This is a genomic window from Haladaptatus sp. W1 (assembly GCF_001723155.1).
In the GTDB taxonomy this organism is placed as follows: Archaea; Halobacteriota; Halobacteria; order Halobacteriales; family Haladaptataceae; genus Haladaptatus; species Haladaptatus paucihalophilus.
Map to the genome: position 1 here is coordinate 1 of NZ_MEIH01000385.1, position 45,894 is coordinate 45,894.

Genomic DNA, 45,894 nt, shown 5'->3' on the forward strand with positions numbered 1-45,894 from the left:
TGCCCGCGTACTCCACTCCGACGATGGTCGTGTCGTCGCTGGTGTTCTCGACGACGGTCCGGAGAATTTCCCGCTGCGTCTCCGGGAGTCGAAGGGTGTCACGGTCGCCGAATCCTTCGTTGTGTGGACCTTCGCCGAGGACGACGACGGCGATGTCGGCGTCAGGAGCGGCACTCTCGACGGCACTGCGCTGCTCGTCGGTGAAGCCGTACTCACCGTTTTCGTTGGTCGAGTCCTCGGGAATCGACCACCATTGCGAGCGGTCGAAGTTCGTCGGGACGTGCGTGAGTTGGCCCCTGCCGAGTGCGTTCTCCAGTTCCGCTACCATCGTCGTACCGGTCGGACGAGGGCCGCCGTCCGTGAGCGAGCCGCCTTCGATTCCCTGCCAACCGAGGGTCCAGCCGCCGTACTGCATCAGGATACGGTTCTCGATACCCGTCTCGGGGTCGATTCCCGGTCCCGTGACGAGGACGTTTTCGGTGCCCGAAAGCGGCAGCGCCGAGGGGCCACCCTCCGTCACCGGGTCGTTTTTCAGCAGAACCATCGACTCGCGGGCGAGGTCGGTCGCCACCTCCATCGACTCGTCGTTGCCGACGAGGGAGGTGAGATTCGACGAATCGGCGTACGGGTTCTCGAACAGCCCGAGACTTCGCTTGAGCTGAAGAATTCGCCTGACGGACTGGTCGATGCGCTTCTCGGAGAGGTCGCCGTTGGAGACGAGGGTCTGAACGTGAGCGATGAACTCGGGTGGGGTGAGACCGCCGCCGCCGAGCATTACCATGTCCAACCCCGCCTCGATAGCGGCCTCGACCGCACTCCGTCGGCCGTCCTCGGTGTTCGGGAAGTACTGATGGCGGTCGATCATGCGGAAGAGGTCGTTCCAGTCGGAGATGACGACGCCATCGAAGTCGTACTCCTCCCTGAGGACGTCGGTCAACAGCCACCGCGAGGCGTGCGCCGGGATGCCGTTCACGGAACCGCTGTTGACCATGACCATTCCGGGGCCTTCCGCGATGGCGACCTCGAACGGCGGGAGCAGCGTTTCCCGAAGGTCGCGCATCGAGACGTTGGCTGCCGCCCGGTCGTTGCCGTTGTGGGGGACTTCGTACCCCGCGAAGTGTTTGACCGTAGACGTCACGCGGTCGTTGCTTTCGAGGGCCCGAGTCCGGGCCGCCGAGATGTCCGAAAGCACCTTCGGGTCCTCGCTGATTCCCTCGAAAAACCGCCCCCAGCGCGGGTCGCGCTGAAGTTCGATAGTCGGAGCGAACGTCTCGTGACAACTGGTGGCTTCGAGCACCGCCGCCGTGTGTCGCTCGGCCCGTTCGATGGTTTCGGGGTCACGCGTCGCACCCATGTTGAGCCGGTTCGGGAACACGGTCGCACCGTCGAGGTAACAGGCCCCGTGGACGGCATCGACGCCGTAGAAGAACGGAATCCCGTGCGGGGAGTTGTCGATCATGTACTCCTGAAGCGCGTCGACCTTTTCGACGAGTTCCTGTGGGTCCGTCGTCGGCGGGAGCGACCCGCCGGAGAGCAACGACCCGGCGGCGACCTCCGAGATGAGGTCTCCGATTTCCGAGACGTCCTGGAAGGTCGAATCCGCCTCCGGGTCGAGACTGTTGACCACGGGCTGGATCATCTGCCCGGCCTTCTCGGCGATGGACATATCGTTCAGCATCGCGCCGACCGTGTGTTCATCCGCCGCCACGCCCTGTGCGGTCAGACCGACCGTAGTCGCGGCAGTTGCAGCACCGGTCGCTTTCATAAACGTCCGGCGAGAGTGACCTTCACTACTATTATTGTTAGTTTCTCGCATCCGTTTCCACCATGTGGATGAATATTAATTAATATTTCCCAAATCATAATAATTAATCTATATTCTGAGCATATTATGAATTCTGATAGTACTCTCCGATACCGGTACAGTCTCCGTTCGTAATCAGCGAATCGTATCCATCGCGGAAATCGCAATTGGACCCGCGATTGGAGCGATAGCAATGTTCCCGAAGGAAGTGAAACGATTCACGTCCGGTAGGAAGATGGCCTGTCTACAACAGAAAGCGATGAACTACCCGGATTTCTTTTTGCATCGGAGCTCGAATCTGCGGACATGAAGCGGCGACGGTTTCTCAAAGCGGTGCTCGCCGGTTCGACGACCGGACTGGCCGGCTGTGGACGACCGCCCGGGCGCGACGGTCAATCGAACACGACCGACGCATCCGAGACAGCGACGACAAAGGGAAGCCTTCCGAATGCGGTCGGTCTTCAGACGCTGGCCAGCGGCATGCAAACGCCGCTGGACGTCGCCTTCGCACCCGACGCCGACCGTCGCTACGTCGCCGAGCAGACCGGTCTCATCCATCTCCACGGGTCGAACGGCCTCCGAAAGAAACCGTTTCTAGACCTACGGGATACCGTCGAAGCCGGGGGAGAGAAGGGACTGCTGGGAATCGCGCTCCACCCGAACTTCGCCGAGAACCGCCGCTTGTTCGTTCGATACAGCGCTCCGCTACGGTCCGGAGCGCCAGCCAACTACAGCCACACGTTTGTCCTCTCGGAGTTTGTGGCGACCGAAGACGGCGGCCAGGCGAAGCGCGACTCGGAACGCGTCGTCTTGGAAATTCCGGAGCCACAGAGCAACCACAACGCCGGGGACATCACGTTCGGAGCGGACGGGTATCTCTACGTGGCGGTGGGCGACGGCGGTGGTGGAGGCGACCAAGGAACGGGGCACGTCTCCGACTGGTACGGCGCCGTCGATGGCGGCAACGGACAGGACGTGACTGAGAACCTCCTCGGGAGCATCCTTCGTATCGACGTCGAAACTCGGGCGAACGGGAAGGGCTACGGTATCCCCGACGATAACCCGCTGGTCGGTACCGACGGTCTCGACGAACACTACGCGTGGGGGTTCCGGAACCCGTGGCGGTTTTCCTTCGACCGCGGCGAGTTCTTCGTCAGCGACGTCGGACAGAGCAGCTACGAGGAAGTGAATCTGGTTCAACGGGGAGGCAACTACGGGTGGAACGTCAAGGAGGGAACTCACTGCTACGAGGCGGATAACTGCCCCGACGGGACGCCCGGCAGCGTCCGAGGCGGCGAACCGCTCGTCTCGCCCATCATCGAATATCCCCACTCGGGCGGTTCCGTCAGCGGAATCTCGGTTATCGGCGGCTACGTCTACCGCGGGTCGGCGCTTCGGGCGATGGAAGAAGCGTACATCTTCGGCGATCTGCAGGCTGGCGGGCGACTGTTCGCCGCGACGCGACCCGACGGGGACGGTCAGTGGCCGACGCGGGTCGTCACGGTGGCCGGGGACAGCGGACGGAAGATAGAGCAACTATTCTCGTTCGGCCGTGACGACGCGGGGGAACTGTACGTCCTCGGCAGCGGGGCCGATGGCGACGGCGGGCTTCATCGTATCGTCCCCGCCGGATGAGGAGTTTGCGGTGGGAGCATCGATCGATGGATGGCGAAGTCACGGTAGCGCGATTAGTTCGTGAGTGAGAGATCGAGGAAGTCGATCCGAACGTAATCGTCATGCAGAAGCGGCCGCTCTTCGGAAGCTAAGGCTCCGGATGAGAACGTGGGACTGCTACTGGGGAGAAGTCCGAACCGCAGAACTCCCACAACCAGCCAAGCGCGGCAGCGTCGTATAGCTGACTTCGGGGAAACACTGTGACTGGTTGTGAGAGTGCATCTGAATCATCAGACGGGAGGTTAAAACTCGTTTCGGTAGCACAAAAACTAATTGTAGTAACCCACATGCGAAAGATGGTACCACATATCAAATGTCTTGTGAGATAGTGATTCGACCGCGGTCCTGCCGTCCGTTTCACCCGCACTCTCGTCCACCCGCACTCTCGTGACGCAAGCTAGCTGTTGGGTCACACCGGTCCGCGCTCGGTCTGAATCGGTACCGAGTCGTCATCGAATGCGGAACTCGCTTCCTCCACGTTCATCCCCACGTCCAACGGGCATCGAGAACGTACCGATAGATGCCGCTGATAGCGATGGCAACGGCGTTGGCGATGAGATACAGGATATCCCCCGTGTTCACGAGGACGTAGAGGATGCCGAGTTGAATCGGGATGGCCGACCCACGGACGACGTTCGTTTTGAACAATCCAGTGAGGTAGTCGCTCGTCGTGGAGTTTCGGGACGCGTGGAACGTCCACGCATTGTTGAGCGTATACTGAAATAGAATCGTGATCTCGATGGCTATCAACGCGCCAAACAGGTAATTGAGACCGGCTCTATCGACGAACATCCAGAGGAGGACCATCTGCACGCCCGCGGCGACGCTTCCGACGATTACGAAGCGTCGTAACTGTGGGAGCAGTGTGCCGCGACGGAGGTCACGAAGGAACTCCCGAAGCATCTCTACATACACCAGTGGTTCAGACGGTGTATCCCTGTCGCTTCCCACCCGAGCGTTTCGGTCCGTGAAATCGACGGCGAATCGGGTATCACAGTGGACCAGTCCGATTCGACCATCACTCGATTATATTACCCGGGGATTCGAACGTCGAACTATGACCGTCACGGCAATGCTCACCGTCGCGCCGCTCGACGACGCGACCGCGGATTTCGACGCGGAAATCGCGAAGGCCATCGACGCGCTGGACGACTTCGACGTTCGGTACGAGACGCACCCGATGGAAACGACGATTCAGGCCGACGAACTGTCGGAGGTGTTCGCCGCGGCCCAGGCGGCGACGGAGGCCGTCGATGCGTCACGGACGCTGACGACGTTGAAGATAGACCACTTCCGAGAGGAGACGCTCGATGTAGACGAAAAGGTAGAACGCGTCGAGCAGCACCTCCAGCGGCCCGCACGAAGCGACCGCTGAGCGGCGGGAATCCGAGATTCCGTTTCGACCACCGAACCGGCCCGGTGTTGCGAGTGTATCGTAATTCAAATCAGAAAATATTCATAACACTACTTATCAGAGAATGCATGAGACGCAGCCAGTTCCTCGCAAACGGAACCGCCCTTCTCTCCGTCTTCATCGCTGGATGTGGCCATCCACCCGTCGTTTTGGATATGGACGACGCGACGGCGAACGATATCGCAGACGAAGTTTCGATGGCCCCCGAGCCCGATTCCGAAGAATATACGCTCGTCACGTCGGCTCGCGGGAACGGATCGGCGACGCGGATCGGGGCGTACGAGCTGTTCGACACCACCAACATCGTTCGGATGGGAGACGTCTTCTACGAGGTTTCGGAGACGCGGCTCGAAAGCGACGAGACGACCGTTTACGATGTTCGCATCGATTTCGACCCGGACGATTCGACGCCGGAGCTCGGTGCGATAGAATACGACGACCTGCCAGCCGCGGACCGTAACCGCCTCGATTCCATCCCGTCCGAGGAAAACACGTCCGACCGAGGGCGACGCGATATCGGTATCCACTACGGGACCGCCGAGGAGGTGGGAAACGAATCGGTGTTCGTTCCGAGGCAACGGTACGACATCATCATCCGCGGTGAGAATCGATATCGGGTTGCAGTCGCCACTCGAACGGTAACCGAAGCGGAGTACCGATACGAGGTGACGGAGGTCGCACCTGACGTCGATACGTTCGCCGACCGGATTCGGGAGCGGCACTCGTTCGAACTTACGGACCTCTCCGATGCCGAACGTGCGGTCGTCGAGGAAGCGACCGACGGAGGGTACTTCGAAGACGACGACGCCTTCCGGTCGGTGATCGACCGCATCCGGGGACACGAGGGGATAGACGTGACAGATATCTTTGGAACGTGGCTCGTCGAGTACGAACGCGCCGAGTATATCACCTACGCCGAATGGTGACGACCATCCTCGGCGATTTCGAGGCGAACGTGCCGACACCGGATGTCAGTGCGGAAGGTTCGAACGAACGTATGCCGTTCGGCGAAGAATCGCGCAATCCGCTACTGTGTGGTCCGTCCCTGTTGTCCCTCTCGGTTCGTAGGAAGGACGATACCCATCGAGTATCACCGAATCGGGACGAGAGCAGCACCCGTTATCGATTCGGGGATTCGAACTTCGCTCGAAGTTGGTCGGAGAGGTCCGTCAAATGGGCGGTGCCAAAGACCGCGACGAGGAGTCCACCGATGGTATTGTAGAACAAGTCGAGAATCGTATCGTCCAACCCGTACTGGGTGAGCACCTTTCCGATGCCGACGAGGTTCGAGACGACGGCGACGTAGAACTCGATGAGTTCCCAGATGACGCCGAACGCCATCACGAACAGCAACAGATAGACGAACATGAACGTCGGTGGCATCGATATGTACTCCGTGTGCTCTTCGAGCGCTCGCGTCACCGCGTATGCCACGCCAGCGACGAGCGACGACGACAGCGCGTGCGTCATGTGGTCCCACCACCACGTCGACTTGTAGGGACTGATGAAACCCAACGCGGGCAACGATAGCGTCCCGAGCGCGTGCAGGAACATCGCGAGCGTAATCCAGAGGACGATGCCGCCGTCCATCGTGATGCTATAGTTCCGGTCGAAAAACGCCGGGAGAAACGTGACGAGGAGTCCGACGCTCGCATTCACGGCGATACCGGCGTTCCTTGCCAGAGGCCGACCACCAAGATGCCGATTATCGCCGCTTGGAGGAGTCGAACCAACTGACTCTCCCGGCGCGCCGAGAGGCTGACGGGAGTGTGGAAACTCATGCGCCACGCTCCCGTGGTCGTTCGACGTTCGCGGCGAGCCGACGCCGGAAATACAACCAGAAGAGCACACCAGCGGCGATGCCCGCAACGAACGTCGCGGTGAATATCGTCATGAGTTCGGTGTTCGTCTCGATGAACCTCGTCCCGAGATACGTCGCCGAGGCCGCCGACCCGACGGCCCAGAACCCGGCAGTCGCGAGCGTCACGATGACGGTGAAGACGACCGCGAACTGCGGCGTCATTCGGACCGCCGTCGTCAGTTCGAGTGCGACGACGACGAGCATCGCGAGGGTCGCAACGCTAATCCCAGTCACGATATCGTCGAGGAACACCGGCCGAGCCGTTGCAACAAAGAGCGGGAGCGATGCGACGAGGAGCAGTGGCCACGGAACCGTTCGGGTCCACGACCGGTAGACGACCGCGGGTGAAATAGCGACGAACGCCGCAATCGCGGCCATCGTCGCCTCGACGAACAGGATATTCAATAAGCTCACGACGGCAATCGCAACGAAGACGACCGCGAGAACCCAGGCAATCGTCGCGTTCACGCGCGTATCCCTGATAAACCATTCTTCCGGAAGTGATTGACTCATCTCTCGTCCCCCCAAGAGACCACACGGCGATGAGTTCAGTGCCGTGGTGGTTCCGCCGTCATTGACGACCCGCATCGACTTATCTGTTGTACCGGTCGAAGGGGAAAACAGACAGGGCGGTCTGTTTAATCGGCAGGTTTAGTTCCATATCGAACCCATCGTAATCCGTCCCGAAAGGGACGAGAACGTTTGTCAATCGCCGTGATGCGTCTGAAGACAGTGTGAAGCCGGACGAAATAACTCTCCACACTGTCTCTATCGCACAATACGTCCCTCGTGGTCACAGACGGTGAGACACATCGATCATCGGTCCGGGCGTCGTCTCGACTTCGGTTGTCGTCGTGGCGGTCGGTTCGGTCATCGGCGCGGTACTACTGCCGGTATCGGTCCGCGAGGGTTGCTATCCGCTCGGTGCGAGCGAACTGTCTGTAACGCTCTGGCGACGCTGTATCGAGCAATAGCGACGGGAAAGCGGATAATCGATGTTCCGGTCATCGTTTCTGATTCGTCACATCTGACAGCGGTGTCGCGTTCTCGTTCTCAAACGATGGTAATCTGGCTTCGAATATAATTCGATAGACATCGTAGGAATAGATGTGAAGGTGAGCTACACATGACTCATACACGTCGAATCGAAATTGGAACCGTGAGACTGACTGCCATCGCGACGACGCTCGTCACCACCGCGACCGGAACCGTTGCCGCTCGCGCCACTGGCGCGATTGGCAGTGCACATATGTGGGTCGGTGGCCATATGTGGGGCGATGGCTGGATGGCCGGTGCCGGTTCGATGGGTCTTTGGGGACTCTTCTGGATGGTACTCTTCGTCGCGGTTCCGCTTGCACTCGTATACTACCTGGTGGCTCGTCGCGCTCCCGAGGAATTAGCCGACCCTGCAATGGAGACGGTCCGTGAGCGATATGCCCGCGGCGAAATCGACGAGGAGGAGTTTGAGACGCTGCGCGCGAAACTCACGTGAATGTCCCCTCGTTTCGGTGGGTCGCCCTCGAACGGGACCCATCAGCGACTTGTTCTCGAAACGGGGGATGCAAATCACGCGGAGTAGATACGCCGAGCAGGATACTTCCATTGGTCTCGAAAGCGACGTATGAGACCGTGAACGAGTACGGAGACGGCAATCTCGCGATGGCCAGAACGTTGAAGAACAGAAACGCGACCAGCGCGAACAGACCGTGGATATCGCCTGTATCCAGGGGGAAGCGCCCGGTACCGATTGCACCGATACCGGCCACGGCGAAAATTGCGAGTAGCCAGCGCTTGGAATCGGTGGGGTCGCATTTCCCACGCCCACCATCTGTGACGCGAACGCACGGCAGAGCACATAGTATTTGTGCAAAGCAACCTTCATCACTCGTGATTGAGAGCCGTGGCCGAGAGCAACCACCACCGGGTGGCGCGGGAGACGGAACGAGGAGTTAGGTACGCGATTCTCGCCGCGTTCGTCGTCGGCCTTCGCCGACGGAACCCCGGCGCAATCGTCAACGCGCTAGTCGCGTTCGCAGCGACGTATCTCCCCGATGCCATCGAACGCGAGTACGACATCACCTTCGGACCGTGGCAGCGCGTCTATTTGGACGCCGCGATGCTGACCCACACCGTCGGAATGCTCGGACCGTACGACGACGTGTGGTGGTGGGACCATCTCACTCACACGCATTCCGCGACACTCCTCGGTGGCCTCGTCTTCGTTACCGCTCGCCACAACGGACGTGACCCCCGTCCGCGCGTCCTGGCAGTCGTCGTCGGTCTCGGGGCCTTGTGGGAACTCATGGAGTATACGATTCACGCCGTCGCCGACCGCTTCGGTCTCGAACCCATTCTCGTTTCCTACGGCAGATCCGATATCTTCCTTGACCTCCTGTTCGATCTCGTGGGTGCGGTGCTCGTCATCGTATTTGGAGACCGTTTTCTTCGAAACCTCTATCGACATGCAGAGTAAAACGAGTTACTTCGTCGAGTCCACCGATTCACGCACGTAAGTACGATTCTCGGAGGGTGTTCTACGAATCTCATGCGCGCCGATTCGATTACTATGAGTCATCCTCACGACGCAGGCCGTCGCTTACTCCCCGAGGTACGCCGTTCGAATGTACTCGTCTCCCTGGAGCGCTTCGGGGTCACCCTCGCGCTCTATCGTGCCGTTTTCCAGCAAGTAAACGCGGTCAGCGTGATTCATCGTGAACGTCACGTTCTGTTCAGCGAGCAGTATGGTCACACCCGAGTTCCGAATTGCCTCGAGTCCCGCGCTGATGTCTTGGAGAATGACCGGCGCGAGGCCGAGCGTCGGTTCGTCGAGGATGAGCACGTCGGGGTCGCCCATGAGGGCTCGACCGATAGCGAGCATCTGTTGTTCGCCGCCGCTCATCGTCCGTGCGTTTTGGTCGGAGCGGTCGGCGAGCGTCGGGAAGAGGTCGTAGACGAATTCGAGACGGCCCGCAACGTCGTCCCGACGACGATACGCGCCGAGTTCGAGGTTGTCCTCGACCGAGAGATACCCGAAGAGGTCACGACTCTCGGTGCAGTGGACGAGACCGGCCGCGACGAGATCGGACGGTGACGTCCCGGCGACCTCCTGTCCGCGATACCCGACGTTCCCAGTGTAGTCGTGGAAGCCGGAAATCGTCTCGACGAGGGTGGTCTTCCCAGCACCGTTCGGTCCGATGACGCCGACGATTTCACCCTCGGCAACGGTCGCGGAGATACCGCGAAGAGCGGCGACTTCGCCGTAGGAGACGTGAACGTCGTCGACTGAAACGAGGGCACTCACACCTCTGCCCTCCCGAGATAGGCTTCCTGAACGGTTTCGTTCTCGCGGATCTCGTCGGGCGTTCCCTCGGCGATCTTCGAACCGAACTGGATGACCACCGCTCGGTCGATGAGCGAGAGCAGGCCGCGCATGTTGTGATCGACGACCACGAGCGTCGTACCCTCGTCCCGAAGGGACCGCAGAAGGGTGGACAGGTCGGCGACTTCCCCGCTCGAGAGACCCGCGAAGGGTTCATCCACGAGGAGGAGGTCCGGTTCGGTCGCGAGCGCTCGCGCGAGTTCGAGTCGGAGGAGACCGGCGTGCGGAAGTTCGTCGGGAAACTGTTCGGCTCGGTCGCCGAGCCCGACACGAGCGCAGATCTCGGACGCACGGGTGAGCGTCTGGCCGCGGAGTCCCGACAGCGAGAAGATTCGGTCGGGGGCGAGCGCAAGGGCGACGTTCTCCCGAACCGTCCGGTCTTCGAGCGGCCGGAACGATTGGAACGTACGCGCCATACCTCGCTTTACCATCTCAAAGGCCGGTTCACCGGTCACGTCTTCGCCGCGAAACCAGACGGTCCCGCTGGTCGGCGAGTACGTCCCGGTGACACAGTTGAACGTGGTGGATTTCCCGGCACCGTTCGGTCCGATGAATCCCAGTATCTCACCTTCTTCGACGGCGATGGAGAGGTCGTCGACGGCGGTGAGGCCGCCGAACTCCTTGCGAAGGTTTTCGAGGACGAGGATGCCGTCCGAGGGTGCGTACTCAGCGGTCATCGTCCGCACCTCCGATGGCATCGAACGCGTCCTGATACGCGTCGAGCGTTCGTTCGAGCGGCGTTCTTCCGCCGTCGGCAACGGGTTTCGGCTCGTCGCCCACGATGTTTCGTCCCTGTTCGAGTCCCCATCGAAGGAAGCCGCCGGGGAGGAAGAACAGGAGGGCGAGTGTGACGAGGGAAAACAGGAGAAGGTCCAGGGACGCGACCTGAACGTTCGCCACTGGAACGACCGCTGTGACACCGGAGAGCCACTCGCGAAAGAGACTGAAGAACAGGCCGCCGATGGCAGCGCCCGTGATGGTACCCATCCCGCCGATGATGCTCGCGATGATGACTTCGACGCTGACGCTCATCACGAGCAGTTGACTCGGTTGGGGTTTCCCGACGGTGTGGACGAAGACGCCGCCCGCGAGGCCGCCGACCGCCGCGGAGAGCACGAACGCGAATATTTTGAACTTCGACGGATTGATTCCGGCGGCCGCCACCGCGTCCTCGTCCTCGCGAATGGCGGTGAACACCGCACCGGCATCCGAACGCGTGACAGCGAGCAAGACACCGAGGATGAGAACGAACATGCCGAATGCAACGTAAAAGTCCGCGATGGTTTGCCCGGTAAAACCCGATACCGGTAGCAGCGGGTCCGGACTCGGAAGTCCGAGTTCGCCGCCGAACGTTCCGCTGAACACGATGAATACCTGGAGAAGGATGAGGGGTGCAACGAGCGTGACGAGCGAGAGATACGGCCCTTCGAGACGGAGCGCGGGGACGCCGACGAGTATCCCGGCGAGCGCCGCGAGGACGGTCCCCAACAGTACCGCCGCAATCGGTGGCACTCCCAGTTCGAGGTTCAACAGGGCAGAGCCGTAGCCGCCAACCCCGAAGAAGAGAGCGTGGCCGAAGCTGATTTGCCCCGTGTAGCCCGAAACGACGTCCCAACTCATCGCAAACATGGCGAAAAAGAGCGCCGTCGTCACGCTGACGACCGCGAGGAGACCCCGCCCCTCGCCGAGGAGACCCCGGAGCCAGAACGGTGCGAGTGCCAACACGACTAGTGCGCCGACCCCGAGTTTGTATCGAGGGGCGAATGAAACCATATCGAATCGGTTCGAGCGTTGAACGTCTTCACTCATGGTATCACTCCACCAACTCCCGGCCGAAGAGGCCCTCGGGTTTCACGAGCAGGATGACGACGAGGACGACGAGCGACGCCAGACCGCTGAGACTCGAATCCACGTACGAAACCGTGAACACCTCCAAGAAACCGATGATGTACGCGCCGATGAGACTGCCCCGGATGGAGCCGATACCACCCAGAACGACGATGGAGAACGAGAGGACGAGCGGCCCCCTGCCCATCGCCCACCCGGCGGTCTGTATCGACCCGAGGAATACACCCGCGAGTCCGGCGAGCGCACCGGCGATTACCCACGTATAGAGGTACATCCGGTTCGTTTCGATACCGACGAGCGACGCCCCGCGCGTGGACATGCTGGTCGCGATTATCGCCTTGCCCGTTCGGGAGTAGTTCACGGTCACGAAGAGGGCACCGATGACAACCCACGAGAGCGCGAAGGCGAACACCCGATTCAGTTGAATCCCCCCCATCACCGCGAGATGGCCGCCGAGGAGCGACGGGATAGCCCGTGGTTGCGTTCCGACGAGAACCTTGACGGCCTCCTCGACGACGATGGCCGTCACGAGGGTGAGAATCATCACCGTGATGGGGTCGTGTTGCACGCGTCGTATCAGCACGAAGTAGAGCACGGCGGCGAACGCCCCCGAGACGACCAGCGCGGCGAGGGTAGCGACCCAAATGTTGGCACCGAGTACTCCCGTGACGAAGTACGCCATGAACGCGCCGATGGTGATTATCGCACCGTGACTGAGGTTGAGAACGCCGCCGACGCCGAAGATAAGCGTGAAGCCGATGGCGACGAGGGCGTAGAGCGCGCTGATGAGAGTCGCGTTGACGACGGTGTTGAGTAGTCCGGACATGGCGACGAATCACATCCATGGCGGTTTCTTGTACGACCCCGTGGCGACGTCGGACGGCCAGATCGCTTGTTGGACACCGTTTCCGCTCTTTTCTTGCCACTGGAGCCAGACCGGCCACACGGTGTCTTTTCCGTACACCACGTCGTGGGGATACGTCTCGTTCTTTCCATAGTATTTCAGCGTGCCCGTCGTCCCCGTGAACGTCGACGATTCGATTTCGGGGATGACGTCGCTGGCCGTCCGCGAACCGGCGGATTCAACCGCAGCCGCGTATTGCTTGATCGCGTCAAACGTGATGTATCCCGTGTACACGGGGTACTTCCCGTTCGCTTCCTTGTAGCTCTCGGAGAACGGGACCGTCTTCTTCGTAATCTTCGATTTCGGAGTTGCCGAGTTCTGTGTGAGTGCATATCGGCAAGCACCGTTTACCGAGCCGTAGTAGGACGGGAACTGCATCGGGACGTGGATACCGCCGAACTCGAACGGGCGCTGTTGTTTTGCCCACTGGACGACAGCGGCCGTCCCGGTGTGTGCCATGACGACGAACGCGGCGTCGGCACCGGAACTCTCGATGTCGTCGTAGATGGGCGAGAAGTCCTTGGTTCCGCTGGCGTACCGTTTGCTGACCGGAACGTCGACTCCGGTTCCCGAGAGCTGTTCCGTGAGAACCTTGGTGACGGGTTTGGTCCACGCGTAGTCCTCCGCGAGCACGGCCACGGACTCCCACCCCATCGAATCGAACTTCGATTTTGCGAAATCGACCATGTTCACGCCGAGATAGTGTGAATTCACCGGGCCGGTTCGGAAGAAATATTTGTACGTTTCATAATCGTCTTTGACCATCGTGGTCGCCTCCGGCGTGGCAGCGCCGGACCCCATATGAACGGTCTCTTGCTCCGCAATGGAGTCCATGATGTTTAAGAGAACCTCGCTGGTGAACACGCCGGTCGTGAAATCGACGCTTTCGCCGACGGTGAGCTCCTGATATTTCGATTTTCCGGTCGACGGATCCTCCTTCGTGTCCTTGATTACGACCTTTACGTCCTCGCCGTTCACACCACCGTTCTCGTTCAGTTGCGTTTCGGCCAGTTTGGCCCCACCTGCGATGGACGCACCGATGGGATTCTTCGTCGGTTCGGGTGCGAGCACTCCGATCTTCACCGTCCCCGACGGGCCACCACCGCTGCTTCCCAAACATCCTGCGAGACCGGCGACCCCAGCGACACCCGTCGCCTTCAACATCGTCCGTCGTGTCGACGAGTTGAATCCATCGGTTGTTTTGCCTATCCGCTTCTTGCCTTTATTCTGGATTTGTTTTTGGAGCTTTTGATTACCATCGTTAACCATAGTGTGTCCGAACTATCGAAAAGGCCCATATTAAATGTGAGGGTCGGTACCATGCGACAAAACAGCGAGGAACGCACTCCGAACGATTTCACCGAAGTGGGTGGTGGGAGCGGCTACAGGTCGGGAGAGCAACAACGAGACGAAAGACTGTGATCACACCGCACCGAGCACCGCCGTTATTCCGGGTCGGTTCCCGATTTCGTGGGGCGTTCACGGGAGCGACTCGGCCGCTTCGAGCAGTTCCTCGTCCGTCCGCCACCGATACAACCGTCCCTCTTTTTCGAAGAGGTCGAAGACGCCATCTTGCATCCATCCGAACGGATGCGTTTCGTCGTCGTACTCCCGTTTGAGAACGTGACTCTTCGAGAAGAACTCCGTGGTGCCGACGAGCAGGCCCTGTTCGACGAGGAAATCGCTCGGGTCCTTCTCTGCGACTCCGACGAGGTACGTAACGAGGTCGGCGATGAGGCAGAATTTCTGGATGCTGTTGTCCCATTCGCCGCGAATATCGACCATCCGGAACGCGTAGGCGTCCTCCCGACGATTCAGACGGTCGGTGACGAGGTTCAACCGTCGAATCGGTTCTCGGTCGTAGTTTCCGAGGACGAAGTACGAACGGTCGTTTTCGTAAACGGGTGTGAGTTCGGCCAGCGTCCGGACGATCTCTTCGTTGTCGGCCAGCGAAATCTCCTCCCGGTCGAGTCGAGCAGTTGCGCTCGTGAGAATACCCTCCGGAACCGGCGACTCTTCATCGGACATAGTACACGCACGTCGCGTGTTCAGCATAATATTTACGAAGTGATTTACCGAGTAAGGTATTCGAATTTACTCTGGAGTAATTTACTCCAGGGTAAACTACTTGTCGTGCCGGTACGTAGCTTGCAGTATGAGTACCGATTTGGGGACGGGTGAGAGCACGGAGGCCCGTGAGTTGGTCCACTTCGTGACCCAACAGACCCGGTTCGCACTGGTCACGAATATCCTACAGCACCCACGGCAACTCCCGTCGATGTACGAGCTAGAACAGCTCAACCCGAGCATCAGCGAGGCAACCGTCTACAAGCACGTTCAAAAGTTGATCGACGTGGGAATCGTAACGGAGGTCGCACTGCCGGACGCACAGCGCCGCCAAGGCTATCCCTGGAAATTCTACGGTCTGACCGACGAGGGCCGTGCATTTCTCGAAGACCACAACCTCCTCAAAGCCGAGGAGACGCTCCAACGCATCTACGAGACGATTACCGACAAACCCGAGAAGATGGTCAAGTACGAAAACGCCCCGCGACCCGACGACGGGTAATCGAACGCGGAATACCGCGCTTTTTCATCCGGGATATTTCGAACGCATTCCATCGGTGTAACGGTTTACTATCTTCGTCCATCAGGTATCGACCGCGATGGCACCGACGGGCGGCCCCTAGCGCCGACCCGTCCCGGCGGTAGCTTTATGCCAGCTACGAACACAGTATTTGTAGACGTCATCAACGAAAAAGGACTATGAACGTAATCAATCCCGCAACCGGCAACCAGATCGAAACGTACGAAGATGAGGACATCACCGAAGCCAAGGCGGCGCTCGACACCGCGACGGACGCGTTCGATTCGTGGCGAACCCGTCCGCTTCGGGAGCGCGAGGAACTCCTCTCGGACGTTGCTGATATCCTCGGCGAGCGAAAACAGAAGTACGCTGAGCTAATGACGCGGGAGATGGGAAAACCCATCTCGCAAGCGAAAGCGGAGGTCGAGAAGTGCGAATGGCTCTGTAACCACTACGCGGAACACGCGGACGCGTACCTCGCGGACGAGTACCACCCGAGTCCGGCCGGTTCCGCCGTGAAAACGTCGTACGAGCCGTTGGGGACCGTTCTCGCGGTGATGCCGTGGAACTTCCCGTTCTGGCAGGTGTTCCGCTTCGCGGCCCCGTACCTCACCGCGGGGAACGTCGGGATTCTGAAGCACGCCTCGAACGTGCCGGGGTGTGCGCTGGCCATCGAGGAGATATTCCGCGACGCGGGGTATCCCAAAGGCGTCTTCCAGTCCCTGCTCCTCCCCTCGTCGTCCGTCGAGGACCTGCTCGCCGACGACCGGGTGAAGGCGGCGACCCTCACCGGGAGCGGCCCCGCGGGTCGAGCCATCGCATCGACGGCCGGGGAGCACCTCAAAAAGACCGTTCTCGAACTCGGCGGCAGCGACCCGTTCGTCGTGCTCGACGACGCGGACTTGGACGCGGCGGCGGAGACCGGCGCGTGGGCGCGCAATCAGAACGGCGGCCAGTCGTGTATCGCGGGGAAACGCTTCATCGTCCACGACGCGATATACGACGAGTTCATCGACCGACTCATCGACGAGTTCGACGCGCTGACGGTCGGCGACCCGATGGACGAAGACACCGACATCGGCCCGCAGGCCCGCGCGGACCTGATGGAGGAACTCCACGAGCAGGTGACCGAGAGCGTGGACGCGGGCGCGACCGTCGAACTCGGCGGCGAACCGCTCGACCGCGAGGGTGCGTTCTATCCGCCGACGATTCTCACCGACGTTCCGGAGGGCTGTCCCGCGGACGCGGAGGAACTGTTCGGCCCCGTGGCATCCGTCTACCGCGTCGCCGACGAGGAGGACGCGATTACGAAGGCGAACGACACGGAGTTCGGCCTCGGCGCGAGCATCTGGACGGAAGACCGGGAGCGCGGCGAACGACTCACCCACGAAATCGACGCGGGCTGCGTGTACGTCAACCAACTCGTGAAATCCGACCCGCGGGTTCCGTTCGGCGGTGTCAAGGAATCCGGCTACGGGCGCGAACTCTCCGAAATCGGTATTCAGGAATTCGTCAACCGAAAGACCATCTGGGTCGAATAGCGAATCCCATCTTTCCCGTCGAATCGTCACTCGAACGGTCGTTTCTGCTCTCGAGGTAGGTGGACGAACGGAGCCGTTTCTCCGGCCCGCGCATCTTCTACAGTGGATAATTCCTGCGAGTAAATGTCAATTGAATGCCTTTATTGCCTCTCAGTACGAAAACCGTGTACGGGTTCCGAATTCAAATTTCGTTTATGCCGCATATAGAAATCGTGGACAACTTATTTATAATTCTTTCACATGGTATCCCATATGACGGCGAGTCCACCGATAGACGAACTCCATTTCGAGGACGCACCGGACGTCGGAACCGTTCCGGGACCGAACACGCGGGAATTGCTGGACAAACAGCGCGACATCGACAGCAGCGCGGTTTCGTACCCGGAGGACATTCCGATAGCCTTCGAATCGGGCAAGGGTGCGACGGTTCGTGACGCGGACGGGAACACGTACATCGACATGTTCGCTGGCATCGGCGTGCTGAACGTGGGACACGCCAACCCGTACGTTCTCGATGCGGTGCACGAACAGGCGGACAAACTCGTCCACACCGTGGACTTTCCGAGCGAAGCGCGCCTCGATCTCATCGAGAAGCTCGACGAAATCGCGCCCGGGGCGCTTCAGGGCAACAACAAGTTCGTCTTCGGCGGGCCCACTGGGAGCGATGCCATCGAGGCCGCGATAAAGCTCGCCAAGTACAACACGGGCGGCGACGGCCTCATCGCATTTCGGGGGGCGTACCACGGCGCGACCAGCGGCGCGATGAGCCTCACCGGAAACAAGGGTTTCAAGGGCGATTACACGCCCCTCCTCTCGGACGTCGTTCACGCGCCCTATCCCCATCCGTTCGGGCAGGACAAGACGCCGGAGGAAGCGGTCGACCACGCGCTCGAAGAGGTTCGAGCCATCCTCGAAGACCCCTACGGCGGACTGGCGAACCCGGCGGGTATCTTCGTCGAACCGATTCAGGGCGAAGGCGGCATCATCACGCCGCCGGAAGGGTTCCTCACCGGGCTTCGGGAAATCGCCGACGACAACGACGTCGTGCTCGTTTTCGACGAGATTCAGAGCGGCCTCGGGCGCACCGGTCAGTGGTGGGCGAGCGAGTGGTACGACGTCACGCCGGACGTGATGACGACGGCGAAGGCGCTCGGCGGCGTCGGCTTCCCGCTCTCCGGGGCGATGTACCACGAGGACCTCGACACGTGGGGGTCGGGCGACCACGCGGGCACCTACCGCGGGCACGTCGTGGCGATGCGGGCCGGAACGCGCGCCATCGAGTACATTCAAGACCACGACCTGCTGGCGCACGGCCGCGACCTCGGCGAGTACGTCCGCGGCCGGCTGAACGAGGCCGCGACCGAAACCGGCAGTATCGGCGAGGTTCGTGGAAAAGGGCTGTTCGTCGGCGCGGAGTTCGTGGACGTGGACGGAAACCCGGACGGTGAAACCGTCGACGCGATTCAACAGTACTGCTACGAACAGGGCGTTCTCGTGTGGAAGGCCGGACGCCACGGCAACGTCCTCCGCCTCCTCCCGCCGCTGGTCCTCACGGAGGAACTGGCCGAGATCGCGATGGACGTCATCGTCGAGGCCGTCCGGGAAGTGACCGCGGAACGGCAGGCGACCGCGTAGAACGAACCTTCGACCGACTCTTCGAACCTCCGAACGATTTCGAACCACCATGAGTGATACCGACCGAATCATCACGGACGAGGCACCGCGCAACGAGAACCCGTATTCGCAAGGCGTCCACGCGGGCGACACGCTGTACGTCTCCGGGTACGGTCCCGTTGACCCCGAAACCGGTGACGATATCGAGGGTGACATCCGAACGCAGACCGAGCGCGTGTTGGATAACATCGCCGCCGTCGTCGATGAGGCGGGCGGCGACGGCCTCGACGACGTTGTAAAAACGACCGTCTATCTGACCGACCTCGACGACTACGATGCGGTCAACGACGCGTACGGCGCACGGGTTCCCGGCACGCCACCGGCGCGGGTCTGCGTCGAAGTCGCACGGCTTCCGGGGGACGTGCGGGTCGAAATGGACGCTATCGCGTACCTCGGCTGACTCGATACCGTCAGTCGTTCAGCTCTTCGACGCGCTGGTCGCGCTGTTCCGCCGCGGCGTTGACCTTCTCGATGAACGAGTGCATCTGTTCTTTCATCTCCGAGCGCATGGACGTGGCGGAGAACTCGTCGGATTCGGTGAGGAGGCGGATGAACGCGCGGAGTTCCTCGTCGGTTATCTCCTCGAAGTCGCCGAATTCGAGTTTGTCGATGACCTCGTCCACGTCTATTTGACCGACCGGTTCGACGTTGAAATCTACCGTGACCATGCGGTAGTCCGACCCCGCCAGTTCCTGTTCGGCCTCGTTGACGCCTTGGGCGAGCATGTCCTTGAACGGGGTGTAGTAGCCCATCGTCCCGAGATGGAGGAACGCGAGCATGTCGGTGATTCCCTGCGTGTAGGCGTCCCTCGCGTCGTCGTCGGGGTTGAAGACCGTCTCCCGGTCACGGTCTTCGAGGTGTTCGAAGAGAAGAGTAAAGTCGAGAATGGCGTTCCGGAGGCGACGGCGAATCCGATTTCGCTTCTGCTTTTTGGAGTGCTCCGTGTAGTCGGATTTTCGCCCGATAAGGAACTCCCTGTCGCTCGGCGTGAGGATGCCTCGGTCCCGATCTGCGGAGTAGGCGAGGTCGTATCTCGCCTCGCGCTCGGATGGTTCATCACTCATAAACGGAAATTGTGTACGACACTGATTAAGGGTTACGAAGGTGCGGTTTTCGGACCCCGATTCGAAACGGCGGAAAGGCCGGCCGTATCCCCGGTGAGCACGGGAGTAACCCCGATTAGCTCTTCACCACCGCGAGTTTCGAACGGGAATGGCCCCGTTGTCGAATTCCTTCTGGTAGAACGGCCACCATCCATTTTCCATAAAGCATGTTATACCATCATATATCATATAACTGTTGTAGTCGTACACAGATAACGTTCTCACCTCATTCTTATAAACATATACTGTATGCGCTAGCATCAATATCCGTAATATTTATCACCGTCATTCACGATGCATGCTATGTATGCCACCATACACCATGGCTATTGCCATCAATTATCACCCATGAGACACAAATCACACAGCCGTTACGGGAAGGACGGATTGACCATCGGGGACGGCGGAATGACCGTTCGGCAACCGAAGACGACGAATACCGGGCCGAGAACACAGCCGTCGGCCCGACGGCTGGGGGGTGGATTCGAATGAGCAACTCCGACGACCAAGGTGCAATCGCCGAGTTCCGCGAGGAAATCGAACCGACCATCTTCGGGGCCGGTGCGGCGGTCACGCTCGTCTTCGTCGCCGCGTTCGTGTTGAATCCGGCCGACTCGTACGATTTTGTCGAGGGAATACAGTTCTGGATTTTGGAGTACTTCAACTGGTACTTCCTCATCGTGATGTTGGCCTTCGTCCTCTTCCTCGCGTTCCTCATCTTCGGCCCGTGGGGAAAACTCCGGTTAGGCGACGAAGACCCAGAATACAGCTATCTCTCGTACTTCGCCATGATGTATTCGGCCGGACTCGCGGCGGGCATCGTCTTCTGGGGTCCGGCGGAGGCGCTCACGCACTACGGGAGCGTGCCGCCGCTATACGACGTACCTGACAAGTCGGCGGCCGCGATGCCCGTCGCGGTGCAGTACGCCATCTTCCACTGGAGTCTCACCCAGTGGTCGTGTTTCACCGTGATGGGACTCGCCATCGGCTACTTCGTCTATAACTACGACGCCCCGCTCAGGGTGTCGGCGGTGTTGACGCCGATACTCGGTGCCGACAACGTCGACGGACCGATAGGGAAGGCCGTCGACATCCTCGCCGTTTTCGCAACGCTGGGCGGCGTTGCCACGTCGTTGGGGTTCGTCGGAAGCCAGTTCATCACGGGGCTGAGCTTCCAATGGGGCATCGAACTCGGCGACGTGGGGACCATCTTGGTCATCACGGGCATGACCGTGGTCTTCACCACCTCGCTCGTTCTCGGGGTCAACAAGGGTATCAGGTGGCTCTCGAACTTCAACATGGTGTTGTTCTTCCTCGTGATGGTCGCCACCCTCATCTTCGGTCCAACGTTCCGCATCCTCGAACTCGGGTCACAGGCGTTCGGTCGGTTCGTCACCGATTTCTTCAGGATGAGCCTCTTCACGGAAGCGGCCCAACCACCCACCTACGACAAGTGGGTGAACCAATGGACTGTCTTCTACTGGTTGTGGCCCTTGGCGTGGTCGCCGTTCGCTGGGCTGTTCATCGCCCGCATCTCGCGTGGTCGGAGCGTCCGCGAAGTCGCGTTCGCCGGAATCGGAGCGACGTCGATGGCCACCGTCCCGTGGTTCATTATCGTCGGCGGGACGGCCGTCACGATGCAGAACACGGGTGTCGCACAAATTCTCGGCCCCATCGGTCAATATGATGCGTCGGTCGCCGGGTTCGTTCTGTTCAACGCGGTTCCGGTCATCGGCCCGCTTCTCCTCGCCGCGTTCCTCATCCTCGTGACGACGTTCTTCGTCACGTCCGCCGACTCCTCGACGCTGGCGGTGTCAATGATAACAACCGGCGGAAAGGAACACCCCTCCTCTATCAACCGCATCTTCTGGGCGGTGCTTCAGGGGACGGTCGCATCCATTCTCATGGTGGTCGGTGGTGTCGATGCGCTCCAATCCGCATCCATCATCACGGGCGCACCCTTCGCCGTCGTCTGTCTCCTCGCCATGCTCGGGCTCGTGAAAACGTTCCAGGAGGAATCCGGTGGCATCCTCCTCCAGGACCGCACGAAACTCATCGGCGCGCCGACGGTACGGGAGGAATCGACGGACGGGGCGAAGGTGGCCGGGCAAGACGACGACTGACCGGCTACTCGACCGGCAACCATCGTCCAATCCTGCAACGACAACAAGTTTTAATAACGCAATATACGAACATTGTGTATGGATAGGGACACGGCGAATCCCGAGGTGGCCACGCTCCCCGGTCCGAACGCACAGCAGTGGATCGACTTTCATCATGAGCACTCCGCGCCGAGCGAGTTCTCACACGAGTTCGTCTGGGACGTGACGGGCGAAGCGGACGGCCCGTTCGTCACCGACGTCGACGGCAACGTCTTACTCGATTTTACCTGCCACATCGGCGCGGCACCGCTCGGCTACAACAACGAGAAGATTCTGGATAAACTGCGCGAGTTCTCGCTCGTCGAACCGATGAAGGTCGCCGGACAGGACATGTACTTCGGCGCGGGACCGGACCCGGAAACGGCGGAGTTTCCCGCGTCGAGCCACCTCGTCGAGAAACTCGTCGATGTCTCCAGTCAGTACGGCATGGACACCGTCTTCCTCTCGAACTCCGGGGCCGAGGCCATGGAGAACGCGATGAAGATAACCCACGACCACAAGCCCGCCGCCAAGTACGCCTACACGTTCGACGGGAGCTTTCACGGACGAACGCTCGGAACCCTCTCGCTGACCCGTTCCAACGAGGTGTACACGCGCCACTACCCGGAAATCGGCGGCGTTCGGATGGTCCCGTTCTGCGAGGCGTCCGGCGACACCGACGACGCTTGTGACTGTGGCTTTTTCACCGAGAACGGCTCACAGCTACGGAACGCGCTCCAACCGGAAGGCGGCCACGTCAACCCCGACGAAGTGGCGTTCGTCACCATCGAACCGATTCAGGGAGTGGGGGGCTATCGGTTCCCGAACACCGAATTCATGGCCGAAATCGACGACGTGTGTGAGACGTACGACATCCCGCTCGTCGTCGACGAAATCCAGTCCGGCGTGGGACGGACGGGGGAGATGTGGGCGTCCGATCACTACCCCATCGAACCCGACGTCATCGCCAGCGCGAAGGCGCTTCGAACCGGCGCGACCATCTCGCGGTCGGACCTCTTCCCGTCCGAGAAGAACCGTCTGGGGTCGACGTTCGGCGGCGGCGACCTCCTCGCGTCGATGCAGGGCGCGTTCACGCTCGAAGCCATCGAGGAGTACGACCTGCTCGACAACGCGACGAAACGCGGCAGGCAAGCCAAGGAGTTGCTCCGCGATGGCGCACCGGCACACGTCGATGACGTGCGCGGCAAAGGGCTGATGCTCGCCGTGGAGTTCGACACGGCGGACCGACGCGATGATGTCGTCCGCGAAGCGCTGAAACGCGGACTCCTCACCCTCGGCTGTGGGTCGAAGACAATCCGGCTCCTCCCGCCGCTGGACTCGACGGAACGCGAAATCGAACTCGGCGTCGGCATCCTGAACGAAGCCATCGAGGCAGCGGGAACGCCGTCCGTGAAACCGGCCTAAAAGGTTCGAACCGAATTCCGGCCGTCGAATCGCCGCCCGGTAGCGATTTTCGACCGATTTTACCCGTCCAACGGACCGTTCTCCACCGCGATGCCGTCCCGGTCGTCCAGCGCGTCGAACACCGTCGAAAGGTGGTCCCGTCCACCTCCCGCCACGCCGATGGTCACCGGCGTTCGATTCGGGTCGTCCGCGTCGGTTCGGCGCGCCCGCTCCAGTTCCTCCAGTTCCGCGCCGTGTCGTTCGAGGGTTTCAGTGAGCGCATCGAGTCCGCTCGGCCAGTCCGCGACCGAGAGGCGGGCCTCCGCGTACCGGCCGAGTCGCATCAAACCGGAGCGGGTACGCTCGGCGTGGTCGGAGAGGTTCACGTTCCCCCGGAGACGATTATCGCGACGTGTTCGTTCGTGACGTCCACCGCGCCGGAGAGCAGCGCCGCGAGCGGCGCTGCGCCAGCGGTTTCCGAGACCGTTTTCGCCCGCTCTGCGAGGAGCGCGACGGCGACGCTCATCTCGCGGTCGCTGACGCTCACCACGTCGTCCACTCGCTCGCGGATGACGGCGAAGGTCTTGTCGAGCAGTCGAGTGTCGGCGATACCCTCAGCCACGGTGTCCACGCCCGACAGTTCGTGGATTTCGTCGCGTTCGAGCGACGGCTTGGCGTGGAACGCGCCCTCCGGTTGCACGCCGACGACACGGATGTCCGGGTCGTGCGCCTTGAGAACGGTTGCGATTCCCGAAATCAAGCCGCCGCCGCCGATGGAGACGAGGAGGGAATCCAGTTCCGGATACTGGTCGAGCAGTTCGAGGCCGACGGTTCCCTGTCCCGCGATTATCTCCTCGTCGTTGAACGGGTGGACGAATCGCAACCCCTCCTCGTCCGCGAGTTCGAGGGCGTGCTCGTAGGACCGTTCGTAGATATCGCCTTCGACGAGGACTTCCGCGCCGTATTCTCTGGTCGCTTCTATCTTCGCGGAGGGAGTCACCTCGGGACGACGATGGTCGTGTCGATGCCGAGCAATCCCCCGGCAAAGGCGACGCCCTGCGCGTGATTGCCCGCGCTCGACGCGACGACGCCGCGCTCGCGCTCAGACGACGACAACTGCGCCATCGTGTTGTACGCGCCGCGACTCTTGAACGACCCCGTTCGTTGCATGTTCTCCAGTTTGAGGCCCACAGAGGCCGCCCCGCTTCGCTCCGCGAACGTCGTCGAGCGGTCGAGTGGCGTCCGGTGAATCACGCCGTCGAGACGCGTTCGAGCGGCGTTCACGTCGTTCACGCCCACGACATCGTCGGCGGACGGGTACACGTCCTCGTCGTTCGTCCGTTCGGAGTTCACGCTTCGGTCCCCGGGACGGAACGGATGGATTCGACCAGCACGTCGACGCCGATTTCGAGGCTCCGTTCGTCGACGTCGAATGTCGGCGTGTGATGGCTCGTCGGATGGTCGGTGCCGACGATGAGATACGTGGCGAGACCGCCGTTCTCCTGTACCCGTCGCATCAGGAACGTGGCGTCCTCGCTCGCGCCGAAGTCCGCGGCCGGGAGGACCGACTCGACGCCATCGACGTCGCGGGCGACGTTCGCCACGACGTCGGCGAGTTCGGGGTCGCTGTCCGCGCGCGGGGATTTGCTCCGCACGTCGATGTCAACGTCACAGCCGTGCATCTCGGCGGCGGTTTCGAGCGTCCGGTTCAGGCGGGATTGCATGTACTCCATGAGTTCGGTCGTCTCGCCGCGCGCCTCCGCTTCGACGTGTGCGAAATCGGCGATGACGTTGCTCGACGTCCCGGCTTCCGCCCATCCGAGGTTGACGCGGGTCATCCCGTCCTCGTGCCGCGGAATCGCGTAGGCGTTCTGGATGGCGGTTCCGAGCGCCTGCATCGCGTTATCGCCGTCCTGCGGCGCTTTTCCGGCGTGTGAGGAGGTTCCCTCGAACGTCACGTCGACGTGACACATGGCGAGCGGGCGCTCGATTCCGGCGACGACCTCGCCGGTCGGATGGTCCAATCCGACGTGGACGGCAAAGAGGTAATCAAGGTCGTCGGCGAACCGGCTCTCCGCCATCGGGTGGCCGCCACCCGACACCTCCTCGGCGGGTTGGAAGAAGACGACGAGCGTCCCCTCGAAGTCGCTCTCCGCGATGGCTTCGAGCGCCGCCAACCCCCACGTCATGTGGGAGTCGTGACCGCAGGCGTGCATCGTCCCATCTCCCTCCGACCGAAAGCCGTCGGCGGCGGGAACGTGGTCGCCGTCCGTCGATTCCTCGATGAACAGGCCGTCGATATCCACCCGCAAGCCGACCGTCGGCCCGGCCCCTCGATCCAAGACGGCGACGACCCCGGTGTTTCCCCCCGCCATGCTGTCGAGGAGATCCGGGTCGGCACCGCGTTCGCGGGCGCGCTCGGACCACTCCTCGATGTCCTCGGCGTCTGGGACGGCCATCCTGTCGTCGCTGTCGTACGCCTCCGTGCCGACGGCGAGGTCGTCGACGCCGACCTCCCGAATCTCCTCAACGAGTCGATGCGTCGTGTAGAACTCGCGCCACGCCGGTTCCGGGTACCGATGAAACTCCCGCCGCACGTCGGCGAGTCGGTCGCGTATTGGTTCCGCCATGCGTGGTACTGGCACGCCCAGCCACTTAATTGTAAACGCAATTCGTTGACAGCGACTACACAAAAGGACTAAGGTGGGGCCTGACAATCGTTCGACCGTCGATTCGCGTCAGCAGACGCGGTGGTGCACATGAGTGAAAACCCGGATATCGTCGTCCTCCGCGAGGGGACCGAAGGACTCTCGATGGAATCGTACGCAGAGGCGTTGCGCGAACGTCTCCCCGACCGAACCGTCGTTCACGCTCGGACGCCGAAGATGGAGCGCGAACTCGTCGCGGATGCCCGGGTCGTCACCGGCATCACCGTAGACGAAGCGCTGCTCGCCCGCGCCGACCGACTCGAACTGTTCACGTGTACGTTCGCGGGCACCGATCACGTTCCCATGGACGTACTCGCCGAACGCGGCGTCGCGGTGACGAACGCGGGGGGCATCCACGCGCCCGGCATCGCCGAGCAGGCCGTCGGCAACATGCTCGTCTTCTCCCGTCGTCTGCACGAGGGCTGGCGACGCAAGCGGCGCTCCGAGTGGCGGCATTTCCAATCCGGGGAACTCACCGGGAGCACTGTCACCGTCATCGGTCTCGGGTCCATCGGACAGGCGGTCACCCAACGTCTTCAAGGGTTCGAGGTAGAGACCATCGGCGTTCGGTACACGCCGGAGAAGGGCGGCCCGACGGACGAAGTGGTCGGCTTCGACGAGGACGCCATCCACGACGCCCTCTCTCGCAGTCGGTACGTCGTCGTTGCCTGTCCGCTCACGGAGGCGACGCGCGGTCTCATCGGGGAGTCGGAGCTCGCGACGATGCCGACGGACGCCGTTCTCGTCAACACCGCTCGCGGCCCAATCGTCGATACCGACGCGCTGGTCGCCGCGCTCCGGTCGAACAAGATTCGCGGAGCGGCACTCGACGTGACCGACCCCGAACCCCTCCCGGCCGACCATCCGCTATGGGACTTGGAGAACTGCCTCATCACGCCGCACACCGGCGGACACACGCCGCTCCACTGGGACCGGCTCGCAGACATCGTTGCGGGGAACCTCGAACGCCTCGAAACGGGCGAACCGTTGGAAAATCAGGTCCTCGCGCCGGAGACGACGTAGTCAGAGAGGTAGTTGTCGATTCGACGGCTTCTCAGTCGGATAGGATTCCGAGCAGCGTGTCGAGTTCGAAGTCAGCGATCGGGTTGGCTTCGGATTTGACCGTCGTGATGACGAACTTCGAACTGGTTCGTTTTATTGCTGAGATGCGCTCGAACTCCTCAATGAGCCCCTCCACCATCCCACGCGTCGGAAGGTTGCTGATGACGATGAAATCGGTATCGCCCATGGTGAAGTAGACCTGATTGACGCCCTCGATTTCACCGATTTTCTCCCCCACCTCGTGGTGATAGCCTTCCTCAAACTCGGCTATCACTTCCGATATGACGGTTATTGGGAGTCCGATTTCTTCGAGATCAACGTCCGTCATCTCGTTCGATATGGCACCCTGTTCGCGGAGTTTCGTCAACCGATAGTGAACGGTGGATTTCGGGATGTCCGTCGCCTGATGAATGGCGTCCGGACTGGACGTCCGCTCTGTCGCAATAGCGTTGAGGATACGAATGTCTTTTTCGTCCATCGTGTCAGAGTCCCAGATATAGTTCTATCAGTTCCTCCTCGTCCGCGAGTTCGTCCGGAATCCCCTCGAACTGGAGGTCACCCTCGGCGAGTATGTACACGTAATCCGCCAGTCGAAGTGCGGCAGACACGTTCTGTTCGATGAGAATCACCCGCGACCCGCGGTCAACGAGAGTTTCGATGAGGTCGAACGCGTCGTCAACGAGCGCCGGGGCAAGTCCGGCGGAGGGCTCGTCCAACAGGTACGTGTCCGCGCCGGTCATCATCGCCCGACCGAGGCTGACCATCATCTGCTGCCCGCCCGAGAGTGAACGGGCTTTCACGTTGAGTTTCGCTTCGAGGGCAGGAAACGCTTCGATCACTTCCTCCCGTCGTTGCGCGAGGACGTCACCGTCCGCCTCCGTGAATCCGCCGACGCGCAAATTCTCGGCTACCGTGAGCGATTCGAACACGCCGCCGCCCTGTGGGAGGGTCGCGATTCCGGTCGTCACGATTTCCTCTGGGTTGAGGTCGGTGATCTCCTTCTCGCCGTATCGAACCGTCCCCGACCAAATCGGCACGACGCCGTTCAGCGTCTTCAACATAGTCGACTTGCCGGAACCGTTCGGTCCGAAGATGCAGGTGACGCCGGGATGTGACGACAGCGAAACCCCATGCAGCACTTCGTGTTCGTCGTAGCCGGCAACAACATCCTCGGCTACAAGCGTGGGGGGTTCGTCTGTGCTGGTCACAGCGACACCCCCTCGTCGGCGGCCGAACCGAGGTAGGCCTCACGGACGTGTTCGTCCCGTTTTACCTCCTCGAACGGGCCTTCGACGATGTGGCGGCCCTGGTCGAAGACGGAGACGGTGTCCACGACCGTCCGCATCACCGTCATATCGTGTTCCACGATGACGAACGTTGTTCCCCGTTCGTTGAGCGTCTCGATGTGTTCGAGGATTCGATTTTCGAGGGCGGGGTTAACGCCCGCCGTCGGTTCGTCGAGTAGGATGCAATCGGGGTCCAACATCAGTACCCGAGCCAATTCGAGTAACTTCTGCTGGCCACCACTCATCCCGCGGGCCTGGTTGTCCGCGATGTGGTCGATTTCGAGGAACGAGAGGATTTCGTCGGCCCGTTCGTCTTTGTCCACCTCGTCGGGTGCCCTCACGGCGAGCAAATTCTGCCGGACGGTCATGTTCTTGAACGGTGAGACTATCTGGAAGGTTCGACCCATCCCGCGGCGAGCGATTCGGTGTGGCTTCCAACCGGTCACGTCGGTACCGTCGAAGACGACCGACCCGCCGGAGGGTTCGTAATATCCCGTGAGGGTGTTGAAGAAGGTCGTCTTGCCGCTCCCATTCGGGCCGATGATACCACGAATCTCTCCCCGCGGTACTTCGAGGGAGATGTGGTCGTTCGCGGTCAGTTTGCCGAACTTCTTCGTGAGGTTCTCTGTGTGCAGAATTGTCTCGGTCATCTGAAATTGAATTTGTCTGCTAGTTCGCGGAGGTTGCGTTTGATGTCGGTGCTGCCAACGTCCCCGTTGAGAAAGCCGACGATGCCGCTCGGGGCGAACAACACGACGAGCATTATCAGAACGCCTATCAGCGGCAGGTAGAACGTCGACTCGCCGAGGAACAACGCCGAAAGGCGTTCCAGTGCGAACACGATAAGCCCACCAACCACCGGGCCAGCGACGGTTCCGAGACCGCCCAACAGCGCCATGATGACCATTCGGTCGGTCACGATAGGGGCGAGGACGGAGTTGGGATGGATGTAGGTGATGAAGTAGGCGTTGAGGCTGCCGAACAGCGCCGCGACGACGCACGAGAGGACGTACACCTGACGCTTGACGCGCGTCGTATCGATGCCGAGCGATTCGGCCGCGTCCTCGTCGTCGCGGAGCGCTTTGACCTGAAAGCCGAACTCGCTACGCTCGAAGAGTTTCCAGGTCAGTAGCAGGGTTCCTGCTGTCATGGCGAGCATCGCGTAGTAGAAGATTGCCGGTGGCGGTCCCACCGGAAGGCTCATCCCGAAGGTCCCACCGGTGATATCGGTGATGAGCGCTCCCTGTTTGACCGCTTCCGCGAACGCCCACGTGGCGATGGCGAAATACGCTCCCTTGAGTCTAAGCGTCGGGACGGCAATGAGGTACGCGAGGCCGGCACCGACGGCGGCAGCGAGGAGGAGTCCCGCGAGGAACGGGGCTCCGAACTGAACCATCACGATACCGGTCACGAACGCGCCGACGCCGAAGTACGCGCCGTGGCCGAAGTCCAAGTAGCCAGCGTATCCACCGATCATGTTCCACGATTGGGCCAACCCGATCCACATGAGCGCTTGGAGCGCAATACGCGTCCAGAACGAGTTCACGAAGAAGGGGAGTGCCAAGAGAGCGATCAACCCGACGCCATATAGGCTGAGACGGAGGTATGTGCTCTCTTCGATTCCCAACCCGAGTGTTGGAAATCGACTATCAACCACTGGCTTCGACGTTTGCGTCGCATCCGACTTGTCGTCGCTCATGTCGCCCACTCCCCCTTGCCAAGGATTCCTGCCGGTGAGACGAGCAGTACCACGTAAATGAGCGTGAAGAGGGCGAACAGCACGAGTTCGCCGCCGAGGTAGACGGCCGTAATCGACTGTGTAAGTCCGAGGACGATTCCGCTGACGATGACGCCCGGTAGGTATCCCAACCCTGCGAGGACAACCATGAAGAACGCGAACGCCGTGTACTGGATTCCCATCCCTGGATTCGCGGTGAAAACGAGCCCGATGAACACCCCGGCGGTAGCAGTGAGTCCGGCGTACGCGCCGTACGCAATGGACTGATATCGGTTGATGTTGATTCCCATTAGTCGCGCTGTCGTCCTATCCTCGGCGATGGCTCGGATGGCGACACCCCCTTTCGTGTTGTAGAGGTAGTACATGAAGACGCCGAGCGCCAACAAACCGAATACGGCCGTTGCGACCCGAACCGTCGGAAACACACCGACGCCGGAAATGGATAGCCGGCCGGCGAGAATGGACGACGGGACGTTCTTGTTGTTCGGACCGAAAATCGAAAGGACCGAACCACGCATGAAGGTAGCCAGCCCGAACGTGAACACGAGCCCCATCAACAACGGATGGGGGCGGTCGCCGGTGGTCACATGATGGATGAATGGTTGGATGAGAAAGCCTAGTGCGAAGTACGCGAGCAACACGAACGGGATGACGAACAGCCCTTCGTTACCGAAGAGCGGCACGAGGAGCGCGGCCGTGAACGCACCGAGCATCACGTACTCTCCGACGGCGAAGTCAACGACTTCGAGGACGCCGAACGCAAGCGAGAACCCGACGCCGACGGTGACGTAGATGCCGCCGAGTAGCAACCCGTTGATGACCGTCTGAACGAGTAATCCTGAATCGACCATGGGGTCACCGTTTATTCCAACCGGGGACAGGGTACTTTGGTGTCCCTTCGGCGGCGTCCTTCGGTCCAACGATGGTGGGTTCGCCCTTTTTGTCCAACTGAATCGCAAGCGGTTCAGTCTTCACGTTGTTGTGATAAAACTCGCCATCAGTTTCGAACTGGACGTCACCGTAGAACGTTTTCACGTTGATATTCTCAAGCGTCGAGACGAGTTCGTTCCGCTCGTCCTGTGAGAGCGGCGGTGTGACTCCCATCTTCTTGAACGCTTTTTGAAATACGATGCCAGCGGCGGTGGACGCCGCCTGCGTGTAGTCCGGTTGGCTGTTGTAGGTCGTTTTCGCGGCGTCGGTGTACTTCTTCGGCGTGCCGAACAGCATGCCACCGGACCGTTGGACTTTCGGAAGCCACACCGTCGCACCGAACATGTAATTGCCGGCGGCACCCGCACCCTCCTTGAAACTGCTCGTGTTCACGCCGTAGTGACACATGAAGCCATTCGGGCTGTAATCGATCTGTTTAGCCGCCTTCACCAAGTCGACGTGGCTTCCGATGTGACCGCCGTGGAAGTGGAAGTCCGGGTTCGAGTTCTTGGCTTTGCTCACGACGTTCGAGTAATCGGTACTTCGGGGGAACAGTTCGTAGCCCGCGATATCGACCCCTGCGTCCTTGGCGGCGGATCGGAACGCTTGTGAGGTCGCTTTCGAGAACGGCGTGTTGACGCCGGTGATGTAGACGGACTTGGGAGCAGGGTCGAAGCTGTACACTGATTTCGCGGCTTCTTTCGCCATGAGGGCGACCGTCGGAATCGTCCCGAAGGTGTACTTGGGTTTCTTCTGCCATATCTGGGGGGACTCGGCGCTTCCCGTGATGTGTGGCATCTTGTTCTTGTCCATTATCGGAGCGACAGCGAGGGTGACGCCGCTCGAATAGGGTCCCAACACGGCATCGACCTTTTCGTTGGATATCATCTTCGAAGCAGCGTCCGCGCCGGTGCTCGGGTCGGACTTAGCATCCGCATAGGTGAGTTTCACCTCGTACTTACTGCCATCTATTTCGATGCCGTCGTTGCTGTTCACTTCCTTTTTCCACAGTTCGTAGCCGCGGCGAGTGACGTTCCCGCCGAACCGAAGATCCCCGGAGAGGGAGGTCACGACTCCGAGTTTGAAATGATCCCGATCCGGTTCGGAGCTCCCGAATCCGCTACAACCGGCGAGTCCGGTTAGGCTAGCTGCACCGGTCGCTCCGGTTACTTTGAGAACGTTCCGTCGATTCACAGAATGGCCATTGTTACCCTTTGGCATGACAACTAACGCTCTTTCACCCTAATATTTAATCATTTCGATTTATGTGAACAGTATTCAATAAAATGGTCGAGTATCGAACGTAGTACAATCGTTTTGGGGTTACACTGTCCCTGAGCCGGAAGTGGGTGTACAGACCTCTCGAATCGCGTTCGTGACGACGTTGAGAGCGGTCTCCACGAGTTCGTGGGTGATGACGAGCGGGGGTATGAGTCGGAGCACTTCGCCATCCCGTCCGGCACTCCACACGAGGACGCCGTGTTCGTAGCAGTATTGCTGAACGGCGTTCACGGCCGCTTTGCCAGGTCGTCCTCCTTCGTCGACGAACTCGGCACCCACGAACAGTCCGCGACCTCGAATCTGCTGTAACTGAGGGACCTCCTCGGCAACAGTGTGCAGTCGGTCGCGGATGTACGCGCCGACGTCACGAGCGTGGGCGAGCAGGTCGTGGTCTTGGATGTACTCGATGGCGCGCAAACCGGCCCGCATCGCCGGAGCGTTCCCGCGATAGGTACCGACGTGTCCACCCGCCTCCCACGTGTCGAGGTCCTCGTGGTACATCGTGGCCGAAAGCGGAAGACCAATTCCGCCGATGGCTTTCGCCATCGGAACGATGTCTGGCGTCACGCCCTCCCACTCGCTAGCGTACCACTGACCCGTCCGACCGAATCCAGTCTGAATCTCGTCGACGATGAGCGGGAGGTCGTTGTCATTGGCAATCTCACGGAGGCCAGGGAGGAATCCCTCGGGTGGAACGACTACTCCTCCTTCGCCCTGAATCGGTTCGACCCAGATACCTGCAGGATTCGCGAGGCCACCGTACGGGTCTTCAACGAGTTCACGGACGTTCGACAGTGCGCGGTCGACGGCATCCTCGGGCGAGAGATTCTGACGTTCCGGATACGGGTAGGGAAGGTGTGTTACGTCCGCGAGCAACGGCGTGTACTCTCGCTTGTACTTCCGACCAGCGGTCAGACTCAGTGCACCGGAACTTGCTCCGTGGTACGCCCCCCGAAATGCGATGAGGCCGTCGCCGCCCGTGTTGTACTTGGCGAGTTTGATGGTCGCCTCGATGGCGTCGCTCCCAGTGGGCCCGCCGAAGACAACCCTGTTGTTACCTTGAAGCGTTCCAGGGGCGATTTCGTCGAGTTTCTCGATGAGATCGAGACGAGCTTCGGTCGGAAAGTCAACGGTGTGAACGACCTTCCTCGTCTGCGCTTCCACTGCTTCGAGGACATATGGGTTGGCGTGCCCGACGTTCAACACGCCGATGCCGGCGAACATGTCGATGTACGTGTTCCCGTCCGCGTCGCGAACCGTCGCCCCCTGTGCGTCCTCGATGGCGATCGGAACGCGCTTGGGATATGCGACAGCGCTGCTTTCGATGCGCGCCTGTCGTTCGATACGCTCCTTCGACCGAGGTCCCGGCACTTCCGTTTGGATGTTCGGTGCCTCAAAGTGAAGTTCGTCTATCGGTGGACTCCCCATGTACGAACTCTGTTCAAACAAGGACAAAAATTTTACTGATACTCCAATATTGAATTTGATTATTGAACACAATTCAACAACATACCGACATTGACACACGCCGATTAGAGCGTACTATACCCCTGTTCGGTAAGCTGTGGCGCTATACGTACCACTATCGTAAGAATAGCGATTTGACTATACGTTTCAGTGGGGAGTCGAACGGCGTGACGGATGCATGGCATTCCGTGTCATATGAGCACACAGACCGTAATTTCGGCGGATTTGAACGAGGTTCAAATTTTCCCCTTGGATTCGTTTCGTGTCCGGTTTCAGAGGTCGGATAGGGACATTTTGTCGAATGTGGATTACGACGTGAAGAGGCGTCGCGGGAAATCGGCCAGCACTTCGGCACCGTTCGAGGTGACGCGGAACGTCTCGCTCAGCTCAACCCCGAAATCGTCGAACCAGAGGCCCGGAATCATGTGGAAGGTCATGTCCTTCTCCAGCACCGTTTCGTCGCCGGGACGCATGCTGGCGGTGTGCTCGCCCCAGTCCGGCGGGTATCCCAGTCCCATCGCGTAGGCGATTCGGTCCTCCTTTTCGAGGTCGTACTGTGCGATGGTGTCCCGCCAAACCTTCTCAACCGACTCGCAGGTGACGCCGGGTTCGACGGCATCGAGCGCGGCTTCGAGTCCTTCGACCACCACGTCTGCCGTTCGCTGAATCTCGTCCGGGGGGTCGCCGACGAACGTCGTCCGGGCGAGCGGCGAGTGATAGCGGTGCCGACACCCGGAGAGTTCGATGATAACGGGGTCGCCGTCCTCGAACTCCCGGTCGGTCCACGTGAGGTGGGGTGTCCCCGTGTGGTCGCCCGAGGGCATCAGCGGAACGATGGAGGGATAGTCGCCGCCGAAATCGTCGGTGCCGCGGATGAGACCGTCGTAGATGGCGGCGGCTGCCTCGTACTCGGGAACCCCCTCCTCGATGGCGTCGAGTCCGGCCAGCATCGCCTCCTCGGAGATGCGCGCCGCCTCGCGCATGTAGTCGAGTTCCTGCTCGCTCTTCTTGATTCGAAGCCAGTTGACGAGGAGCGTCGCGTCCTCGAAGTCGGCTTCGGGGAGGTTCTTCTGGAGTCGCGTGTAGGATTTCGCGGTGAAGTAGTAGGCGTCCATCTCCAACCCGATGTCGCCGTCGTCCACGTCGAGGTCTTCGAGAACCGCGCTCAGGTAATCCATCGGATGACGGTCGTACGGCGAGTGAACGTAGTCGTCGTCGTACGCCCGAATGCTCTCCGTGTCGAGCCACGTGGTTGCCCGTGCGCCGTTGGCGTCCATTCCGCGACCGACCCACACGGGTTCGTCACGTTCCAGGGAGACCACGACAGCCTGATGCACGTAGAACGACCAGCCGTCGTACCCCGTGAGATAGTTCATGTTCGCGGGGTCGGCCACGACGAGCGCGTCGAGTTCCGCTTCACGCAGTCGCTCTTTCGTCCGTTCTAAACGCCGTTCGTACTCGCTGTCGTCGAAGATAGTTCGTTGCATGCTAACGACACTCATCTAACCAGTCGTGGAATAGCTGTTTAACTTTTTTGTGTACGAAGGAAACAGAACATGTGTACACTGCGGCTTGGCTTGACCGCATAGCGGTCTAGCTATCGCCCACGTGACGAATTCGAGACGAAGCGGAAGTGGGTAGTTTCCGATTCTTCCGATACGCTCTGTTTCTATTCTCGCTACCCACCTATTCCACCCATTCCACCCATTCCACCCATTCCACCTATTCCACCTATTTTCCAGGAGTTAACTATTCCATCCATTCTCTGGGGACTATCTCTCCCACCGCTTTCCCTCTACCTCTTTCTCTCTCACCGCTTTCTCTGCCACTTCCCTATACGCTCTACTTCCCTATACGCTCTACTTCTCCCATTCTTCCGTACTCGAAGACAACGAGACGATGATTGCAGAGCAAATCACTGGTCTATCGACAAACACGATGGCGGCTTTGGGTACCTGTCTGTGGTCCGTTCAGGTATCGATTCAGTTGCGAACGTGGAAAATTGTAATCCGGAGGGAATCTCGATGGGACGAATTCTTAACACCCCGAGAGTCGAAGGGATTACTGTTCACGATGCCCCACCGGGATTCCGACTACACGCCATTATCACCGATGGCAACGGAAGCGCTCACACATCTGCGTACTCGCTTCGGTTCGGGTGAGTCGTTCACCTACGAGCAAGCAGGTCGAGTGCTTCGAGCGCATGATATCGAGAGCGTACTCGTCGACGACCTGCTCGAAACGCTGTTGCTTCGAGGGTATCTCTACGAAGTCGGCGACAACTTGCGTATTACGGACTAGCTCGCGGGGTGATATTTTGCCGTCTCTTCGGTTCCGGTTTTAGACTTCGGTTGGGGTTCTCAGCGATTATTACCAGTCCACCATTTGAGATGGTAAAACTACCCTCTTCGAGCAGTTAGACTTCGACATAGGTAGTTTTTTATCCGTAGTCTCGTTGCCTTTTGATATGCCAGACGATGACATGGGGACACCGGACGACGCTCTCTCGGATAGCTCCGAGGGAACCGCGGCCGACCCACCGACGGCCGACGGCTCCGGTCAAAAAACGATTCGTGAGCTCCTCGAGGAGGACTCCGGTAAATCGGTTTTCGTGAACCGGAACCTCGTCGAACCGGATACCATCATCGACGAAGAACGCATCGTCGGCCGTGACGACCAACTCCAAGCGGTCGTCGCCTATCTCAAACCGGCCTTGCGTGATGAGCGCCCCCCCAATATGCTTCTCTACGGCCCCTCCGGTACCGGGAAGTCCCTCATCGTCAATGCCGTCTGCGGACAAATCGTCGAGCTCTGTGAATCACAGGATATCAATTTCGGTGTTATCAGTCTCAACTGCCAGCCGATCACCACCCTCGACCGTGCGGTCTACAAACTCGTCGAAACGGTCGCGAAAGACGTGGGCGTCAAAACCGGCGTTCCGGCAACCGGCGTCTCCACCGAACAGAAGTACGAACGACTCTACGACCTTATCAACACGTACTACGATTCGGTCATCTTCATCCTCGACGAAATCGACCTCCTCGTCGGTCGAGAAGACGAGCCCGCGTATTCGAAACTGCTCTATCAACTGTCGCGCGCGGGGAAGACGGACACCATTCACGGGACGGTGTCCGTCGCCGCCCTGACGAACGACCCCAAGTTCATGGAGAACGTCGACGGGCGCTCGGAGAGTTCGTTCAACCCCGAAGACATCCCCTTTTCAGACTACGACGCGAACCAGCTTCGAGAAATCCTCGAACACCGTCGCGACGCCTTCCGAGCCGGGGCCCTCAGTGACGATGTTATTCCGTTGGTTGCGGCATTCGCCGCCCAAAGTCACGGTGATGCCCGCAAAGGAATCGACCTCTTCCGGAAAGCCGGCGACCTCGCCGACCGACAAAACGACGACATGGTCACGGAATCGCACGTCCGAGACTCACAGGACGAAGTTGATAAAGATCGCATGCTGACCCAAATCGAAGGGCTCTCCACGCAAAAGAAAATCTCACTCTATGCAACGGCGGCCGTCGCGGTACATACGGCCCACGCCACGACGTCCGTCCCGAGTCCCGTCGGGTATCAAGTCTACAAGTGGATCACGGAGCTGTTGGACGCCGACCAGATGACGCGCGAAACGTACATCAAGTACGTCAAAGAGCTCAACACGTACGGAATCGTTGACGCCGAGCGGAAAAGCCGTGGCCGGGGTCAGGGAATGCACATGGAGTTTTCTTTTTCGGATAATCCCCAACCAATTCTCGATCTGCTTGCGGAAGATTCCCGACTTTCGGCGATAGCCGACGAAACGGACCACCTCAAGACCATCGCGCAAACGAAGATGCAGAGATTCAAGAGTTCGTGAACGACGGATAGCAGACGATTACAAACCCCTGTGTCGAAGTGTAACTGCCAGCAGCAGTCGGTGACAATCTCGGAATCGTTCGTTACCACCCCGTGTTCGAAGTGTATCGTTTTCCACGCCAACGGGAATCTCGAAGAGTGAATAAACCCGAAATCAGCAGATAGGTGCCGGTTCTCGGCCCAACTCACCCCGTCGCCGAAGTGTAACGATGGACGAAAAGACCCCGTTATCGAAGTGTAACGGACTGCGACGTCGAGACGCCACTGCAATTCTCGCCCCACCACACCGCTTACCCCGTTATCGAAGTGTAAATTGGAGAAGAAACCGACAGCAAGCATCGACTTACTGGTCGTTGCCAACCCCGTTATCGAAGTGTAACTCAACACCCTCCCAGTGGTTGTGATACATCGTGTTCTTGCTTTCAACGGTCATTGTCGGTATGGAGAAGACACGTTCGAACACCCACCCCGTTGTCGAAGTGTAACAGCCGATTCGTGAACGAGATACGCCGGGAAACCACAATCGACGGCTGCAACGTGTTGCCCACAGGTTCTCCCAGGCACGTTTCGAAGAACGGTCCGACGAACAGTTGTATACCGCCCACTGATGAGGATGTCGATGAGGTGACGTCACCCCCACCCCGTTATCGAAGTGTAATTCTCGTTTGGAGAGGTGGGGGTGACAATACGCTTCTCTCGTTGCTCTAGAACCCTCTCCAAACTCATTTTAACTACTATGGATTACAGTTTGCGGATATTGTTTTGACCCTATTAACTTAAATCTTTCCTTTTTAATATACTATGTCGAATATGATGTTTTTCGGCTTTAGAACCACTCAGTACCCGTCTTAGAACTCATCTTGAAATCCATCTGTCTCCAATACGTCCACAGCACCGTCTTTTCCTCTTTCTCATCCCCCCTCTCGTTCCCAACACCTCCCCCCCATCACTCGTCCGTTTACACTTCGATAACGGGGGGAGGGGGTTGCGGCCGAACTCGGATGGATTTCGACAGGCCAGCAGGCCAGCGGATTCCACGCGTAACGTCCCAAGAAAGCGTGTCGCTTTGGGCGTGAGCGTCGATGGCCTCGACGAGAACTCGGCTTTCACCGCTCGGTTTAACCAACAACGCAACGAGTCTGCCATCCGTGTTGGTTAAACACTCGTCAAACACACGCCAAACACCCGTCATCCATTCATCCACGACCTACTCGCCACCGACTCCACCGCAAGACCTTCCGACTGATTTCGCCGAAACGCTCGACAAATACTCATCCGAACTGCTCCGATATGTCGCCAGATACGCCACGGAGTTGGCCGAGTATCGAGAGCGCGAACGACGACTGGCCGAGCGAGAAGAGGAACATGCTCAGGAGCGACCTGATGACCTCCCCGACGATGTGCCTTCCAGAGCTACGATTACGGTGAAAGAGATCAACGACAATCGCTACTACTACTGGCAGTGGCGCGAGGGCGACAAAATCAAATTCAAATACAAAGGATCGGTCGAATTCGATGCGTAAAACCAGGAGTAGCAGCGGTGAGTAGCAGCGGTTGCTGTTGAGGGAAATCGTGCTGTTGGGAAAATCGAGATCGATAAGACTTCAATTTAGCCACCCACGAACTTCTTCCCCCTTTTTTAACAGTGACCATTCGGCCGATGCGTCAGGATATCCCTGTAGAGGTTTTCTCCGGGGTACCTCCTCGGGTGCACCGTGTTGCGAAGACCGTGTTGCGAAGATGGTGTTACTGCACACTGTCCAGCTGACCTCTCTGGTGTAGATTCACGAGGTACCCTCTCTACCTATTGCAACTATTGATATTTAGCTACCTATTCCTTTTTGCTGTCCTGTTTTGAGACTCGACCGACCGTTTGAACGAGTTCGACCGATACACGTTCACTGATACCGTGTTCACTGATATCTCGTCCACTCACCTCCGTTACAATAGATCAGCCTGAATTACAATAGGTGCCTCAGGTACCTTTGCTACGATTCCTGTACTACCTATTCTCGCTTAGCCATCTATCTTTGCTAACTTCGGTGGCTAATCTCTTCCGTTCGTATTCAACAGTCGGGCACCGATGGTGGCTCCAATAGGTGACTCAGCTACAGTACCTGCCTTCTCTAAGTTACCTATTGTAGTTCAACCATCTACTTGCGGCAAGTTTATGTCTCTGTGGCGAGACGGCTATCTCAACCGCCGAAGTAAGCAAATACCATACAATAGGTGCCTGGTGTAAATGATGCACCTATTAAAAACGACATTCCGGCGGCCGGGGAACACAATGGTAGCTAACGTAGACACTCCACGCGCTGTGAGCGTAGTCATCTTGAAAGGCGGCGTCGGCAAATCAACGATTTCGATGAATCTCGCACGCCAACTGACAGAACGTGGTCGAGTGTTGTTTGCCGATCTCGATCCAAACGGCCACGCGACCAACGGTCTCGGCTTCGGTGATGTCTACCGAGGTGAGACCAACCTCGGCGATGTCATCCTCGACCACGGCAATGCGACCGCCGCCGACCTCGTTCAGGAGACCGATTTCGGTTTCGACCTCCTTCCGTCCTCGGATTCGCTCGAAGATGTCGAAAAAGACCTTGCAGGTGCGCTTCAGGGGTCTGCACGGGTTAAAACGAAAATCGTCGACCCGCTTCTCGGGGAGCGATACGACTACATCGTGTTCGACTGCCCGGCCTATCCCGGAATGCTCAACAACAACGCACTGGTCGCATCCGGAAACGTAATGATCCCCCTCGAACCGGGGTCCAGCTCCATCGGTGGGTACAAACGGACGATGGAGCGGCTTATCACTCCCTCGCGGGAGTACATCGATATCGACGTTCTTGCGCTCGTCCCGAACAAACTCCGCGAGCGAATCGACCAGCGAACTGAAGACCGCGAACTTCTCGAAAACCTGAATACGGCCGAGGCGACGGAAGGGAAAGTTCCAAACTTTGCGCGAATCACGGCCGATGAGTTCGAGGCGATCGACGAGGGTGAGATGCAGCCGCCGAAACCCGGTATCCGATACAGTGCATCGCTTTCGAAGTCGCTGAAAGAACACCAACCGCTCCTGGATTACGACCCCGAAAACAGCCAACTTGAGAACTTCGAGGAACTGGCCTCCATCGTCGTCAACGGGGGTGTCGAGCGATGACTGACGCGAATCCCTTCGACGATTTGGGTGCCGTCGAAAGCGATGAGACCGATCAGGGGGCTGGTCAGGGGACATCCGAGTCCTCCCACGAACCCTCCGTGCAATCAGAAATCGATGCTCCTACCGAGGAGAACTACCCAGAGGCGACGCAGGCACGGTCCACGAACGAGTCGGCGACGGAGATGTCCGGGCCCGCGTTCGAATATTCGGAGGTTCGACAACGACCACTGTACGCGCGAGGCGATACGTGGGACGAATTCGAAGATGCAGTCGGGATTACGGTCGTCCCGGAACTTCGACGGCGAGGAATCCGAGATGAGGAAAAGCGTGAAATTCACGATGCCGTCCTGACGCTCGCAGCGGAAGAACCCGAGCGTCTCGTCGAAATCATCGCCGAGCGAAGACATCGGTCGTAGACGGGGATTACCGTCCGAAAGCGCATATTCGAGTCTTCTCCGTACAGCCTCACCCACAACGACCGTTCGATACGGTCCGAATCGAGCGACCGTGGCAAATCTCGTGCGGTTCGTCATCGATTCAGCGTCGTTTGAGCGCGTCGTTGAGAGGTGCCGAAAATAGATGTTACAGTCCCAGGTAGTAGACGCGCATCGCCAAAACTAACGAGCTAGCGAGAACGACAACAGGTTTTATATCGATATTCGCTATATCGATGTTCGGTGAGTAGAAGTTCACAGTTTCGAAGGATGAGACAGAACGGGCCTAATTTCGCGGTTTCCCGGATGATTCGAGTGACATTTTAACCGACTCAGGGGAATTATCTAATCACTGATTTCATTTGCTCGCGCCAGGGGAGCTTTTTGAGGGAGGTACCTTGATGTCTTCATTCAACCGAAAACATAAGATAGCTCAGGCACTCGTAATTGAGATTGCCACCCGGTCACTCCCAAAGTAGTACAAACAAGATTCCCAGGAGACTGTATGCAATGACATACATCGTTGCAAAGACAACGCCATGAGAGAACGCCCAGTAACTCCAAAATCCAACGACGGCCGAGATACCGAATGTAAGATACTTATGTCGTCTACTTGGGAAATATCCTCGGTATTGCCGTTGTTCGTGTAGCGACATTATACTATGTTTGCTTATCTACACACTTTTAGCTTATTGCTTGAACAGACGTAATGATACATCTTTAGGACACGGATACATGCCGTCAATTTAGTTCGATTTCTACCGGTCACTGCATTACCGGATATTCTACGAACGGTGGTATTGAGTGATTTTCCGCCGTATCTATGGATATCGACGTTTTCACGCTGGCGACTACAGTCTTTGGTCGTACCGATGTGGTTCGAGAGACGCGTTACGCCTCTCGTCATCACGAGAAGCCGTCTCGCACGACTTCGAATTAATTCGTCGTGTGGTAACAAAGTTGAATCCCACTCTACCACGTCTGAGCCTATGTGTCGTCTGACGCTGATAGTGCTACCCAGTGGGCTGAAAACTCTACCGTGGACGGGAATGCGGTATTCTGGGCTGAAACGCCGGTTGCACATCGGTGGGAAGGCCGCTTTGATACGGCTCCACGCGCGCTGGAACGTACAGTTCGTGGTCATGATTGGACGGTGATCGGTGAGAGAGGACGTGAAAGCATTTTTCACGCCCAAGGAAACGCGCGAGCTTACTAGCCACTTCGTGGATTCCCACGCGTCAAAAGACGCGAGAGCATATCAATTCTGTGCGGTCGTACATCGAGAACCTCGCACTTGAGTAGCCATCACCTATGTGTGCGTTGCTCACGACCGCACGATATGGCACGTATCGCCGTTACGGGTGCATCCGGCAACGTCGGAGCGGAAGTTATCGAGGCCTTCGATGACCACGACCTCACGCTCATCACGCACAGCGAGCGGGACGACATGGAGAGCATTCCGCTCGACGTGACGAACAGGGACGCGTTTATCGACGCCCTCTCCGACGAGGATGTGCTAATTCACCTCGCGGCGAACCCGTCCCCGTACGCCGACTGGGACGACCTCCACAGGGTGAATATCGAGGGAACGTACAACGCGTACGAGGCGGCGGTCGAAAACGGGCTCGACCGCGTGGTCTACGCGAGTTCGAATCACGCCGTCAACGGGAACGAAACCGTCGCCCCCGACGAGCCGGAAACCCTGCGGGAGGAGACACCGGCCGTCTCCCACGACGCTCGACCGCACCCCGACTCGTGGTACGGCGTGACGAAGGGTCCAGCGAGGCCATCGGCGCTCGATTCGCCAGTCAGAGCGGCATCGAAGCGGTAAACCTCCGCATCGGGTGGTTGATGTCGCGCGACGACCTTCGGGAAACCCAAGAAAACCCCGACACGTCGTACCCGGAGGCGTACGCTCGGTTCGCCCGTGCGATGTGGCTGAGCCCCCGCGACTGTCACGACGCGTTGCGGTCCGCCGCGCTCGCCGACCTGCCAACGAACCCGCTCACGGCTCACGCCATCTCCCGAAACGACGACCGCTGTCTCTCGCTCACCCACACCCTTCGAGCGATAGGCTACCGGCCACGGGATAACTCGACGGAGGTCCTCGACGAGGACGGGACACGATAGTTCGATCTTCGCCGTCATCGAAGTCTAGCCGCCGTCCAAGTCCTCCATTCATCCAAGTCCGCCATCGTTCACCTCGCTGCCGTTGTTCGTATCGCTCACGAAGACGAGTGGGCCGATACCGCTCAGTCGCGGGTCACCGACCCGCTTCCGTACGGGTCGACGACGGTTTCGGCCGAATCGAACGCGGATCTACCGTCCTCCGCTTGTACGATGTATATCGCGCTGTTGATGAAGCCGATGTGGCTGAACGCCTGCGGGAAGTTTCCCAGCAGTTCCCCCCGTTCGACGTCGACCTGCTCGGCGAGCAGCCCCACCGAACTCGAACAGTTCCGGACGTTCTCGAATATCTCCTCGGCCCTGTCCACCCGACCTTCGCGGGCGAGCACCGAGATGAGCCAGAACGAACAGAGGAGAAACGTCCCTTCCTCGCCGATACGCAAATGAGCTGGCTCAAAGACGCGCTCTCGGAATCCGAGGCGACGTGGAAAATCATCGCGGCGGACATGCCGATTGGACTCGTGGTCACTGACGGTGATAAGTATGAAGCCGCCGCAAACGCAGACAGTGGGATACCGAAGGGAAGAGAGATCGAAATCAAGGAATTACTCTCATTCATGCAGTCGGAAAATATCCAGAATGTAGTCTGGGTAACGGCGGACGTTCACTACACCGCTGCCCACCACTACCACCCGAAGCGAGCGTCGTTCTCCGAGTTCGATCCATTCTGGGAGTTCGTCTCCGGACCGCTTCACGCCGGGACGTTCGGACCGAACGAACTCGATGACACCTTCGGACCGACGGTCGTCTTCGAGAAGAGTCCGCCAGAGGGTGAAGCGAACCTCCCACCAAGTGACGGGTTTCAATTCTTCGGACAGGTCGACGTCGATGGTCAGTCGGACGTCTTGACGGTAACTCTCAAAGATATGAACAACGATTCACTGTATACGAAGGAGCTTACTCCCGTCAACTGCTGATCGACGGCGCCAGCAGGACCACCGATGATGCAGGTAATCGACGGTATCCCAACGACTTCTGTGACGTATCTGGAGAAGTCATTACGGCGATTCAGTCCAGATAGGGGGACACGTTTGAGATCGACGACTAACTATCGCTATTCAGCTTCGTAATCAGTGAGTCGAAGCTTCCCCTCGACTTCATAGAGATGTCCCTTCATGTAGAGCCGCTCAACGATGTCCTCAGCAGCAGGCCGCTCAATATCTTTTTCGTCCTTCAGAATCGCATACGCTTGCTCGTACGTAAGTTCTCTCTCGTCCGGGAGTGCGGTCGCGAGCGCATCGAGTGCTTCTTGGGCGAGTGGGGAGAGTGGTGACGTCCCATTCGAGACCATTCGTACTACCAAATTCGAGGACGCGATAGGTAAATCCTCGGACAGAGTTCAATCGTGACGCTATTTGGGTAGTTGTCGTGAGGGGAACAAGCGGACGACAGGGGAGAACGGGCAGGGACGAGCAAAAGAACCCACATTATCTGTTGGGATACGCTGACCGCGTTCCGAAGCGTTACGCTTCGTACACACCTCTCTTTGAAGAGCACTGCCCTCGTCTTGGAGACGAACGACAGGCGGAGCAGAGTGAGATGGTTCACCTCTCCCAGTCCCGGCCGACCACCGGAATGGTGTCTTCGACTTTCGTCCCACCAGTGCGAAAACGAAAACTCCCGGCGACGTCTCAAAGCCCCGATTTGAGGATGAGGTTCTTGCCGAGGAGGAGGTCCAATGTGAGCGGGACGGCCACGGTGATGAGCATCAGCACCGTCGCCATCGCGTTGATCATCGGCGTGATACTGGTGCGAACCATCGTGTAAATCTCGATGGGCGCGGTCGAGGTCGCCGGTTGGACCCAGAACTGGGTCGCCGTGAACTCGCCGAAACTGATGACGAACGCGAGGAGCATTCCCGCGGCGAGTCCCGGCGCGATGAGTGGCAGGGTCACCTCGAAGAAGGTCTCCAGTTCGTTCGCGCCGAGCGTCATCGCGGCCTCCTCGACCGACTGGTCGAATCCGTAGAGTTGGGCTCTGACGGTGACGAAAATGTAGGGTAACACGAGCGTCGTGTGGCCCGCGATGAGGAACAGATAGTTCTTCTGGAACCCCATCTTCGTGAGGAAGGCCGTCAGCGCCACGCCGATGACGACCGGGCTGATTATCATCGGCAGGAAGAGCACGCTCGATAGGATGTTCTTCTTGGGGAACGACCGTCGGACGAAGCCGAGGGCGGTTATGGTGCCGACGATGCCCGCACACACCGACGCGCCGAGCGCGACGATGAAACTGTTCTTGAGCGCCGTGAGCATCCGGTCGCTGTTGAGGAACGTCTCGTACCATTTGAGACTGAATCCCTCTGGTGGGAACGTCGGAAACTTCGACGGTTGGAACGAGATGATGACCACCGCGAGGAGCGGGAACAAGAGGAACAGGTACACTAACCCGGTCGTCCCTTGATTGCGTTCCATCCGAGTTCGTCGCGGGTGCTCATTCGGAACCA

The 45,894-nt window shown here is 59.4% G+C and carries 39 protein-coding genes and 4 pseudogenes; 19 read left to right on the forward strand and 24 right to left on the reverse strand.

Translation table 11 applies throughout. From position 1 onward, the window contains the following. Window positions 1–1,765: glycoside hydrolase family 3 N-terminal domain-containing protein (locus tag BG842_RS23790; RefSeq protein ID WP_069452742.1), on the reverse strand; the 1,765-nt coding region annotated here is incomplete at its 3' end. Between the two features lie 345 nt (window positions 1,766–2,110). Between BG842_RS23790 and BG842_RS23795 the strand changes: the two genes are divergently transcribed. Continuing rightward, a complete protein-coding gene (locus BG842_RS23795) occupies window positions 2,111–3,439 on the forward strand; it encodes a sorbosone dehydrogenase family protein (RefSeq protein WP_069452743.1) in 1,329 nt (442 codons plus the stop codon). Between the two features lie 519 nt (window positions 3,440–3,958). Here BG842_RS23795 and BG842_RS23800 read toward each other — a convergent pair. Then, a complete protein-coding gene (locus BG842_RS23800; RefSeq protein ID WP_069452744.1) occupies window positions 3,959–4,381 on the reverse strand; it encodes a GtrA family protein in 423 nt (140 codons plus the stop codon). A gap of 154 nt (window positions 4,382–4,535) precedes the next feature. On the opposite strand from BG842_RS23800, the gene BG842_RS23805 reads away from it, so the two are divergent. After that, on the forward strand, window positions 4,536–4,853 hold the full coding sequence (locus tag BG842_RS23805; RefSeq protein WP_007980799.1) for a thiamine-binding protein: 318 nt from the start codon (window positions 4,536–4,538) through the stop codon (window positions 4,851–4,853). Between the two features lie 107 nt (window positions 4,854–4,960). Further along, window positions 4,961–5,818 carry a hypothetical protein gene (locus tag BG842_RS23810; RefSeq protein ID WP_069452745.1) on the forward strand — a complete coding sequence of 286 codons (858 nt, stop codon included), beginning with the start codon at window positions 4,961–4,963 and terminating at the stop codon, window positions 5,816–5,818. Between the two features lie 193 nt (window positions 5,819–6,011). Here BG842_RS23810 and BG842_RS23815 read toward each other — a convergent pair. Both BG842_RS23815 and BG842_RS23820 read right to left on the reverse strand, forming a co-directional pair. Beyond that, a pseudogene (locus BG842_RS23815) lies at window positions 6,012–6,673 on the reverse strand (hypothetical protein). Next, window positions 6,670–7,266, reverse strand: coding sequence for a hypothetical protein (locus BG842_RS23820; protein ID WP_254663437.1), 597 nt, complete (start codon window positions 7,264–7,266; stop codon window positions 6,670–6,672). The pseudogene BG842_RS23815 and the gene BG842_RS23820 overlap by 4 nt, the downstream one beginning before the upstream one ends. Window positions 7,267–7,879: 613 nt before the next feature. On the opposite strand from BG842_RS23820, the gene BG842_RS23825 reads away from it, so the two are divergent. Both BG842_RS23825 and BG842_RS23835 read left to right on the forward strand, forming a co-directional pair. Then, complete coding sequence (locus tag BG842_RS23825; RefSeq protein ID WP_254663438.1) at window positions 7,880–8,245, forward strand: SHOCT domain-containing protein; 366 nt, start codon at window positions 7,880–7,882, stop codon at window positions 8,243–8,245. A gap of 408 nt (window positions 8,246–8,653) precedes the next feature. Continuing rightward, complete coding sequence (locus BG842_RS23835; RefSeq protein WP_069452748.1) at window positions 8,654–9,226, forward strand: hypothetical protein; 573 nt, start codon at window positions 8,654–8,656, stop codon at window positions 9,224–9,226. A gap of 123 nt (window positions 9,227–9,349) precedes the next feature. On the opposite strand, the gene BG842_RS23840 is transcribed toward BG842_RS23835, so the two are convergent. The 6 genes from BG842_RS23840 to BG842_RS23865 all read right to left on the reverse strand — a co-directional run bounded on the left by BG842_RS23840 (window position 9,350) and on the right by BG842_RS23865 (window position 14,912). Continuing rightward, a complete protein-coding gene (locus tag BG842_RS23840) occupies window positions 9,350–10,054 on the reverse strand; it encodes an ABC transporter ATP-binding protein (RefSeq protein WP_069452749.1) in 705 nt (234 codons plus the stop codon). Further along, window positions 10,051–10,809, reverse strand: a complete 759-nt coding sequence (locus tag BG842_RS23845; protein WP_254663439.1) for an ABC transporter ATP-binding protein — start codon at window positions 10,807–10,809, stop codon at window positions 10,051–10,053. The genes BG842_RS23840 and BG842_RS23845 overlap by 4 nt, the downstream gene beginning before the upstream one ends. Further along, window positions 10,799–11,941 carry a branched-chain amino acid ABC transporter permease gene (locus BG842_RS23850; RefSeq protein ID WP_069452751.1) on the reverse strand — a complete coding sequence of 381 codons (1,143 nt, stop codon included), beginning with the start codon at window positions 11,939–11,941 and terminating at the stop codon, window positions 10,799–10,801. Before BG842_RS23850 ends, BG842_RS23845 begins: the two co-directional genes overlap by 11 nt. 4 nt (window positions 11,942–11,945) lie before the next feature. Next, on the reverse strand, window positions 11,946–12,806 hold the full coding sequence (locus BG842_RS23855) for a branched-chain amino acid ABC transporter permease (protein ID WP_069452752.1): 861 nt from the start codon (window positions 12,804–12,806) through the stop codon (window positions 11,946–11,948). A 9-nt stretch (window positions 12,807–12,815) separates the two neighbouring features. Beyond that, entirely contained in the window at window positions 12,816–14,048 is a 1,233-nt protein-coding gene (locus BG842_RS23860; RefSeq protein ID WP_069452753.1) for an ABC transporter substrate-binding protein, read from the reverse strand. 315 nt (window positions 14,049–14,363) lie between these two features. Beyond that, window positions 14,364–14,912, reverse strand: coding sequence for a hypothetical protein (locus BG842_RS23865; protein WP_069452754.1), 549 nt, complete (start codon window positions 14,910–14,912; stop codon window positions 14,364–14,366). 127 nt (window positions 14,913–15,039) lie between these two features. Here BG842_RS23865 and BG842_RS23870 point away from each other — a divergent pair, with 127 nt between their 5' ends. The 4 genes from BG842_RS23870 (at window position 15,040) to BG842_RS23885 (ending at window position 19,086) form a co-directional block, all read left to right on the forward strand. Beyond that, complete coding sequence (locus tag BG842_RS23870) at window positions 15,040–15,453, forward strand: MarR family transcriptional regulator (protein WP_069452755.1); 414 nt, start codon at window positions 15,040–15,042, stop codon at window positions 15,451–15,453. Window positions 15,454–15,650: 197 nt separating this feature from the next. Beyond that, window positions 15,651–17,012, forward strand: coding sequence for an NAD-dependent succinate-semialdehyde dehydrogenase (locus tag BG842_RS23875; RefSeq protein ID WP_069452756.1), 1,362 nt, complete (start codon window positions 15,651–15,653; stop codon window positions 17,010–17,012). 252 nt (window positions 17,013–17,264) lie between these two features. Continuing rightward, entirely contained in the window at window positions 17,265–18,647 is a 1,383-nt protein-coding gene (locus BG842_RS23880) for an aspartate aminotransferase family protein (protein ID WP_069452757.1), read from the forward strand. Between the two features lie 49 nt (window positions 18,648–18,696). Beyond that, the gene (locus tag BG842_RS23885; protein WP_069452758.1) at window positions 18,697–19,086 is read left to right on the forward strand and encodes a Rid family detoxifying hydrolase; all 390 of its coding nucleotides are present in this window, start codon (window positions 18,697–18,699) and stop codon (window positions 19,084–19,086) included. A gap of 10 nt (window positions 19,087–19,096) precedes the next feature. Here the strand turns inward: BG842_RS23885 and BG842_RS23890 are convergent, their stop codons facing one another. Next, on the reverse strand, window positions 19,097–19,750 hold the full coding sequence (locus tag BG842_RS23890) for a hypothetical protein (RefSeq protein ID WP_007980825.1): 654 nt from the start codon (window positions 19,748–19,750) through the stop codon (window positions 19,097–19,099). Window positions 19,751–20,277: 527 nt separating this feature from the next. Between BG842_RS23890 and BG842_RS23895 the strand changes: the two genes are divergently transcribed. Both BG842_RS23895 and BG842_RS23900 read left to right on the forward strand, forming a co-directional pair. Beyond that, window positions 20,278–21,912 (forward strand): BCCT family transporter, encoded by a 1,635-nt coding sequence (locus tag BG842_RS23895; protein ID WP_069452759.1) that lies wholly within the window; start codon window positions 20,278–20,280, stop codon window positions 21,910–21,912. 78 nt (window positions 21,913–21,990) lie between these two features. Then, the gene (locus BG842_RS23900) at window positions 21,991–23,355 is read left to right on the forward strand and encodes an aminotransferase class III-fold pyridoxal phosphate-dependent enzyme (RefSeq protein ID WP_069452760.1); all 1,365 of its coding nucleotides are present in this window, start codon (window positions 21,991–21,993) and stop codon (window positions 23,353–23,355) included. 59 nt (window positions 23,356–23,414) lie between these two features. On the opposite strand, the pseudogene ilvA reads toward BG842_RS23900, so the two are convergent. Both ilvA and BG842_RS23910 read right to left on the reverse strand, forming a co-directional pair. After that, window positions 23,415–24,687 (reverse strand): annotated as a pseudogene (gene ilvA / locus BG842_RS33330) (threonine ammonia-lyase). Then, complete coding sequence (locus BG842_RS23910; protein WP_069452761.1) at window positions 24,684–25,964, reverse strand: amidohydrolase; 1,281 nt, start codon at window positions 25,962–25,964, stop codon at window positions 24,684–24,686. Before BG842_RS23910 ends, ilvA begins: the two are co-directional and overlap by 4 nt. A 129-nt stretch (window positions 25,965–26,093) precedes the next feature. Here BG842_RS23910 and BG842_RS23915 point away from each other — a divergent pair, with 129 nt between their 5' ends. Then, a complete protein-coding gene (locus BG842_RS23915; protein ID WP_069452762.1) occupies window positions 26,094–27,065 on the forward strand; it encodes a D-2-hydroxyacid dehydrogenase in 972 nt (323 codons plus the stop codon). A gap of 31 nt (window positions 27,066–27,096) precedes the next feature. On the opposite strand, the gene BG842_RS23920 is transcribed toward BG842_RS23915, so the two are convergent. From BG842_RS23920 to BG842_RS23955, 8 genes are all read right to left on the reverse strand, one after another. Beyond that, on the reverse strand, window positions 27,097–27,582 hold the full coding sequence (locus BG842_RS23920) for an Lrp/AsnC family transcriptional regulator (protein ID WP_069452763.1): 486 nt from the start codon (window positions 27,580–27,582) through the stop codon (window positions 27,097–27,099). Window positions 27,583–27,586: 4 nt separating this feature from the next. Continuing rightward, on the reverse strand, window positions 27,587–28,312 hold the full coding sequence (locus tag BG842_RS30730; protein ID WP_069452764.1) for an ABC transporter ATP-binding protein: 726 nt from the start codon (window positions 28,310–28,312) through the stop codon (window positions 27,587–27,589). Continuing rightward, entirely contained in the window at window positions 28,309–29,040 is a 732-nt protein-coding gene (locus BG842_RS30735) for an ABC transporter ATP-binding protein (RefSeq protein ID WP_069452765.1), read from the reverse strand. Before BG842_RS30735 ends, BG842_RS30730 begins: the two co-directional genes overlap by 4 nt. Next, window positions 29,037–30,089 carry a branched-chain amino acid ABC transporter permease gene (locus BG842_RS23935; protein WP_069452777.1) on the reverse strand — a complete coding sequence of 351 codons (1,053 nt, stop codon included), beginning with the start codon at window positions 30,087–30,089 and terminating at the stop codon, window positions 29,037–29,039. The genes BG842_RS30735 and BG842_RS23935 overlap by 4 nt, the downstream gene beginning before the upstream one ends. Beyond that, a complete protein-coding gene (locus BG842_RS23940; protein WP_069452766.1) occupies window positions 30,086–30,979 on the reverse strand; it encodes a branched-chain amino acid ABC transporter permease in 894 nt (297 codons plus the stop codon). The genes BG842_RS23935 and BG842_RS23940 overlap by 4 nt, the downstream gene beginning before the upstream one ends. 4 nt (window positions 30,980–30,983) lie before the next feature. Then, on the reverse strand, window positions 30,984–32,252 hold the full coding sequence (locus BG842_RS23945; protein WP_069452767.1) for an ABC transporter substrate-binding protein: 1,269 nt from the start codon (window positions 32,250–32,252) through the stop codon (window positions 30,984–30,986). 129 nt (window positions 32,253–32,381) lie between these two features. Next, window positions 32,382–33,767 carry an aspartate aminotransferase family protein gene (locus BG842_RS23950; protein WP_069452768.1) on the reverse strand — a complete coding sequence of 462 codons (1,386 nt, stop codon included), beginning with the start codon at window positions 33,765–33,767 and terminating at the stop codon, window positions 32,382–32,384. Window positions 33,768–34,114: 347 nt separating this feature from the next. After that, complete coding sequence (locus tag BG842_RS23955) at window positions 34,115–35,293, reverse strand: M24 family metallopeptidase (protein WP_069452769.1); 1,179 nt, start codon at window positions 35,291–35,293, stop codon at window positions 34,115–34,117. Window positions 35,294–35,879: 586 nt separating this feature from the next. Here BG842_RS23955 and BG842_RS23960 point away from each other — a divergent pair. The 6 genes and pseudogenes from BG842_RS23960 (at window position 35,880) to BG842_RS33335 (ending at window position 43,391) form a co-directional block, all read left to right on the forward strand. After that, window positions 35,880–36,107, forward strand: coding sequence for a hypothetical protein (locus BG842_RS23960; RefSeq protein WP_139136254.1), 228 nt, complete (start codon window positions 35,880–35,882; stop codon window positions 36,105–36,107). Window positions 36,108–36,288: 181 nt separating this feature from the next. Beyond that, window positions 36,289–37,668, forward strand: coding sequence for an orc1/cdc6 family replication initiation protein (locus tag BG842_RS23965; RefSeq protein ID WP_069452771.1), 1,380 nt, complete (start codon window positions 36,289–36,291; stop codon window positions 37,666–37,668). 1,147 nt (window positions 37,669–38,815) lie between these two features. Next, window positions 38,816–39,190, forward strand: a complete 375-nt coding sequence (locus BG842_RS23970; protein WP_254663443.1) for a hypothetical protein — start codon at window positions 38,816–38,818, stop codon at window positions 39,188–39,190. A gap of 764 nt (window positions 39,191–39,954) precedes the next feature. After that, window positions 39,955–40,827, forward strand: coding sequence for a ParA family protein (locus BG842_RS23975; protein ID WP_069452772.1), 873 nt, complete (start codon window positions 39,955–39,957; stop codon window positions 40,825–40,827). Beyond that, on the forward strand, window positions 40,824–41,243 hold the full coding sequence (locus BG842_RS23980) for a hypothetical protein (protein WP_069452773.1): 420 nt from the start codon (window positions 40,824–40,826) through the stop codon (window positions 41,241–41,243). Before BG842_RS23975 ends, BG842_RS23980 begins: the two co-directional genes overlap by 4 nt. A 1,357-nt stretch (window positions 41,244–42,600) precedes the next feature. Then, window positions 42,601–43,391 (forward strand): annotated as a pseudogene (locus BG842_RS33335) (NAD-dependent epimerase/dehydratase family protein). 122 nt (window positions 43,392–43,513) lie between these two features. On the opposite strand, the gene BG842_RS29365 reads toward BG842_RS33335, so the two are convergent. Further along, window positions 43,514–43,825: a glycoside hydrolase family 15 protein gene (locus tag BG842_RS29365; RefSeq protein WP_394327500.1), complete on the reverse strand. Its 312-nt coding sequence runs from the start codon at window positions 43,823–43,825 to the stop codon at window positions 43,514–43,516. Window positions 43,826–43,828: 3 nt separating this feature from the next. On the opposite strand from BG842_RS29365, the pseudogene BG842_RS23990 reads away from it, so the two are divergent. Then, window positions 43,829–44,365, forward strand: a pseudogene (locus BG842_RS23990) (alkaline phosphatase D family protein); the annotation flags it as partial. Window positions 44,366–44,502: 137 nt separating this feature from the next. Here BG842_RS23990 and BG842_RS23995 read toward each other — a convergent pair. Together BG842_RS23995 and BG842_RS24000 are read right to left on the reverse strand one after the other, a co-directional pair. Then, a complete protein-coding gene (locus BG842_RS23995) occupies window positions 44,503–44,739 on the reverse strand; it encodes a hypothetical protein (RefSeq protein ID WP_069452774.1) in 237 nt (78 codons plus the stop codon). 340 nt (window positions 44,740–45,079) lie between these two features. After that, window positions 45,080–45,862, reverse strand: coding sequence for an ABC transporter permease (locus tag BG842_RS24000; protein ID WP_069452775.1), 783 nt, complete (start codon window positions 45,860–45,862; stop codon window positions 45,080–45,082). Window positions 45,863–45,894: the final 32 nt, after the last annotated feature.

Excerpts from the sequence above, each read along its gene's own strand:
- BG842_RS23795 (WP_069452743.1), top strand. The coding sequence starts at position 2,111 with ATGAAGCGGCGACGGTTTCTCAAAGCGGTGCTCGCCGGTTCGACGACC.
- BG842_RS23800 (WP_069452744.1), bottom strand. The coding sequence starts at position 4,381 with ATGCTTCGGGAGTTCCTTCGTGACCTCCGTCGCGGCACACTGCTCCCA.
- BG842_RS23805 (WP_007980799.1), top strand. The coding sequence starts at position 4,536 with ATGACCGTCACGGCAATGCTCACCGTCGCGCCGCTCGACGACGCGACC.
- BG842_RS23810 (WP_069452745.1), top strand. The coding sequence starts at position 4,961 with ATGAGACGCAGCCAGTTCCTCGCAAACGGAACCGCCCTTCTCTCCGTC.
- BG842_RS23820 (WP_254663437.1), bottom strand. The coding sequence starts at position 7,266 with ATGAGTCAATCACTTCCGGAAGAATGGTTTATCAGGGATACGCGCGTG.
- BG842_RS23825 (WP_254663438.1), top strand. The coding sequence starts at position 7,880 with ATGACTCATACACGTCGAATCGAAATTGGAACCGTGAGACTGACTGCC.
- BG842_RS23845 (WP_254663439.1), bottom strand. The coding sequence starts at position 10,809 with ATGACCGCTGAGTACGCACCCTCGGACGGCATCCTCGTCCTCGAAAAC.
- BG842_RS23850 (WP_069452751.1), bottom strand. The coding sequence starts at position 11,941 with ATGAGTGAAGACGTTCAACGCTCGAACCGATTCGATATGGTTTCATTC.
- BG842_RS23855 (WP_069452752.1), bottom strand. The coding sequence starts at position 12,806 with ATGTCCGGACTACTCAACACCGTCGTCAACGCGACTCTCATCAGCGCG.
- BG842_RS23860 (WP_069452753.1), bottom strand. The coding sequence starts at position 14,048 with ATGTTGAAGGCGACGGGTGTCGCTGGGGTCGCCGGTCTCGCAGGATGT.
- BG842_RS23865 (WP_069452754.1), bottom strand. The coding sequence starts at position 14,912 with ATGTCCGATGAAGAGTCGCCGGTTCCGGAGGGTATTCTCACGAGCGCA.
- BG842_RS23870 (WP_069452755.1), top strand. The coding sequence starts at position 15,040 with ATGAGTACCGATTTGGGGACGGGTGAGAGCACGGAGGCCCGTGAGTTG.
- BG842_RS23875 (WP_069452756.1), top strand. The coding sequence starts at position 15,651 with ATGAACGTAATCAATCCCGCAACCGGCAACCAGATCGAAACGTACGAA.
- BG842_RS23880 (WP_069452757.1), top strand. The coding sequence starts at position 17,265 with ATGACGGCGAGTCCACCGATAGACGAACTCCATTTCGAGGACGCACCG.
- BG842_RS23885 (WP_069452758.1), top strand. The coding sequence starts at position 18,697 with ATGAGTGATACCGACCGAATCATCACGGACGAGGCACCGCGCAACGAG.
- BG842_RS23890 (WP_007980825.1), bottom strand. The coding sequence starts at position 19,750 with ATGAGTGATGAACCATCCGAGCGCGAGGCGAGATACGACCTCGCCTAC.
- BG842_RS23895 (WP_069452759.1), top strand. The coding sequence starts at position 20,278 with ATGAGCAACTCCGACGACCAAGGTGCAATCGCCGAGTTCCGCGAGGAA.
- BG842_RS23900 (WP_069452760.1), top strand. The coding sequence starts at position 21,991 with ATGGATAGGGACACGGCGAATCCCGAGGTGGCCACGCTCCCCGGTCCG.
- BG842_RS23910 (WP_069452761.1), bottom strand. The coding sequence starts at position 25,964 with ATGGCGGAACCAATACGCGACCGACTCGCCGACGTGCGGCGGGAGTTT.
- BG842_RS23915 (WP_069452762.1), top strand. The coding sequence starts at position 26,094 with ATGAGTGAAAACCCGGATATCGTCGTCCTCCGCGAGGGGACCGAAGGA.
- BG842_RS23920 (WP_069452763.1), bottom strand. The coding sequence starts at position 27,582 with ATGGACGAAAAAGACATTCGTATCCTCAACGCTATTGCGACAGAGCGG.
- BG842_RS30735 (WP_069452765.1), bottom strand. The coding sequence starts at position 29,040 with ATGACCGAGACAATTCTGCACACAGAGAACCTCACGAAGAAGTTCGGC.
- BG842_RS23935 (WP_069452777.1), bottom strand. The coding sequence starts at position 30,089 with ATGAGCGACGACAAGTCGGATGCGACGCAAACGTCGAAGCCAGTGGTT.
- BG842_RS23940 (WP_069452766.1), bottom strand. The coding sequence starts at position 30,979 with ATGGTCGATTCAGGATTACTCGTTCAGACGGTCATCAACGGGTTGCTA.
- BG842_RS23950 (WP_069452768.1), bottom strand. The coding sequence starts at position 33,767 with ATGGGGAGTCCACCGATAGACGAACTTCACTTTGAGGCACCGAACATC.
- BG842_RS23955 (WP_069452769.1), bottom strand. The coding sequence starts at position 35,293 with ATGCAACGAACTATCTTCGACGACAGCGAGTACGAACGGCGTTTAGAA.
- BG842_RS23960 (WP_139136254.1), top strand. The coding sequence starts at position 35,880 with ATGCCCCACCGGGATTCCGACTACACGCCATTATCACCGATGGCAACG.
- BG842_RS23965 (WP_069452771.1), top strand. The coding sequence starts at position 36,289 with ATGGGGACACCGGACGACGCTCTCTCGGATAGCTCCGAGGGAACCGCG.
- BG842_RS23975 (WP_069452772.1), top strand. The coding sequence starts at position 39,955 with ATGGTAGCTAACGTAGACACTCCACGCGCTGTGAGCGTAGTCATCTTG.
- BG842_RS23980 (WP_069452773.1), top strand. The coding sequence starts at position 40,824 with ATGACTGACGCGAATCCCTTCGACGATTTGGGTGCCGTCGAAAGCGAT.
- BG842_RS23995 (WP_069452774.1), bottom strand. The coding sequence starts at position 44,739 with ATGGTCTCGAATGGGACGTCACCACTCTCCCCACTCGCCCAAGAAGCA.
- BG842_RS24000 (WP_069452775.1), bottom strand. The coding sequence starts at position 45,862 with ATGGAACGCAATCAAGGGACGACCGGGTTAGTGTACCTGTTCCTCTTG.